Below are 57,671 nucleotides of genomic sequence, written 5' to 3' on the forward strand. Positions count from 1 at the left end.
GACATCAAACATTTCTTTAAGAGTTTCACTATAATTTTGATCTGTTTGTCCATAAACATTTGACAGTAAACAGAACATGACGATAATTAGAATTTTTTTCATGAATTTTAAATTAGTTAAATGTAAGCTAACGGTTATGGTTATGATTGCGGCGCGATTAATTGTTTGCGTTTGAGCGGCAAGCTGACGAGTTACAATTGTGCCGCGAAAATGCAAAAATAGGTTTGCTCGCTACCTTAATTTTTATTGATTTCTTGATGTTTCTAGCTTGTAAAATGCGCGCTGAATTATAACCAGTGTTGGCATTAGTTTTTTGAAATAAACTCAGTTATAATACTTTTGGACTTATCCACTATTTCCTCTGCTTCAGAAGATTTACCTGAAACTTTAAAGGAAAAACTATCAATTTTTGTTTCACCTAATTTACTCTCCTTATTATATTCGAAACTCAGAGAAATTGGTTTATTTGGAGGGTTATTTTTAAATGATTCCAAAATAAAGTCCCAATCAAAATTCCTTAGCTCGTCTATATTTTCAGCAGAAATGTCATAGCTTAAAGTACCAGTATCCACTTTAAATTTTGAACTTTCATTCTGTGAATAAATTGCAGATGCGACTAAAAAAAATACTAAAAAAATTAAATTCTTGCTTTTCATTGTTATTTGATTTTAAATTAATGCCAACGGTTATAGTTATGATTGCGGCGCGATTAAGTCTTTGCGTTTGAGCGGCAAGCTGACGAGTTACAATTGTGCCGCGAAAATGCAAAAATAGTTTTGCTTGCTACCTTGATTTTTCTTGATTTCTTGATGTTTATAACTTGTAAAATACGCGCTGAATTATAACCGATGTTGGCGGTATGTGCTTTTTTAATTTGTCCAATTCTCAATTTTCCCGTTGTCCTCAATCCAGATTTCAATATAGATGTCTTCAGATATCGGTTTTCCCTTATCTAAGATAATGTCGAATTTCAAATCTTTTAAAGCTGTCGTCATTTTGTCAATGCAAAAATTAAATTCGTCTTGGTCGTAATATTCATCAATTTGTTCGTCAGATAGAGCCATTCTGACCTTTGAAACAACTCCATTTTCGTTAATTGTCACAAAATATGTTTCAGAACAGTCGAATTCATTGGGGTTCTTCCATTTCGCTTTTTTCAGCTTCTTAAATAGCAAGTCGGATATTTTACTCTTATCACGTCTATCGATTCTTTTCGGGTCATCGATATAATTGTCGAAATCTTCTTCTCTTTCAACAAGTCCATTTTTAATAGTTAAAACTGTTTCTCTTGCAAATATTGTGTAGAAAACTCCGTCCCATCTTACGACTTCATCGTTCAATGGAAAATTGATGTATCCGTCAAACCAATTAATAAAAACTTTTCCATTTTTCAACCTTTCACCAAAAATGGATTTCATTTTTTCATTGGATTGGCTTTTGTCTATTTTCCCATTCCTTAGTTCACCACAATTGATTATGTCAATCAAGAACAAACTGTTATTCTCTATCAGGTAGATTGCCTGATAACCCCGCCAGCAATTAAAAGATGCTCCTTCTCGAAACGTGAGTCCAAAAAGTTGTTCTGTTTCTGTTGAGTTTTGCCGTTGCAAATATTCTTCAAGAATCAGGTTGTAAGTGGCTATTGTGTCTTTTCCAAAAACCACATAGTCTGGCATCTGTGGACTCGCGAAAATTTCTGTTGTCCAAAATGTCAGAAAAGCAATTAATATATGTTTGATTCTTTTTGTCATTGCATTACCGCCAACGGTTTCGTATAACCGTCAGTTACGGGTTAATAAGCGTTATTTTTCGGTTTAGTACAGGCTTTAGCAATTCCGAGTGGATTCGGACGTAGTCGAATCCGCCGTAATTGCGGTTATACATTGTTGGCAACAGTAATTTAGCAATCATTTCCAATGTATAAAGTCAAATTCCATTTTCCATTTATTTTTTCAAATCCAAGCATTGTAATTGTCCCAACTTCTTTTAGTTCATATTCAGCGTAGAATATATTTTTCGAAAAATTAAATGTATTGTTCCACTCTTCATCAATTCCAATTTCATTTAAAAATTCCCAATCAAAATGCACCCAATTATTTTCTTTTAAAATATAAGTTTCTTCACAAGCTCCAATAACTGCTATGAGGGTTTCAAAATCTATATGCGTTTTTTGAAAATCAGGGTCAGAAATAAATCTTTGACTAAATTCCAAAAAATCTTTCGGAATCAATTTTTTGTCAGAGTAGGTTTCAGATACTTTTTGATAATTTTTAGCTTTTTCAAAAGCCAAATCCCAATCATAATTTTCAACTTTACCCTTTTTGTATATTTCATAAATCGAGTCCATTTTAATTTCCATTTGTTCTTGTTCAGTTATGGATTCCGATTCTTGCTTTTCAGTTTTTACTTCAGGCTCAATTTCCTGCTTTTTTTGTTTGCAAGAAATAATTAATAGAAGTAAAAAAGCTAGTTTAAGTATTCTCATTTTCTTATTGTTGCCAACGTTTAGTATATGAAAAGTAGGCGATTTTGAAGCACCAACCTTTCGGTTAAACACAAAGTTTGATACGAGCCACAAGCCTTGTTTTTATTACTATTTCGCCTATTTTTTATATACATTGTTACCTGCTGGCTTTATTGTTTTCTTTTAAATTCAGGTGTGCATAGACTACCTGTCGCACCGCTTCCATAATTTAAAACTATATTATCTTTATAAAACATACTCGTACAATCATCCGAATATTCTTCTTGCTGTTCAACGGTCAAATTTTCATCAAATACCAGAAAGCTTAAAAGTGCCATTCCGCTAAAGCCGTATTCGACTTCAATTGGTTTTCTGTTACATATTCCTATACAATTTGCTTTCTCTAGCTTTTCATATAATTTGCTGAATGTTTCTGAAGTCCAGTTCAATTTATTCTTAACTAATTCCAAGGATTTCGTCTTTCCGTGATATTTCTTTTCGTATTCGGTTTGAGGGGTTTCTTTATAGTCATCCAAGTCTACATCCCACTGTCCGAATAATTTTTCTCGTTCCGTTGAATCCTGAGTTGGTGCATATACAAATAAGTCAACATTACTTGAGGAATTGTATTGAATTCTTACAATATAGTTTTCTGGAATTATCTCATTGAAGTAGTTTTTCAAGTCAGTTATTTCATTTGATTTTTCATCAATATTATTTTTCATTCCTTCGATCGAGTTCATTCCGCAACTTGAAAGGACGATTGGAATAATTAGAAGACTTATTAGATGACGTATTTTCATTTTTTCAGCTTGCAGGTAACGTGTTATACTAAAACTAAAATAGTTATTTATAAGTTTAAATCGCGGGATATCGTTAGTTTTTTATCGCCATTATCAGTTTCCATAAATGTCTTTACCATTGTATCCAAAGGACTCTCTATCGCCAACATATCCCTTTTTGCTACATGGGTATATACCATGGTCGTCTCGGGCCTCGAATGCCCTAACAATACCTGAATATACCGTATGTCAACCCCGTTTTCTAATAAATGTGTGGCATAACTATGCCTCAAAGTATGCGGGGTTACCAACTTCCTGATCCCGGCCTTTTTGCAACTCTTCCTCAAAAAATTCCTTATACTTCCTGCCGTATAAGGCTCACCGGCTTTTGTTCCCTCTACAAAATAAATTTCAGGCTTGTAACTAAACAAATAATTATTCAACAAAGGCAAAAAACTGTTCGCCAAAATAACATACCTGTCCTTTCTGCCCTTGCCACTCTTTACGATCAACTGCCTTCGCGAAATATCAATATGACTCAATTTTAAATTGATCAACTCACCTATCCTCAACCCCGCAGAATATAGCAAAGCCAAAATAGCGCGGTGCTTTAAATTTTGAGTTACCTGCAACAAACGCAAAACCTCTTCTTTAGCAAGTACCGAAGGTAAAAACCTACTCTTTTCCGGACTGTCTAAAGCCACATTATCAATCAAACAATCGCTGTACAAATTCTTAAAATGCCTGATAGCACTTATCACCTGCCTGTGCGTACTGGCCGAATATTTTCTGCTCAAATAAACATCTTCCACAAATAATTCTACATCGCGATTACTCAAAGTCTCTATAGGCCTTCCTTTGGTATAATATAAAAACTCCAAAATATGATTGTAATAACTTTTTACTGTACTTTCACTGTAAAGTTTACCTCTCAAATACTTGACATAAGCATGTATAATCTTGAGCGTTTCTTTGTCAAAATCATCCGAAGTAAGTTTTGTTTTGGTCTGTTTTGCAGCATTTAATCGCTTTATTTCTGATGGAAATAAATTCTTTAACAGTTGCTCGTTTTCTTTATTGAAATTGAGATACCATTTGCCTCTAGATTTACTCCAAATACAACCGATAGATTTTACCTGTTGAATCAATTCGTGGTTATAACGGAATTCGATCAAATAAACTTTTTTACCTTGATGATGACCCTCGGTTACTGATACTTTTGCCATTTTGCTTCCAATTAATCACAGCTTCGCAACTGTTAATTACAAAAAAACCAAAAGGTTAACATGCAGCTAACAGAGACTGCCAAAAAATGGCGACAAAAAAACAGGGGGAGTGCAAAATGAGATACTAATTAAATCATTTTTTTGTAAATTTTAACGAAAATATTAACATTTTTTAACACTTTCTTTAAATAATTAATTTCGAAGATTTTACACGATAAGAGCCAATGTTTTTTGTCTTAAAAACACCGCTAAAATTTGAGTTGCAAAAATTCACTGACTCAGTAAAATTGTAGACATTCAAAAATCAAAAGCTTGCGATAAAACAAAACAGATGCATTTCCTTAAGTTTTTTTTACATTTACCGCTTTAATTCAATCTCGAAAATTATTTTTTAATGGATTATGGAATCCTCTCGGTCTTACCACCGGTCATTGCCATCATACTTGCCCTAAGAACTAAACAAGTTTATATCGCCCTACTTTTTGGAATTTGGTTTGCTTGGCTCATCATGAATGATTGGAACTTTTTAACCGGAACCATCGCTTTTATTGAAGCCTTGGTTAACGTTTTTAAATCCGAAGGAAATACCAGAACCATTATGTTTAGCGCTTTAGTGGGCGCCCTACTCCTATTCATTCAATACTCGAGAGGGGTAGAAGGGTTCATCAATATGATCAACCGTTTGATCGAAAAAATTGAAACAAAAAAACAAGGAAAAAGCAGAACAATTGTTCAGTTGTTTGCCCTTATCACCGGACTATTACTTTTTGTAGAAACCAGTATCAGTTCGCTAACCGTAGGTACTTTGTACAGACCTATTTTTGACAGATTAAAAATCTCAAGAGAAAAACTCGCCTATATTGCAGATTCAAGTTCGGCTCCTTCTTCTATCTTGATTCCGTTTAATGCCTGGGGCGCATTTGTTATGGGTTTGTTGCTCACGCAAGGTATAGACAATGCATTTCCGGTGATGATGGCTTCTATCAAATTTAATTTTTACCCAATCCTTACCATTTTGCTGCTCTTTTTTATCATTATAACCGGAAAAGATTTCGGACCGATGAAAAAGGCTGAGAAACGCACCCGGGAAACAGGACAGCTTCAAAATGAAAATAGCACCCCTTTGGTTTCAGAATCAATCACGTCTTACGAACCCAAAGAAGGAATCAAAGCGCACGCCTACAACATGATTGTTCCTCTGTTTACCATGGTGGCCATGATGCCCATTACACTGGCCTATACCGGATGGAGCAGCGTAGATAAATCAAATGGGTTTATAGACCATTTAACCCAAGCCATCAGCAATGGTTCTGGTTCTTCGGCGGTACTCTATTCGGTGATATCTGCCATTTTAGTGAGTATGGTTCTTTACAGAGCTCAGGGTATGATGAAGTTAAAAGAAATGGTCGACCTGGTCTTTAAAGGAATTAGTGAGTTAATGCCTTTGGCACTTTTAATGATGCTGGCCTTTGCTATTTCTGAAGCGTGTAACCAACTGGGCACCGGACAGTATGTGGCAAATTGGTCGAAAGACTTTTTGTCGCCGGAACTTTTACCTGCCGTGATTTTTTTGATCAGCGGATTCATCGCTTTTTCTACCGGAACTTCTTGGGGAACTTTTGCCATCATGATGGCTATTGCTATTCCTATGGCAGAAACGCACCAGGCTAACGTACTCCTGGTGATTGCAGCAACTTTGGGAGGCGGTGTGTTCGGAGACCACTGTTCGCCTATTTCAGACACCACCATTATTTCATCTATGGCCTCGGCAAGCGATCATATAGACCACGTAAGAACACAGTTGCCCTATGCTCTATTTACAGGGGTAATTAGTATTTGTCTGTATTTGATCATGGGCTACGCTTTCCATTAATTTCAATTACCTTTGCTCAAAATTATCGAAATGAGCCATAAAGCAGGTTTTGTAAACATCATCGGCAACCCAAATGTGGGTAAATCTACTTTGATGAATGTTTTGGTTGGAGAAAAATTATCGATTATTACCTCAAAAGCGCAAACAACCCGCCATAGAATTTTAGGGATTGTGAATACCGAGGAATACCAAATTATTTTCTCTGACACCCCCGGAATTATTAAACCTGCCTACGAGTTGCAAAGCTCTATGATGGATTTTGTAAAAACCGCTTTCGAAGATGCCGATGTCCTTTTGTACATGATAGAAAGTGGAGAAAAAGAACTCAAAGATCCTGCCTTTTTTGAAAAGATTAAAAACACCAAAACACCTGTTATCGTTCTCATCAATAAAATTGATAAGAGTTCTCAAGAATTTGTGGTAGAACAAATCGAAACCTGGCAAGAAAGATTGCCCAACGCCTTTGTTTACCCTATTTCTGCACTCAATAATTTTAATGTAGAAAAAGTACTGAATCAGATCGTAGAATTGCTTCCTGTTTCAGAACCTTATTACCCCAAAGATCAGTTAACAGATAAGCCCGAGCGGTTTTTTGTCAATGAAACCATTCGCGAAAAAATCCTCATCAATTTCAAAAAAGAAATTCCGTATGCTGTTGAAATTGAGACCGAAGAGTTTATCGAAGAGGAAGATATCATCAGAATAAGATCTATCATCATGGTAGAACGTGAGACCCAGAAAGGCATCATTATTGGCCATAAAGGAGCAGGCCTAAAAAAAGTAGGGACAGAAGCAAGAAAAGACCTAGAAAAATTCTTCGATAAAAAGATCTTTTTAGAGCTGTATGTCAAAGTGAACAAAGACTGGCGCTCAAACGACCGTCAACTGAAACGCTTTGGCTACAAAGAGTAAAACTATTTTACCAAAGCTTTTACTTCTTCCAGATCTAGTCCGCCATAATTACCAGAACTCATAAAAAGTAAGGCGGTATCGGTCAGATCTTTTTCAAACAAAAACGATTTAAACTCAGCCGGATCGGTATAAATTATAAGATCGTCTCTTTCAAAAGCTTCTGCAATTTGTTCTCTGGTCACTTCTTTTAACTTTTTAATCTCTACCGCATGTGGTGAGTAGAAAACCACTGCCTCATCTGCGCTATCCAAAGCACCTTTGTACAAATGCAAAAATTCTGCATTTAAACTGCTGTAGGTATGTAGTTCTAAGCAGGCCAAATTCTTTTTCTGCGGAAATTTCTCTTTTACCGCGTCTGTCGTGGCTTTCACTTTAGACGGACTGTGGGCAAAATCTTTAAACACAATGGTAGAATCGTTTTCGGCCAATAATTCAAGTCTTTTGCTCGCACCTTTAAAAGAAGAAATAGCTTCGTAAAACTCATCCTCACTTACACCCATACTTTGGCAAATCAACTTGGCACCTGCCAAATTCTGCAAATTGTGTTTTCCGAAAATTTCTAACCTTATGTCTCCTTCATCCGTTTCTAAATAAACACCTTCTTCATCCTGTGTGTAAACTGGTGTTGTGTAGGGATACTTTTTAATACTATGGCTGGTTTCTTCTACAATTCTTTTCACCTCAGGGTCTTCTTCATTATAGACCAATAAACCACCGGGCACCATGGTTTCTATAAATTCTTTGAATTGATCTACGTAATTCTCATAGGTTTTAAAAACATTGATATGGTCCCAGGCAATTCCGCTGAGCAAAGCAATATTCGCTTTGTACAAATGAAATTTCGGTCTCCTGTCTAGGGCAGAAGAAAGATACTCATCACCTTCCAACAAAATAAAGTCGTTGTGATCTGTTAGATAAACCATCCTGTCAAACCCTTCCAACTGCGCACCTACCATATAATCTATATCGATGTTGTGGTATTTCATCACGTGCAGGATCATCGAAGTAATGGTGGTTTTTCCATGCGAACCACCAATGACAACGCGGGTTTTATTTTTTGACTGCTCGTAGAGGAATTCGGGATAAGAATATATTTTCAAGCCCAGTTTTTCTGCTTTCAACAACTCAGGATTATCTCCTTTTGCGTGCATACCCAAAACGATAGCCTCAATATCTGGGGTAATATTTTCTTCGAACCAACCCATTTTTTCAGGTAACAAACCATTGGCTTTTAAGCGAGATTTTGAGGGTTCAAAAATCTCATCATCACTACCGGTTATATGATGTCCGTTGTCTAAAAGACTCAAGGCCAAATTGTGCATGGCGCTACCTCCAATAGAAATAAAATGTATTCTCATTCCGTTATTTTATCCTGTAAAAATATAATAATTTGGCTCTTTTTAGGTAGAAAAAACGAACAATTAGTTGATTTTGAAATTCAATTCATACGACTGAAGTTCTTCTAAAAAATCTTTCGAAATATTCACCTTTACACCCCTGCTAGGCATATTGATCTTCACCTTATCTTCGGGGTCTGTAATAAGAAAATGCAAACTTTTATCTCCGGAATGTCGCTTGGCGATGGTCTTTAATTCATCTACTTTCTTCTCATCTATTTGGTTGATATTGAGATTCAAAGTAATTTTTTTCGCGAGTTGTTCCATGACATCCTGAAGCAATTGCATCGAAATAAATTGTGTCCGCACATCTCCGTCTCGCCATGCTCTCGCCATTCTAATTTTGACAAATAAAAAGGAATTCGGCACCAGAAAATGTTTGAATTTAAGGTAATCTTCGTTAAAAATTCTAAACTCATAACTCTCGCTAAAATCTTCTAAAAAGAAAGAAGCCCAGCCTTTTCCGTTCTTTGCAACCCTGTGCTGGACATCGCTTACTACACCAGCCAATGTCAGCTCTACCCCTTCCAACCTGTTGAGGTCTCTCAACATTTCTAATCGCCCATTGCAAAAATATTCTATCTCTGTTTTGTAATCATCTAAGGGATGACCGGAAATGTACATCCCGATCACTTCTTTTTCTTTGGCCAATTTCTTCATTACATTCCACTCAGGTGCTTCATCTATGGTAGGTTCATCAAACTGAACTTTTGAAGCTTCTCCAAAAAGAGAAACCTGCGCCGAATTTTTATTTTCCTGAAATTTATTCCCAAACCTGAGTGCCTTTTCAATAATGGTTTGTCCTTTTTCGTCTGTGGCGAAATATTGCGCCCGATGAATGTTTTCAAAAGAGTCAAAACCACCGGCCAAGATCAAACTGTCAAAAGCTTTTTTATTGGCCGCTCTTAGATCAATTCTTTTAGCCAGATCGAAGATAGATTTATAGGGGCCGTTTTCCTTTCTTTCTGAAACAATGGCTTCTACGGCTCCACCACCCACTCCTTTTACAGCACCCATACCAAACCTGATCGCCCCTTCTTTATTGACAGCAAATTTGTAGAAAGATTCGTTGACATCAGGTCCTAAAACCTTAATTCCCGCACGTTTGCATTCTTCCATAAAAAAAGTGACCTGCTTGATGTCGTTCATGTTATTGCTCAACACTGCCGCCAGATATTCTGCCGGATAATGGGCTTTTAGATAAGCAGTTTGGTAAGCGATATAGGCGTAACAGGTAGAGTGAGATTTGTTAAAAGCATAGGCCGCAAAAGCTTCCCAGTCTTTCCAAACCTTTTCTAAAACATCTTCCGGATGGTTATTTTTCTTGCCGCCTTCAATAAATTTTGGTTTGAGCTTTTCGAGCAAAGCAAAGATCTTTTTTCCCATTGCTTTCCTGAGCATATCTGCTTCACCTTTGGTAAATCCGGCGAGCTTTTGTGACAAGAGCATTACCTGCTCTTGGTACACGGTAATCCCATAGGTCTCTTTTAAATACTCCTCCATTTCAGGCAGATCATATTTAATCTCCTCTCTTCCGTGTTTTCTGTCGATAAACTGCGGAATATATTCCATCGGACCCGGTCTGTACAAGGCATTCATCGCAATGAGATCCGCAAATTCTGTTGGCTTCAAAGCCTTCATATGTTTTTGCATCCCGGGCGATTCATACTGAAAAATACCCACTGTTTCTCCGCGTTGAAAAAGCTCGTAGGTTTTTAAATCGTCTAAAGGAAACTCATCAGGATCTAACTGAACATTGTGTAAAGCTTTTACAATTTTAACCGTGTCTTTGATGAGGGTTAATGTTTTTAAACCCAGAAAATCCATTTTGAGCAAACCTGCATCCTCTACCACGCTGTTGTCATACTGGGTAACATACATATCTGTGCCCTTGGCAGTTGATACCGGAATCAAATTGGTAATATCTTCAGGCGTAATAATGACCCCGCAGGCATGGGTTCCTGTATTTCTTAAAGAACCCTCTAAATTAATAGCTTGTTTGATAGTCTTACCTTCTAAGCCCGTGGTGAGCATCAATTTTTTGAGTTCGTCTACCTTGTCAAGTTCTTCTTTTCTTAGGCCGTTTACTTTGTTCTTGCTCTTTTCATCTTCACCAAAAACATCCCTAAGTTTCAGATTGGGAATTAATTTCGCGATCCTATCTGCATCAGACAGAGGTAAATCCAGAACCCTGGCCGTATCTCTGATCGAAGATTTCGCCGCCATGGTACCGTAAGTTATAATTTGTGCCACCTGATTAGATCCGTACTTGTTGATCACATAATCGATCACACTTTGCCTACCTTCATCATCAAAATCAATATCAATATCAGGCATAGAAACCCTGTCGGGATTCAGAAATCGCTCAAAAAGCAAATCGTATTTTATAGGGTCTATATTGGTAATTCCCAAACAATAGGCAACCGCAGAACCAGCCGCAGAACCTCTACCCGGACCCACAGAAACTCCCATGTTTCTGGCTTCTCTGATAAAATCTTCTACGATCAAAAAATAACCCGGATAACCTGTTTTTTCTATGATCTGTAACTCAAAGTCGAGTCTTTCTTTGATGTCATCAGTGATCTCGGGATACCTTTTTTTGGCGCCCTCATAAGTAAGGTGTTTCAAATAAGCATTTTCCCCTCTTTTACCTCCATCTTTTTCATCTTCTTCAGAAATAAAACGCTCAGGTATATCGAATTTTGGTAAGAGTACCTCCCTCGATAATTTATATGTTTCAACTTTATCGACAATTTCCTGAATGTTCAAAATTGCTTCGGGCACCTGTTTAAAGAGATTTTTCATCTCTTCCTGACTCTTAAAATAATATTCGTTATTTGGCAGTCCGTAGCGGTAACCCCTGCCTCGCCCTATGGGTGTGGCAATTTTTTCCCCATCTTTTACACAAAGAAGTACATCATGCGATTCTGCATCAGTTTTGTTGATGTAATAGGTGTCGTTGGTTGCAACTAATTTGACCTGATGTTTGTGGGCAAATGTTATCAAAACATCGTTGATGTGCTTTTCGAAATCCTGTTGGTGATCTACCAATTCCAAATAAAAATCATCACCAAATTGTTCTTTCCACCAAAGCAGTGCTTCTTCGGCCTGATTCTCGCCGATATTCAAAATCTTGTTCGGAATCTCACCGTATTGATTTCCGCTAAGAACAATTAAATCCTCTTTGTATTTTTCAACAATCTTTTTGTCAATTCTTGGGACATAGTAAAAACCATCGATATAAGCAATCGACGCCATCTTGGCTAAATTCTGATACCCTTTCTTATTTTTTGCGAGAAATACAATTTGATAACCATTGTCTTTCTGACTTTTATTGAGATGATCTTCGCAAACATTCAACTCGCACCCTACAATAGGTTTGATAGGGTTTTCTGCGTTGGCATTGTGCTGAAGAATCTCTTTCACAAACACAAAAGAACCCATCATATTGCCAATATCGGTCAAGGCCACAGCAGGCATTTTTTGCTGAATGGCAGCTTTGACCAAAGAGGAGACTCCTGAGGTAGATTGCAAGACCGAAAATTGAGAATGGTTGTGCAAATGCGAAAATTGAGCCTCATCTAATGCTTCGATATGATGATCTTCGACTTTCTTTTTTACAGGTTCAGCCTTGGTTTTTTGCTCTAACTTTTTACTTTCTTTTTTTAAATTGACATGCTTTAAACCGATCAATTGTATGGTTTTAGCATTGACCTCTTTAAATTCTTTAAAATAAGAGGCATCACATTGTAAATCAGATGCAGAAAAATGGCCTCCTCTTATCAGTTCTAAGAAACATCTCGTAGTAGCCTCTACATCCGAGGTGGCGTTATGCGCTTCATCAAATCCTTCATTAAATAATTGCTGATAAAGTTCTGTGAGGGTTGGTAATTTGAATTTCCCTCCTTTACCTCCAGGTAACTCACATAAAAGAGCAGTTTGTTCTGTACAGGTATCTAATACAGGGAGTTTTTCCAGCACAGAATCAATTCCGGCCCTGTAAAATTCACAACCCCAAACATTGATATCAAAACCCACATTTTGACCCACAACAAATTTTGTCTTCGTCAATACTTCGTTGAATTGTTCCAGCACAGATTCTAGATCGACACCTTTTTCTTCCGCCAAAGCAGTAGAAATACCATGTATTTGCTCAGCATCAAAGGGAATGTTGAATCCATCGGGGTAGATCAAAAAATCCTTTTGCTCGAGCAACTCTCCCATAGCTCCGTGCAATTGCCAGGCAATTTGTATCACTCTGGGCCAATTATCGGTATCCGAGATGGGTGCATTAAAACGTTTGGGTAAACCGGTGGTTTCCGTATCAAAAATTAAATACATGAATAGGGTTTTTGCTTTTTTCGAAGCGATAAATATAATTCATCCTTAGTTTCAATAACCAAGATTTGCCTGAATTTTATCAACACGAAAACTAAACTTACAACAAAAGCCTTAAAATAAGTAGATTATTTGAATTGAATACTAAAATATTTCTTACTTTTGCAGCCTTAATTAATAACCTTGGTTTCGTACCAAAAAATTTAACAAATTATGTCAGTTAAAATTAGATTACAAAGACACGGGAAAAAAGGTAAACCATTCTTTTGGGTAGTTGCCGCAGATGCTCGTTCAAAAAGAGATGGTAGAATGTTAGAAAAAATAGGAACTTATAATCCTACTTCTAATCCAGCTACCATAGAATTAAATGTAGATGCCGCCGTAAAATGGTTGCAAAATGGAGCACAACCTACAGACACTGCCAGAGCAATTTTATCTTATAAAGGAGCTTTGTTAAAACACCACTTGCTTGCAGGAGTAAGAAAAGGAGCTTTAACTGAAGAGCAGGCTGAAGAGAAATTCCAAGCTTGGGTAAGCGAAAAAGAAAACAAAATAGAAAGCAAAAAATCTGACCTTACAAAAGCGAAGGAGGCTGCTGCTGCTAAGGTTTTAGAAGCTGAAAAAGAAATCAACGCTAAACGTGTTGCTGCTGTAGAAGAAGCTGAAAACGAAAGAATTAAAGCTGAAGCTGATGCAAAAGCTGCCGAAGCGGCTGCAAACGCACCTAAAGTAGAAGAAGAAGCTGCTAAAACTATTGATGATGTAGTGGAGGAAGCTAAAAACGAAAAAGAATAATTCTTTTTTAAATCGATAAAAAAAACCAGGCTTAAAGCCTGGTTTTTTGTTTTATACACTACACTTATTCCTTCTTTGGAATAGGAAAGCCTCTGTCTCTCATCAGAGCTTCTATTTCTGCATCCCGACCTCTAAATAATTTATACGCATCTGCAGGATCCATAGAATTTCTCGGTGCAAATAAATACTTTACAAGGTTGGCAGAAAGTTCTTTATCATAAAATCCATTAGGGGCGTCTCTAAAAGCTTCAGAAGCATCTGCTGTTAGCACATCTGCCCACATATAGCCATAATAGGCAGTGGCATAGCCTTCACTTGAAAATACATGTCCGAAATGCGGTGTTCTATGTCGCATTACCAATTCTTTTGGCATATTCATTTCTTCCAATGTATTTTTCTCAAATTCAGCTACATCAATATTACTCGGATCTGCCAAATGAAATTTCATATCCATGATCGCTGATGCCAAATATTCTGTCGTAGAAAACCCTTGATTAAATGTGGCCGCATTCTTAATTTTCTCTACCAAGCCGGCAGGTATAACTTCACCTGTTTTATAATGCACCAAAAATTGATTGATCACCTCATCTGTAGACAACCATCTTTCTAACAATTGAGATTGAAATTCTGTATAATCTCGCACACCACCATTTAAAGTGGGGTATTTTACATTGCTACTAAAAAAATGCAAGGCGTGGCCAAATTCATGAAAGAAAGTGGTTGCATCATCCCAAGAAACTAAGACTGCTTCTCCAGGAGCCGGTTTTACAAAATTAGAATTGTTAGAGGCTAAAACGGTTTCTTTTCCATCAAAAGTGCTATAACTTCTGTACATCGTAGCCCAAGCGCCAGATCTTTTTCCGGTGCGCGCATACGGATCCAGATACCACAAACCAATATGTGCTTTTGTATCCTTATCCGTTACTTCCCAAACCTTTACATCTTGCTGAAAAACAGGTACAGTACCCTCTGTGACAGGGGTAAAATCGTAATTGAATAATCTTCCCGCCACATAAAACATCGCTTCGCGTAATTTATCCAATTGCAAATATTGTTTTACTTCTTCAGAGTTAAGATCGTATTTTTTCTTTCTCACTTTTTCTGCATAAAAACGATAATCCCATGGTTCAATGGTAATTTTATCGCCATTGGCATCTGCAATCGCCTGCATATCTTGCACCTCTTCTTTTACCCTACCAATCGCAGCCGGCCAAACAGCATCCATCAATTTCATGGCATTTTCAGGGTTTTTTGCCATTCGGTCCTGCAAACGCCATTCGGCATAATTGTCGTAACCCAATAATTGTACGCGCTCTCTTCTCAATTTAAGAATGTCTGCAATAATTTTTTTATTGTCAAATTCGTCATTGTTATCTCCTCTTGAATAGTAATTTTTCCAGACTTTTTCTCTGAGATCCCGCTCTGTGGAAAATGTTAAAAAAGGATCCATAGAAGATCTTGTATTGGTGATGGCATACTCACCTGTTCTTCCATTGTCTTCGGCAATTTTTGCAGCAGATTTTATCATTGATTCAGATAAGCCACCCAATTGATCTTTGTTTAAATAGGTGATATAATTCTCTTCATCGTGCAATACATTGTTAGAAAATTGGGTATACAAAGCGGAAAGCTCTTTATTGATTTCTGCATAACGCTTCTTTTTTTCTGCGTCCAGATTTGCTCCGTTCATTTCAAAATTCTTGTAGATCAGATCCACCACCCTTTGCTGATCTGCTGCGAGTGGCTCTTTTTGAGATTTCTCATAAACTGCTTTTATTCTTGTAAATAATTTTTCGTTTTGAGAAATTTTAGATCTGTACTCAGACAATACAGGCGACATCTCTTTCTGAATCTCTCTAAATTCTGGGCTCGACATATTGCTACTAAAAATTCCGTAGTACACAAATACATCATCAATTTTCTTACCGGCCCTTTCCATCTCTTCGATGGTATTTTCAAAAGTTGGTTCAGACGTTTGATTGGCAATAGCATCAATCTCCGCCAAATGTAATTCCATCCCCTTCTCCAAAGCCTCTTTTACATCAGAAACTTTCATTTGATCAAAGGCAGGAACTCCGCCATAAGGCCCCTCCCAATCTTTCAACAGTGTGTTCGTTGTTTCCATTACCTCGGTTTTATCTTGTTTTTCCTTTTGTTTACATGAAATTGCGCTGACCAAAATTAACGCAACAACCATTACTCGTAACTTTATCATTGTTATATTTATTTATGTTTTGATAGCGCGCAAGTTAGAGAATAAAGAACTTTAGCCAAAATATTTTAAGAGAGAATCAACTCAAAAAAATCAATTTAGACTCATTCAATAAAATGCGGTAAATTTGCCGAATATTTTGATTGGCCATGCAAAAAAAGGATTGTTTTTATTTAGGAAAAATTGTCAAAAAATATAGTTTTAAAGGAGAAGTTATTCTTAAACTCGATACGGATTCTCCCGAAATCTATCAAGACCTGGACTTTGTCTATATAGAAAAAGGGAAACAATTATTGCCTTATTTTATTGAAAGTAGCAGCGCACCTAAAGCAGATTTATTACGTGTCCAGTTTGAAGATGTTTATTCTGAAGAAGATGCTGATGCCATTGTAAAATGTGCTGTTTATTTACCCCTCAAGTTTTTACCGAAACTGGAAAAGGATCAATTCTATTACCATGAAATCATTGGATCTACCTTGCATGACGAAAGGTTTGGTGAGGTGGGTAAAATTTTAGGCATAGACGACAGCACGCCTCAACCTTTATTTATTGTAGACCATAAAGGCACGGAAATACTTATTCCGATGATCGACGAGTTTATGGTTAAAATCGACAAACCTAATAAAACCGTGGTCGTCAATACGCCCGAAGGTTTAATAGAGATGAACCTACCCGAATAAGTATGTCGCAAAAACCATTTCAATTTAAAGAATTCACTGTACAACAAGACAAGTGTGCCATGAAAATTGGTACTGATGGGGTTTTATTGGGCGCCTGGTGTGAGGTAAATAATGCCGAATCGATTCTCGATATTGGCACAGGAACCGGATTAATTGCTTTGATGTTAGCGCAAAGAAGCGATGCCGAGTTGATCGATGCCATCGAAATAGAACCAGAAGCCTATGAACAAGCAGTAGAGAACTTTGAAAATTCACCTTGGGGAGATAGATTGTTTTGTTACCATGCCAGTGTACAGGAATTTGCGGAAGAAATGGACGAAAAATATGATTTAATCGTCTCTAATCCGCCTTATTTTCAAAGAGATGAACAAATCGAAGGCAAAAGACAAATGGCCAGACAAAGCGTTTCTCTGGGATATGTTGACTTGATTCTGGCAACTTCAAAACTACTCTCTCAAAGTGGACATGCCTCTTTTATTATTCCTTTTGCTAAAGAAGGTGAATTTTTAAAAATCGCCCGCGAACAGGGTTTATTTTCCTCTCGAATCACAAGGGTAAAGGGAACAGCAACAGCCTCCACGAAACGAAGCCTGATCACTTTGAGCTTTGCGGAAATGAAAACACAAACAGAAGAATTAATTCTGGAAAAAGAGAGGCATCAATACACTGATGCTTACAAAGAAATGGTGCAAGATTTTTATTTGAACTTGTGATTAAGCACCTCTGTCGAAAATATTGTACCCCAAATACGGAACCCTCTTTTCATTAAAATGCACCCCATAGGTTTGTAATTCTTTCAATATAGGTTCGTATATCTCTTTTTTGGTTGGAATTTGAATTCCTGTAGAAGTGATTTCTTTATTTAGAATTTTAAGCGCCGCGATCGCTACCGGTAAACCAACGGTTTTTGCCATAGCTGTATAGGTTTGATCTTTACCCACTACAACCATGCTTGAATCAATTTGTTTCTTCTCGCCTTTTAGTTCATACCCAAATTTGTGATACATTACGATCATGTCTTTATCTTCAGGAGACAAGGTCCATTTATCCATTAAAATTTTTTGTAATATTTGAGCAGGCGTAGCATTTTTTAATTTGACTTTTTTCTTGGCGTCAAACAAGTCTAATTCCATCAACTTATACCAAATATCATCATCCTGATCAATTTTTAAATAGTGTCTGAGCTTTAGTTCTACAGAATCATAGGGGCTATAGGCTAAAAAAGAATTGGTAAAGTCTCTGTAACTCATAGACTCAGAACCTTCTATCACATAACTATCATCTGTCATGCCCAATTGTACAAAAATATTCCAGGCACGGCTATAGCCCACCTTTCTTATTGTCCCTCTATACAAAGTGAGTATATCCTCTAACCCGTATACCTCTCTGTATTTCAAAGAATCTCGGTTGGCATAAGCCTCAAATCTTCCAAAACCATCTATTTCTAGAATTTCGGTTCTTCTAAAAAGTTTGTGGTAGGGGATATATTTATAAGATCCTTCTTGTATGAACTTTGCCACACCACCCTGTCCGGCCAAAACAACATTTCTCGGATTCCATGAAAATTTATAATGCCAAAGGTTGTTATCACTTTCGGGAGCCACCAACCCGCCGGTAAATGATTCGAACATGATCATTTTGCCACCTTTATTCTTTATTCTATCAATTACCTGCATCGCGCTCATATGGTCTATTCCCGGGTCCACACCAATCTCATTCATGAAAATCAAGCCTTTTTGCTCGACATCTTTTTCCAATTCTTTGAGTTCTTTAGAAACATAAGATGCTGTGACCAAATTTTTAGCGTATGCTAAACAATCTTTGGCCACTAAAATATGTAAAGCCGCCGGTAACATACTAATCACTAGATCGGTATTTTTGATGAGGGACTGTCGATTTTCGACATCAAAAATATCGAGTAAGACAACTTTACTTCTTCCATGGGCCTTGGCAAGTTTCTGAGCATTTTCCAATGAGATATCTGCAATGGTGATCTGTAAGTTTTCTTTCGCCGAAACATTCAACAAATAATCTACTAAATACGAAGCAGATCTTCCCACTCCTAGGATTAAAATATTACGCATTCTTAAGAATTTTTTGATGCACGAATGTACAAATTAGACAACAGATGAAGCCAGAGATGATTAAAATTTTTATAGGTTCATGCAGAAAAATGCAGAAAAAAGCTTGTGATTAAATCGTATTTTTACAAACAAATATTTTTCAATGAAAAAAAGACTTACATGGATTGCCCTGCTCGGTGCTTTTGCGATTGTTTTAGGTGCATTTGGAGCACATGGATTAAAGGATAAAATATCAGCAGAATCATTGGAAAGTTATGAGACGGGTGTAAAATACCTTATTTATCACGTCTTGGTTTTGTTGTTTCTCAACACTTACTCAGGTTTCAATGTGCAGATCAAAAAAAGACTAAGTCTTTTATTTTTTATCGGCCTTCTTTTCTTTTCAGGGTCAATTTTTTGTATCAGTCTTGGGATAGTTTCTGCCAAAAGCATTTGGTTTATTACGCCCTTAGGCGGACTTCTTCTTATTGGCGGTTGGCTTCTCATGGCCTATCATTTTGCCGAATCAAAAGAGAAAAACACATAATGTTAAGTTTTACAAATCGGTTTGTACTCAATTTATATTGTTCTATTTTTGTAACAAAGGGTACATAAGTAACATTTACTTTTTCCAGTTTACACCCTTTTTTATTTTCGATTTTAAAGTTAAAACCTAATGTATTTTGTTGTTTATCAATTATTTACAAGGTTAAACGTTTAAGTAAATTATCAGTTTTCCTGACAATTATCATTCTTTTAACATGAGAATAATCGGAAATTTGTCTAAGAAATTTAAGTACAACAAGAGACTAATACTAATACAAAGATTATGAAAAACATTAAAGTCATTCAAGAGCTACACGAATTAGGAATCACAGGATATCACGAAGTATCTTATAACCCTTCATATCAAGAATTATACGAAGCAGAAGTTTCGCATAGCAGAAAAGGATTTGAAAAAGGTGCAGATACAGATACAGGAGCTGTAGCAGTAAAGACAGGGATTTTTACCGGACGATCACCTAAAGACAGATATATTGTTAAAGACGACAATACGAAAGACACAATAGACTGGAATAATGTGAATGTTCCAACGACAAATGAAATTTATCAAGATCTTAAAGGTTTGGTATTAAGACAACTTTCTACTTCTAAAAAATTATATGTGGTTGATGCTTTTTGCGGAACCAACCCAGACACAAGATTGAAAGTTCGTTTTGTGATGGAAGTTGCCTGGCAAGCTCACTTTGTAACAAATATGTTCATTAGACCTTCACATTACGAATTAGAAAATTTTGGTAAGCCGGATTTCATTATTATGAATGGCTCTAAAACAGTGAATCCGAACTGGAAAGAGCAAGGTTTAAACTCCGAAAACTTTGTCGTTTTCAATTTAACTGAAAAAATTCAAATCATAGGCGGAACTTGGTACGGCGGCGAAATGAAAAAAGGAATGTTCGCCATGATGAACTATTACCTTCCACTAAGAGGAATTGCTTCTATGCACTGTTCTGCCAATGTTGGTGAGAAAGGAGATGTAGCCGTATTCTTTGGTTTATCAGGAACAGGTAAAACAACTTTATCCGCAGATCCAAAACGTTATTTGATTGGTGACGATGAGCATGGATGGGATGACAATGGTGTATTTAACTATGAAGGAGGTTGTTATGCCAAAGTAATCGATCTAAGTGAAGAAAACGAACCGGATATTTGGAGAGCGATTAAAAGAGACGCTTTATTAGAAAACGTTGTGGTAAATGAATACGGAGAAGTTGATTATTACGATCATTCTATCACAGAAAACTCAAGAGTTTCTTACCCAATTCATCACATCAATAAAATTGTGCTTCCTTCAAAGGCAGGACATGCAAACAAAATTATTTACTTGTCTGCTGATGCCTTTGGTGTATTGCCTCCAGTTTCAATTTTAGATGACGATCAAGCGCAATACCACTTCTTGTGCGGATTTACGTCTAAATTAGCAGGAACAGAAAGAGGAATTACAGAACCTCAACCATCTTTCTCTCCAGCATTCGGTGAAGCATTCTTAACATTAAGACCAACCATGTATTCATCTACATTGGTGGCTAAAATGAAAGAACACGGAGCCAAAGCATATTTGGTAAATACAGGTTGGAACGGTACCGGAAAAAGAATTTCTTTGAAAGATACACGTGCGATCATCGATGCAATTCTAGATGGATCAATAGACAACCAAGAAACAGTTGATATTCCATTCTTGAATTTAACCGCTCCTAAAAAGTTAGATAAAGTGAGTAATATTTTAGATCCTAGAAACACTTATAAAGATGTGGCTGAATGGGAGAAAAAAGCTAAAAAATTAGCCTCGCTTTACATCAAGAACTTCGAGCAGTACACAAACACACCTGAAGGTAAAGCACTTGTTGCTGCAGGACCTCAATTAGACAAAGAACTAGTCTAGTCATACATTTAATTCAAAAAAAACCCGGTTATTCCGGGTTTTTTTTTGCTTAAAAATCAAAACTTAGTTGGACATCTACAATTGAATCTTGAGTACCCGTGTCCAAATTGCTCATCGCCAATCCCAACAATCGAACCGATTCTCTTAACCTTTCTTGCAACAACAATTCTTTGGCTATCACATTTAGCTCATCCTCACCCTGAAAAAAATGATTTAAAGTCTTACTTCTTGTCTGCACCTTGAAATCGCTGTACTTAATTTTAAGCGTAAGTGTTTTACCCAAAACCTTATTGTTTTGTAATCTTTTCGCTAATTCTTTCGCGATCTCGGCAATTTTTTCAAGTACATATACCTCTGAAGGCAAATTTTCTGAAAATGTATATTCTGTTGCAATAGATTTTCTCAATCGATCGGGTCTTACTTCAGCTAATTGGATACCTCTAACTATCTGATAAAAATGTTCTCCAGATTTTTTAAAATGTGTCGTTAAAAAGTCCAAAGACTTTTCTTTTAAATCTTTTCCATTAAAAATACCTTTTTTGTACATTTTTTGGGCGGTTACTTTTCCTACACCAAAAAACTTTTCTATGGGTAAATTTTCCAAAAAGATAATGACATCTTCAGGGGGAATTGTCTTTTGTCCATTGGGTTTGTTAATATCTGAAGCCACTTTTGCCAAAAATTTATTGACAGAGATGCCTGCAGAAGCCCTTAATCCGGTTTCTAAAAAAATATCTTTTCTAATCTGCTCCGCAAGAAGTGTTGCAGAGGGATGATTCAACTTGTTCTCTGTAACATCCAAAAAAGCTTCATCTAGACTTAAGGGCTCAACTAAATCTGTCACACGGTAAAAAATCTCTCTAATCTGACCCGACACCTCCTTGTATCTCGAAAACCTCGGTGGAACAAAAATTAGTTCCGTACAAAGCTCTTTGGCCAATTTACCTGCCATAGCAGACCTCACACCAAACTTTCTGGCTTCATAACTGGCCGCAGCGACCACACCCCTCTTTTCTCCTCCCCCAACAGCAATCGGTTTATATCTCAAATCGGGATGATCCAATTGCTCTACAGAAGCATAAAAGGCATCCATATCTACATGGATAATTTTTTTTATAGGAAAAGTAAATTCAGACACAATTTAAATTTTCTCTATTCGTTCATACAGTCTTTTAAACAAAATGCTTCAATGTACTCATTCTGCTTTCACATTCTCAAAATTCAATAAATTTTAACAACAAATTGCTTAAAAGGACTTATTTTTGTCCTTCAAAATTTTTAAGTACCCTTGAGGTATGTAAATTATGGATAGATTTTCTTTTTTAAATACGGTTCATACCGAATATGTAGCTGATTTGTACGAGCAATATCTCGAAAACCCAGATAGTGTTGAACCAAGTTGGCGAAGTTTTTTTCAAGGGTACGACCTTGCCAATACAGATTATTCTTTGGATCATGATGAGGAACAGGAAGTGGATATTCCTGAAAATGTCTTCAAAGAATTTAAGGTCATCGACCTAATCAATGGTTATCGTACAAGAGGTCATTTGTTTACAAAAACAAATCCGGTGCGTAACAGAAGAACCTATACACCCACACTGGATATTGAAAATTTTGGATTGACAACCGAAGATTTGGATCGCGTTTTCAATGCGGGTAGTATACTCGGCTTAAAACCTTCTACCCTAAGAGTTATTTTAGACCATTTGAATAAAATTTATTGCGATTCTATCGGTGTAGAATACATGTATGTTAGAAATCCTGAAGAAATTCAATGGTGGCAAACCCGATTGAACGAGAATGATAATCATGCACACTATACCCCAGAAACAAAAAAATATATCCTTTCAAAATTAAACCAAGCCGTTACTTTCGAGCAGTTTTTGCAGACTAAATATGTCGGACAAAAAAGATTTTCACTAGAAGGCGGTGAAACCCTTATTCCTGCATTAGGGGCTATTGTTCGTATTGCAGCGACAAACTATGATGTGGAAGAATTTGTTTTAGGAATGGCACACAGGGGAAGATTGAATACCCTTGTAAATATTTTTAGAAAACCTATTCGCGAACTGTTTAACGAATTTGAAGGAAAAGATTATGCCGAAGACGATTTTGACGGAGACGTGAAATATCACTTAGGTGCAACACTCACCAAAACACTCAAGAGCAATAAGAAAATTACCATGAATTTGGTGCCTAATCCTTCACACTTAGAAACTGTTGGTGCTGTGGCTGAAGGAATTACACGTGCCAAAATAGATTTGGAATACAACGGAGATTCTTCTAAAATTATCCCAATTATTGTTCATGGCGATGCGGCCATTGCAGGTCAAGGTATCGTGTATGAGATCATCCAGATGAGTAAATTAAAGGGATACTCAACAGGAGGTACAGTTCACGTAGTGGTTAACAACCAGATCGGTTTTACCACCAACTATTTAGATGCGAGATCGAGTACCTATTGTACCGACGTGGCTAAAGTAACCCTTTCTCCTGTGCTGCATGTGAATGCCGATGATGTAGAGGCAGTCACCCATGCCATACTTTTGGCACTAGATTTTAGAATGAAATTTAAGCGCGATATATTTATCGATCTTTTAGGGTATAGAAAATATGGTCACAATGAAGGTGATGAACCCAGATTTACCCAACCGAAATTGTACGAAGCGATTTCTAAACATCCTAATCCCAAAACGATTTACACAGAAAAATTGATCGCAGAAGGAGTGGTAGATCAAGCTTATGTAGATCATTTGGAAGCAGATTTCAAAGAGCTTTTAGAAACAGAATACAATAAATCAAAAGAAGACAGCGCCGCCAAAGTAAAACCTTTTATGGAAAATATCTGGAGCGGTTTTATGGAGCAGGATCTAGAAGGAATGTTACTAGATGTTGGCACAAAATATCCAAAAAAGAACCTGGAAAATATTGCTACCATCGTTTCAACGGTGCCTGAAAACGCGAAATTTTTGCGCAAGGCAGAAAAGATTTTAAAAGATCGAGCCAATATGGTTTTCGAATCTGATAAAATGGATTGGAGTATGGCTGAGATTTTTGCGTTTGGAAGTTTGATGGAAGAAGGCTACGATGTTCGTATTTCCGGGCAGGACGTTGAAAGAGGCACTTTTTCTCACCGCCATGCAATCTTGAGAGATGAAGTATCGGATAGTCCGGTAAATCTCCTCAACTTAAATCCAAAAAATAAAGGGGAGATGTTTATTTACAATTCCTCACTTTCGGAATACGGTGTCTTAGGTTTTGATTACGGTTTTGCCATGGCAGCCCCGAATACGTTAACCATTTGGGAAGCACAATTTGGAGATTTTAGTAACGGTGCTCAAATTATTTTCGACCAGTATATGTCGGCTGCCGAAGATAAGTGGAAACAACAAAACGGAATTGTGGTCTTGTTACCACACGGATATGAAGGGCAAGGATCTGAGCATTCTTCTGCCAGAATTGAACGTTACCTGCAACTTTGTGGTGTAGATAACATGACTGTGGCTAACTGCACTACACCGGCAAACTTTTTCCATTTGTTGAGAAGGCAAATGAAAAGAAATTTTAGGAAACCATTGGTGGTATTTACCCCTAAAAGTTTGTTGAGACATCCCTTGGCTACTTCAAGTTTAAATGAGTTTTCAAATGGTGAGTTCCAACCTATTATTGATGACCTCAGCGTAGAACCTGAAAATGTAAAGAGAGTTGTTTTCTGTTCCGGAAAGTTTTATTACGATCTGTTGGCAGAACGCGAAAGTTTGGGTAAAACAGATATTGCTTTACTTAGAATTGAACAATTATTTCCCTTACACACTGAAAAAATTTCTCAAATTGTACAGCGTTACACCACGGTAACAGATTTTGTATGGGCCCAAGAAGAGCCTAGAAATATGGGACCATGGAGTTATATGTTACAAAGATTTGAGATCAACGATGCGCAAGGCAATCCTATCCGACTGCAAGTGAGATCGAGAAATTACTATTCTGTACCGGCTGCCGGATCGTCTACGAGAGACAAGCGCAGACATCAAAAAGTAATAGAAAGTGTATTTGATTATTAAAATTGATCATTAAAAATAAAAACATGATTTTAGAAATGAAAGTTCCCTCTCCAGGGGAATCGATTACAGAAGTTGAAATCGCATCTTGGTTGGTGAAGGATGGTGATTATGTTGAAAAAGACCAACCCATTGCTGAAGTTGATTCAGATAAAGCTACATTAGAACTTCCAGCCGAAGAAAGCGGAATCATTACACTCAAAGCAGAGGAAGGAGATGCTGTGGCTGTTGGTGCCGTCGTTTGTTTGATTGATATGGATGCCGCAAAACCTAAAGGAGCTGCGACACCTAAACCTGCAGCGAAAAAAGAAACAACTTCTGAAGTTTCTGCTCAAAAAACACAAGAGGCGGCAACCTATGCAACCGGCACTGCTTCGCCTGCGGCTAAAAAGATCTTGGCTGAAAAAAATATAGATCCCTCCGAAATAAAAGGTACAGGTAAAGATGGCAGAATTACCAAAGATGATGCGGTAAATGCAGTTCCTTCTATGGGGAAAGCTTTGGATAATGCAGATCGAAAAAGTGAAAAGTCGAAATTATCCATGTTGCGCAGAAAGGTAGCACAACGTCTGGTTTCAGTTAAAAATGAAACCGCGATGTTGACAACTTTTAACGAAGTTGACATGCAACCTATTTTTGAATTGCGCGCTAAATACAAGGAGGATTTCAAAGCAAAACACGATGTGAGTTTAGGCTTTATGAGTTTCTTTACCTTGGCAGTTGTACGCGCCCTTAAATTGTTCCCCGATGTCAATTCTATGATCGATGGAGACTATAAAATTTCCTATGATTTCGCCGATATTTCGATAGCTGTCTCAGGACCTAAAGGACTTATGGTTCCTGTAATCAGAAATGCTGAAAAATTATCTTTTAACGGCGTAGAACAAGAAGTAAAAAGATTGGCATTGAGAGCCCGTGATGGAGAAATTACGGTAGATGAAATGACTGGTGGTACTTTTACAATTACCAATGGTGGGGTTTTTGGCTCTATGCTTTCAACTCCAATTATCAATCCTCCGCAAAGTGGCATTCTCGGCATGCATAATATTGTTGAAAGACCCGTGGCGATTAACGGCAAAGTTGAAATAAGACCTATCATGTATGTGGCTCTGTCTTATGACCACCGTATTATAGATGGAAAAGAATCTGTAGGATTTTTAGTAGCGGTAAAAGAAGCACTCGAAAATCCCGTCGAAATATTAATGAATAACGACCCTAAAAAGGCCTTAGAACTTTAAGGTTCATTACAAAATCTTAAAAGCCCCTAAAAGGGGCTTTTTTTGTTAAATCCAATTTTTTCTTCGCTTTTATTATTTGATTCAAAACAACTTCTGCTTTTAAAAATCTTTCGCCTTTTTATCATTTTATAAAAATGAAATTTTAAATTTAGGCATATTTCTAAGCGCTATGTTCCCAAAATTCTATTTCCTTCTCCTTATTCTCTTAAGTGCATGTGATCAAAAACCAAAAGAAACAGTGGCTTTGGTAAAATCTCCGAAGCAGATTGATCTCGACCTGGAACAAGCCAATCGTTTAATGGAACTGCCTCTGGCTTGTATTCAGAATGAATTACCTTACAAATCGGGGATAGTTATCGATAAACCCGCAGATCTTAAAATGCCCATAGAACATCATCCGGCTTTTTATGGCTGTTTTGATTGGCATTCTGCCGTGCACGGACATTGGTCTATGATCTACCTTTTAAAAACTTTTCCGGATCTGGCCAAAAAACAGGAAGCTATCCAAATGCTCGATGCACATCTGACAGAGGAGAATATTTTGCAGGAGATCGCTTATTTTTCAATCAATAAAGAAAGTCAATCCTTCGAAAGAACCTATGGCTGGGCTTGGTTGCTCAAGCTTCAGGAAGAATTGTATACTTGGGACGATCCTTTGGGCAAAAAATGGTATCAAAACATCAAGCCATTGGCAGATTATATTTCACGTAGCTACATAGAGTATTTACCGAAATTGGTCTATCCCATTCGCGTAGGTGAGCATACCAATACCGCTTTCGGATTGAGTTTCGCATATGATTATGCACAAACAGTGGGTGATAAAGAATTACTGAACAGTATTAAAGAAAATAGTTTACGCTTTTATAGTCAGGACGCAAATTGTCCTATTACTTGGGAACCGAGCGGGCATGATTTTTTATCACCATGTTTACAAGAATTAGATATCATGCGAAAAGTACTCCCGAAAGCTGAGTTTGAGCAATGGTCTTCGTCATTTCTCCCAGCACTTTCTGAACAACAATTGATCCTAGAACCAGGAAAAATTATCGATAGAACTGACGGGAAGTTAGTCCATTTAGATGGATTGAATTTTTCTAGAGCATGGTGCTTGTATGCCATCAAAGGCAACACAAATGCATACAACCTCGCTACTGAGCATTTGGATTATTCCCTCTCCAAAATTACAGATGGAGATTATGCCGGGCAGCATTGGCTGGCCTCATTCGCCTTATATGCCTTTAAAATTCGAACAGAATTAGATGATTGACCTCAAAAAGTGTTTTGGACCCAGTACACTGGTAGCGGCAGCATTTATTGGTCCGGGTACTTTAACTACATGTACTATAGTTGGAGTACAAACCGGATATCAACTTTTATGGGCCATGCTTTTTTCGATATTCGCTACGATCGTACTGCAAGAAATGTCGGCACGCTTAGGATTTGCCACACAAAGCGGTCTTGGTGAAGCGCTTAACAAAGAATTCCCAAAGGGCATAGCGAGATATTTGGTTTTCTTTTTAGTGATTGGCGCCATCTTAATTGGTAACGCAGCTTACGAAGCAGGAAATATCTCAGGAGGTGTTTTAGGCCTGGATCTAGTTGCAGGAGAAATGAAATTATGGCCTGTTTTGATCGGATTTTTTTGTTTTTTAATCTTGTTTTTTGGAAGGTATAAATGGGTAGAAAAAATTCTGATTGCCTTGGTCATCATCATGAGCATCTGCTTTTTAATTACAGCAATTCTCGTTCAACCCAATATAAAGGAAATCTTAAAAGGTTTCATACCTAGTTTGCCTTCTGGCGATGCTTTTTTATTGGTCATGGCACTCATCGGCACCACCGTAGTTCCATACAATCTATTTCTTCATGCTTCTACGATTTCAAAAAAATGGTCGGCAAATGATTCATTAAAAGATCTTCGAATAGAAAATGCCGTCTCTATCCTATTAGGCGGATTAATTTCAGTTTTGATCATCATTACCGCAGCGAGTTCCGCAGATCAAGTTGAAGAAATAAATTCTGCTAAAGATTTGGCCATTCAGCTTGAACCTCTTTTCGGTAAAAGTGCAAAATGGTTTATGGGTATTGGTTTAATGGCCGCAGGAATTAGCTCTGCACTAACAGCGCCCCTTGCAGCTGCCTATGCAGCCAAAGGCTTGTTCAGCTGGAAAGGTGACGAAAAAAACATTAAATTTAGATTGGTCTGGATGATCATATTATTGGCTGGTGTCTTTGTTTCAATTACCAATCTCGAAAGAGTTTTAGTCATCAAGTTTGCCCAAATCACCAATGCAATTTTATTGCCCTTTGTGGCAGTCTATTTATTGTATATATCTAATTCTAAAAAGATTTTAAACAAGTACACAAATAGTTTGTTGACCAATATTTTAGGAGTAATCGTTATTTTATTTACACTAATTTTATCATTAAAAACTTTGAACAACATATTCCATTTTTTGTGAAAAAAATCGACCTAAATTGTGACATGGGAGAAAATATCCCAGGAGAAAAAAGTAATTTCGATGAAGAAATCATGCCTTTTATTTCTTCCTGCAATATCGCTTGTGGGTTTCATAGCGGACATCCGAAACTCATAGAAAGAACCATTAAACTCGCCATCGCTCATCAAGTAAAAATTGGTGCACACCCCTCCTACAACGATCGTGAAAATTTTGGACGAATTTCTTTACAAATTGATAGGGATGTTTTGATGGCAGAAATAAGATATCAGATTTGTGCTTTAAAAGGTATGACAGAAAGTTTTGGTGCAGTATTGCATCATGTAAAACCCCATGGCGCCTTGTACAATGACATGGTTGAAGATCGAGTTCTTGCCGAAGATTTTGTTAAATTGGTCAAAGAAATTGATCCAAATTTAAAAGTTTATACCTTGGCGCATTCTCAAGTCATGGAGGTTTGTGCAAAACTGGGTATCATTGGCGTCAATGAAGGATTTGCAGATAGGCGTTACGACGAATTAAATAAACTGAGAAATAGGACTTTACCGGGAGCAGTCCTACACAATTTAAACGAAGTATTAGATCAGGTAGAACTTTTTTTAGAACAAAAGGTTCAACTCTATTCGGGCAAAATAGAGGCAGTTAAAATAGATTCTATTTGTCTTCATGGCGATACACGCGGAGCAGTAGAATTGAGTAAAAATATATCCCAATTTTTAAGCGAAAAAAATGTCGAAATTGCAGCAGTCATTTGATTCTTTGTTTGAAATCAACAATTTCAACAATGATTTTTTATTGGTCAGATCTAAAAATACATCTGACTTGGCTCAGCTCGGCAAAACAGTTTTCAAGCAAAAATTTGATTTTGTAGATGAGGTAATTGTTACGGAAATGGAAGTCTGTATAAAAGTCAATCATCTCTTTTCTTCCTCGCATTTAGACCATTTGAAAAATATTGAATATGACAAATTTGATCGACATCAAACATATCAAGTTCCGGTATTATTTACTGATCATGATGATTGGAAGGAGATAGAATCTTTTACCGGTTTCAATAAGTCAGAGATCATCTCAAAGCTTTTACAATCAGAATTTTCTGTAGCCATGTTTGGTTTTTTACCCGGATTCACCTATTTAAACGGACTAGATAAGAATTTGCAAGTGCCAAGAAAAGCAGTCCCTGCAAAGTATGTTGAGGCTAATTCTTTGGCGATCGGTGGCAAGTACTTGGGTCTATATGCGATTGATAGTCCAGGAGGATGGCATGTAATTGGCAAAACACCCATATCACTCTTAGAAATTGAAAGTTTACCACCCATTTCTATCAATCCAGGAGATCGTATCGTCTTAAACGAGATCGATCAGACCGAATTCAAAAGTATGACAGAAAAAAAGCTCACTTTACAAGAATACAATGCCTAGTTTTGAAATCATACATCCAGGTTTAATGACCAGTATTCAGGATTTTGGAAGAAAAGGACTGGCCTATTATGCCATTCCAAACTCTGGTGTAATGGATCAAAATGCTGCAAAAATCGCTTTGCTACTCTTACATAAGAAGGAAGACTCTCCGCTCATCGAATGCACATCTATTGCTCCTCAAATTAAATTTAATGGAGCAACTCGAATTTCACTTACCGGTGCCGATTTTAACTGGCAAATAAATGGTCGGGCCGTATCTTTAAATCAAGTGTTACAAATTCAAAAAGGAGATGTACTCAAAGGGCAATCTGCCAAAGAAAAATTAAGAGGATATATCGCTTTTTCAGGTGATTTAATCTTACATAAAATTTATCAATCATACTCCACCTATACCAATGCCAAACTGGGTGGATTTGATGGTCGGTTATTAAAAAAAGGAGATGAAATAGAATGGATTGAGAAAATTGGATTTGAAAAGGTTATACCCATAAAAAAGGGGCCAGAGTTTGATTTTTTAAGTGACAAAGCAAAAGTTGAGCTCACCAGTAATTCTTATGTTATTGGTGCAGACAGCAATAGAATGGGTATTAGACTTAAAGGAGAAAAATTAGAAAGTTCCAGCTATCAATTAGAGAACAGCGCACCAGTATTACCTGGATTTATCCAATTACCGCCAAGTGGTTTACCGATAATTATTTTGCAAGATGGACAAACGACAGGGGGATATCCAAGAATTGCCTATGTTCCGCAAGACCAGCTTTCAAATTTAAACCAGGTTCCTATTGGCGTTGGAATCAAGTTCGAGTTTTGTTAACCTAACACCTTCATGAATCGTTCAAACTGATACGATACCATTCTATCTTCTTGTTTTTTTCTTTACTTTTATAGATGGTAATCCTTATGCATCACCTTCAAATTTTTAATTAAACAACTTACCTAAACCAAAATATGGAAGACAATAATAAATCTAATGGCCTTTTTAGCTTTATACAGCAGCGATATATTTTTACCGGAATTGGCATCCTTTTAGCTATCTTAGCTCTATTGATTCCCTTTAAGGATATAGCTGACCCCGTTACTTATATGGGCGGCTTACTGATTTGGGCCGCCATATTAGAGATTCTCCATGGATTTAGACGGTCTGAAAGTCAGGCAAGGCTTTCCGCTTGGTTTAGCGGAGGTATAACTTTATTGATTGGTACACTTCTAATCAACAACCTCTTGTTTCAAACCGAACCCTTGGTTCAATTTATTCTTCTACTTTTCCTTATTGATGGCATAAGGTATTTTTATATTTTTTTGAAGAATAAAAAATCAGGAAAACCCTCTACGAAATATCTCCTTTCTGGTATTGGTAATATTCTGGCCCTCCTCATTATATTATTCTTCAGACACAAAAACATAGATTGGGTAGTAGCCTTGGTCGGTTTTTTGAGGATTCTGGGAACTATTTATAATTTATTTACGTCAAAAATGGGCGTGCTAGAAAACGTAGCTGAAGACGTGATAAAAAGTATGGGGCTGGAAGAAGATTCTGAATTAGCAGCATTAGCAGAAGAACTCGAACAAGAAGATGCGATAAGAGCTCCAATTGACAAAAGTTGGATCATCACATTTTTATTCATCTTATTTTTTATTCACCTTGGACGTATGGGATTCGATCGGTCTACCTTTGGTATTCTTTCTCCAGTAGTAGCCGTGATTGGCGATATGTTTATCGCACTCGTCGTCGCTTTTGCTATTATCGCACCTTTTAGATGGATCTTTCGAAAATTTTCGGGCTTATTCTTAAACGGCTTATACCATTGGGTAAATAAAGTACCTGAAGACGAATGGAGAAAATTTAGCCCAAGAAGATTAGCGAAAAGATGGATAAAACACGATTTAGGATTATCAATCAGTATTCGGAAATCGGGATACTCGTTTAGCGCTGCAATCCGTAACGGACTTAAAATTGGGCTTCCTTTTGCAGCATTGCTCGCCGCTATTATGCCTGTTCTCGGCATGAGTTGGTATTTTGATACTGAGAATTGGGCTTCTGGTGTTTGGGACGGTTACGCCGGTAACAGAACCGAAGTTTGGAGAGAAGAAATTATTGCCGCTAGTGGAGAAAAAACAGGTCCGAACGCCTTCAAACTCAATCCGGAAGGAATGAACCAAACGGGAGATTTTTCCTTTGTGGTGATCGGTGACCCTGGGGAAGGAGATCCCTCTCAACTCATCTTAAAGGATCAGATTTTAGAAGTTTCTAACAAAAATGACATCAGTTTCGTGGTCATTTCATCAGATATCGTTTACCCTTCGGGTGCGATGAGAGATTACGAACGTAAATTTTTCCTTCCTTTTAAAGGTCTAAAAAAACCGATGTATTCTATTCCCGGAAATCATGATTGGTATGATGCTTTAGATGGATACACTGCAACTTTTTTTACCCCCGACGCAGCAAAAAAGGCCATGGAAGCCAGGATGCGAAGTGATGGATTATTTACAACTACATCTCCGGAAGTTATTGATCAATTAGTGAATCAAGCTGCTTATTTACGAAAAGAATATCAACTTCCTGTTGGATATCAAAATGCACCGTTTTTTCAGGTTTCAAACGATCATTTTGTCTTTTTAGCGATAGATACAGGTGTTCGACGTAAGGTTGACGATAAGCAATTGGCATGGATCAAATCTGTCCTAGAAGCTTCTAAAGATAAATATGTGATGGCTTTGCTCGGCCATCCATTTTATGCCATTGGTGAATACCAAGGCGATATGAATCCGGATTTTCGTGCCTTGCATGACTTACTGCGAGCCTATAAAGTTCCCCTCATTATGGCAGGTGACACGCATGACTTGGAATATTATATAGAACCCCCTCAAAATAACGACGGACATACCATGCATCATTTTGTAAATGGTGGTGGTGGAGCCTATTTGAGTATCGGGGCTGCAATGGCTGACCCAGAAACAAGACCCACTGCAGATTGGGCTAACTATCCGGCTAGAGAACCACTCATTAGCAAAATAGATTCGCTTACCCCGTCCTGGAAATACCCGGCTTGGGTTTGGGTGAAAGAGTACGATGGATATCCATTTTCGGCTGAATGGCTTTCTGCTGCCTTTGATTATAACCAAGCACCTTATTTTCAAAGTTTTATGGAAATAAAGGTTGAGAAATCTCAAAATAGAATTCGATTAATTCCTTATGGAATTAACGGGCAACTACGTTGGAGTGATTTTGACTTTGATGGTAAATCGAAACCGGCCGGAGCCAAACGAAATGATCTTGTAGAATGGATTTTGCCAATGAATTATTAAAAATCGAAGGTTGTGGATGTATCGCTAAGGCTCAATATTTCTGCTAAATAATCATCTAATTCTCCAACATCTTTTAAAGAACTGGGGTTCGATGGGTAAGATTTTCCATCGAATTGGATCAGACGGTTTGCGCTACCACTGTAAACAACCAAATCATGCCAACCCTTTGTCTTGTTTTCTAAAACATAAAAAGGCGCGCGGCTCACAGTAAAAGAATTGATCAATTTACCTTTATCAGTGGTTACAAAATAAGTACAACCCCCTGTGCCACAATAAAAATTATTTTGCAATCCTATCAAAAACTCTTTTTTGCCATCATCGTTTAAATCAAAGGTGGTGTAAGTAAAGTTTCTTTGATTGGGACTAAGTATTTCTATATCCTTCTTAATCAAATCGTTCACTAAAAAACCTTTAACCTTCTCTATCTCTTCTTTTGTACGCTTACCATCATTAATGTCGTAAACAGAGGTATTGTTTTCAACATTTCCAATTTTGGCATTGCTTTTTTTAACTTCGATTTCTTCTTTAAAAAGAACGGGCAATTCTATGATGCCTTTTTCATTCAAAATACGCAAAGAATTATTCCTGAAATAATACACATTGATATTATCTGTTTTTTTATCATAAAAGAAATCATAGGCATTTGAAGGACAATCATGCTGCTTGCAACCACTCATATGCACCACATCATTTTGTATTTCTATGGGGGTTTCTGTATTCCAAAAAACGATGAGATTGTCATAGTTCAAACCATCTATAGCCTTAAGCCTAGTCTGCATGGTCTGGTTCTTAAAAACATTTTCCTGTGTGGCATATTTTCCCTTCAGAGGAAATAAAAAATTCATTCCGGAAAGATCTTCTTTCTCTACTTCAGCTGCCTCTTCAGTTACTTCTGGCATAACTAAAACTTCGTCATCAACTTCAGAATTCACCTCTTGAACACCTTCTTTTTCAACCTGCGTTGGTTCAGTCTTCTGTTTACAAGAGATCACAAAAAGAAAAACAAACAATGCATAAACTATTCTTTGAACCATCATTATTATTTAGATTTTAAAAATTGCCAAACAGATATTCCTGAAAACATTGCAAGTATGGGGTAGATAAACAATAGATCAGCCCGAATAACAGGATCTGAAGGGGGTAAACTTTTTGCCCATATCCATACCATCAATTCCCAAACAACATATATGATCCACAAGGTGATGGTAATCCATTGAAATTTCGTGAACTTTTTCATCATATGAGAATTGATGCGTATAAAAATAATAAAATATATGGTTTAAGAGTTAAAGCGGAAATAAACAGTTTTACGAATAATTCTTATATTAAGCTCAAATTTAACTTAATCCCTACATGATGAAAAAACTGACCAAAGAAGATATTAGCCAAGAAGTATTTGATCTCTACGATGATTATGCACACAATAAACTCGATAGAAGACAATTTATAGAAAAACTATCCCTTTATGCGATCGGCGGAGTAACGGTTGCTTCCTTGCTCGGTTTTATGATGCCAAAATATGCAGAATCTGTCTTAATTAAGTCCAATGATCCTCGTTTAAAATCTGAATTCATCAAGTATAATTCTCCAAAGGGAGGAGGTGAAATCAAAGGGTTATTATCTCAACCGGCAGATGCGAAAGTTAAATTACCGGGGATAGTGGTGGTTCATGAAAACCGAGGTCTCAATCCCTACATAGAAGATGTAGGAAGAAGGGCAGCATTAGAAGGATTTATCAGCTTAGCCCCGGACGCTCTTTCTCCACTAGGGGGATATCCGGGAAACGATGACGAGGGAAGGGAGATGCAAAGGAAAAGAGACAGAAATGAGATGTTAGAAGATTTTATTGCGGCTTATATCTATTTACAAAATCATCCAGATTGCAATGGGAAAATTGGCGTAGTTGGTTTCTGTTTTGGAGGATGGATCTCGAATATGATGGCAGTTAAAATTCCAACATTAGGCGCAGCAGTACCTTTTTATGGCGGTCAGCCAACAGCCGAAGAAACTGCACAAATAAAAGCACCACTGATGTTGCAGTATGCAGGTTTAGACACCCGCGTCAATGAAGGCTGGCCTGCTTACGAAACCGCTTTAAAAGAAAATAACGTAGAATATACCGCCTTTATTTATCCGGAGGTAAACCATGGTTTTCACAACAATACAACACCGAGATATGATAAAGATGCGGCGGACCTGGCTTGGAGTCGAACCATAGAATTCTTTAAAAAGAAATTAGGGTAAAAAAACTAGTTTGTATTGCGCGATCCTAAAATCCATCACAGAATAATTAGGATCATTTGATTTTTTCAGTTTATACAAAAATGTATTTCCTATGGCTCTATTGGCGGCGCTCGATGGAGAAATGAGCATGTAGGCTTTTATTTTACGTTGATTTATTGAGAATTCTAAAGTTTTGATGGAATTTTCAGTCAGAATTGAAACGGGAATATTATGACTTTGAAGATGTTTTTTTAGCAAATACCCGGGTCCGTTAAGAGACATTCCTCCCATTAATAGCAACCTATTGATCGAGGTGTTTTCTTCTAAAACTTGCACTAAATTGCGCAATTTAATGTTTTTCATTCCCAGATCCGAAGCATCTATTTTTTCCCTTTCACAAGAATCTACGATATCACAAATGCCCATTCTATTTTTCTGTAAGAATGATTTTCGCTGGTAAATGGCGCTCTCGTTATTTTCAAACGACAATTCCAAGTGAAATATCTCATTTAGAATTGGCCAAAGTAAACCGTATTTACTTCCGTAGCAAAAGTCCACATCATCTTCAAAAAGTTGGCCCACAGAAAACCGATATGGTGGCAATGTACCAACAATTAAACTATCTGTGTGAATGGGTAGAAAAACAGGATAAGGATGTCGATGAAAAATCACGATGTTTAAATAAACGTTTACATTTAAAAATTAACAAGATAAGTAGAAAAAATTGAAGGAAACTATTGAATTAACTGATTTTTCTCAGCGATGAGGCTTCAATTTTTGTTACATTTGTATTCCTAATTTTTAAAAGATGAAAACACTCGACAGCATAAATTTCGAAAACAAAAAAGCACTTATTCGCGTAGATTTTAACGTTCCTTTAGATGAAAATTTTAAAGTGACAGATGCAACCAGAATAGAAGCCGCCAAACCAACTATCATTAAGGTTTTAGAAGATGGCGGAAGTGTCATTTTAATGACGCATTTGGGCAGACCTAAAGGTAAAGACGAAAATTTTTCTTTGAAACACATACTTGGAAAAGTATCAGAAATCATTGGTGTAAAAGTGAAGTTTGCAACAGATTGCATTGGCCAACCGGCAGAAACAGCTGCAGCCAACCTGCAAAATGGTGAAGTATTACTATTAGAGAATGTGCGTTTCTACAAAGAAGAAGAAGCAGGAGATGTGAATTTTGCGAAGAAATTGGCTGCCCTGGGTGATGCGTATGTCAATGATGCTTTTGGAACAGCACACCGTGCCCATGCTTCTACCACTATTGTTGCTCAATTTTTTCCTGACGCAAAGTGTTTTGGCTATTTAATGGCCAGAGAGATTGACGCCTTAAATACAGTTTTGAACAGTGATAAAAAACCTGTTACCGCTATTATTGGTGGGGCAAAAGTCTCTTCCAAAATTGATGTCATGATGAACATCATGGAAAAAGTAGATAACATTATTATTGGCGGTGGAATGGCCTATACTTTTGTGAAAGCCCAAGGCGGCAAGATTGGCGAGTCTATTGTGGAAGATGATAAAATGGAAGTGGCATTGGATATTATTGAATTGGCGAAAAAAACCAAAACGAGATTACACTTTCCTATTGATGTAATTGCTGCTGATGCTTTTAGCGAAGATGCCAAAACACAAGTTTGTCCAATTAACGATATTCCAGATGGATGGATGGGATTAGATGCCGGTCCTAAATCTAATGTCGGTTTTTCTTTTGTCATCGCCGATTCTAAAACGATTTTATGGAATGGTCCGGTAGGCGTTTTTGAAATGGATAAGTTTGCCAAAGGAACCATTGAATTAGGTAATGCCATTGCAGACGCAACCGAGGAAGGAGCTTTTTCTTTGGTAGGCGGGGGCGATTCTGTAGCAGCTGTAAAGAAATTTGGTTTTGAAGATAAAGTGAGCTATGTTTCTACCGGTGGTGGAGCCATGTTAGAAATGTTGGAAGGAAAAACGCTTCCGGGAATTCAAGCCATTTTAGATTAAACACTTAGACTGTTAATAAATATAATTCTTATGAAAATTCCGGTTCTTCCGGAATTTTCCTTTTTCAAGGTAATCATGTTTTGTATTTTTGTTCCCAAAATTCTTTATCATGAAATATAGTTTTATCCCAAATACAAATATCGAAGTTAGTAAGATCTGTTTAGGCACTATGACTTACGGACAACAGAATACTGAAGCGGAAGCACATGAGCAACTGAACTATGCGGTTGAAAGAGGTGTCAATTTTATAGATACTGCCGAAATGTATTCTATCCCAGGCAAAAAAGAAACTCAGGGAAGTACAGAAAGATATATCGGTTCATGGTTAAAGGATCAAAAAAGAGAAAATCTGGTTGTGGCAACCAAAATTACAGGACCTAACATTCCATACTTTAGCTACATCAGAGATGATATGAGGTATACTAAAAAGAATTTACAGGAAGCTTTGCACAATAATTTAAAAAGACTGCAAACTGATTATGTAGATATCTATCAATTGCATTGGCCGGAAAGAAATGTAAATATGTTTGGGCAAAGGAACTACAAACACAACCCAAATGACCCCTGGAAAGAAAATTTTAAGGAAGTTATCGAAATTTTAGATGGGTTTGTAAAAGAAGGCAAAATAAGACATTATGGTGTTTCGAACGAAACGCCCTATGGTGTAATGAAACAACTTCAAACCAGCGAAAAATATGAGCTGACAAGATGTAAGACCATTCAAAATTCTTATTCTTTGCTCAACCGGATATTTGAAATTCATTTGGCCGAAATAAGTATGCGCGAAAATGTTGGTCTTCTCGCCTATTCTCCATTGGCTTTTGGTGTGCTTACCGGTAAATATTTAAATGGTCAGAAGCCTGAAGGTTCCAGATTAAAATTATTTCCTCAATATGCCCGATATAGCAATCCTCAAGCAACAGAACAAACCAAAGCGTATAAGAAATTGGCAGATAAATTAGGCATCAGTCTCACCCACTTGAGTTTGGCCTTTGTGAATCAGCAGCCTTTTGTTACCGGGAATATTATCGGCGCTACAACCATGGAACAATTGAAGGAAAATATAGACAGTATTAATGTAGAACTGAGTACGGAAACTTTAAAAGAGATTGATCGAATTCAGGAATTGAGTCCGAATCCAGCACCATAAATTTATTCTTTTTCTAGTAAAAATAGATCCGACAATTGAGATACCTATGTCAATTTTTTGAGATACCTATGTCAAATATTTGAGAAAGGTATGTCACTTTTTTGAGATAGGTATCTCAAATTCCTGACATACTTACCAAAAATTAAACCGTAATATTTTTGAATTGAAAATAGTTTAATAACCTAACTTTGTTCTCACCCTCGATAGCACTCCATCAGCAACTACGTGAGCTTTTTTTGCACCGATAGCCAGCGCTTTGTCGATTTCTGAAAGGTTACTCATATAATAAATATATTTTTCTCTTTCAGCAGAGAACTTCTCGATCAGCAATTCAAATAAAGCTTGTTTGGCATGACCGTAGCCATAATTTCCAGCGAGGTATTTAGTCCTCATTTCGTTCGTTTGCTCCTCTGTAGCCACCAATTTATACAAAGCGAATAAATTACAAGTATCCGGATTTTTTGGATCTTCCAGTGGCGTAGAGTCTGTTTTGATCTGCATGATCTGTTTGCGCAATTGTTTATCCGGTAAAAAAATATCGATGATGTTCCCCTTGGATTTGCTCATTTTTTCTCCATCTGTACCAGGAACGTACATGGTGCTTTCCTGAACTTTAGCAGCAGGCAGAACAAGTGTTTCTCCCATTTGATGATTAAATCTGCTAGCCACATCGCGAGCCATTTCCAAATGTTGTAACTGATCCTTTCCAACAGGAACTACATCGGCATCGTAAATTAGAATATCTGCTGCCATCAGCATAGGATAAGTAAATAAACCAGCATTTACATCCTCTAATCTGTCTGCTTTATCTTTAAAACTATGGGCAAGTGTCAATCTTTGATAGGGATAAAAACAACTCAAATACCAGGTCAATTCTGTAACCTGCGGCACATCGCTTTGTCTGTAGAAAACAGTTTTGTTTACATCCAATCCAAAAGCGAGCCAAGTGGCAGCTGTACTATAGGTATTGGCTCTTAAAGTTTTAGCATCTTTAATTTGCGTAAGGCTATGCATATCAGCAATAAACAAAAACGACTCTTGATCGGCATTCTTTGCCATTTCAATTGCAGGTATGATAGCTCCTAATAAATTTCCCAAATGCGGAGTTCCTGTACTTTGAACTCCTGTTAAAATTCTTGCCATATCAAAGATTTAGGTGCAAAAATAAAGCGAATTTTTAGTTCTGCAATGATAAATTCAAACGGATAATTAAACTATAATTTACTTGGATATCACGAAATATTCTACCTTTGGACGTGATGAAATGGATCTACTATTTTTTCGTTTTGCTATGGAGAATTTGGTTTTACCTTTTATGGTTAGTGACCATTTTAGCTGCATTACCCGTTTTGATCATCGTTATTTCAAGAGAGAAATGGTATCCCATATTTTTCAAAATTGCCAAATACTGGGCCAAAACAATTTTGTTCTTAATGGGTTTTAAACCAGTCATTACTTTCGATCAAAAAATGGATCTCAATAAAAGTTATGTCTTTTGCCCAAATCACACATCAATAGTGGATATTTTGTTAATGCTTGTTATTTCGGATAATCCCTTTGTTTTCTTAGGAAAGAAAGAGCTTTCTAAAATACCTGTCTTTGGTTATATTTACAGAAAGACCTGCATCATGGTTGATCGAAATAACAAAACCAATACGAACAGTGCATTTACAGAAGCACAACAACGACTTGCCAACGGTTTAAGCGTCTGTATATTCCCTGAAGGAAAAGTTCCTGATGATGAATCAATCATTCTTGATAAGTTTAAATCTGGTGCATTTAGATTATCACAAGAATTTGAAATCCCAATTGTTCCTATTACTTTTTTCGATTGTAAAAAAAGGTTTTCTTATACCTTTTTTAGTGGAGGACCTGGGGTATTAAGAGCAAAAATTCATTCCTTTATTCAACCAAAAGGCAAAACGATAGAAGAACTTCAAGAGGAAACTTATGAGGTGATCTATTCCTCCTTAAAAAATGATTTATCCGCCTAAATCAGACCAGAAATACACATGTTATGACTAAAGACCCTAAATATTACGAACCAAAAGAGGAAAAACTAAATGTTTTCACGCATGCTATTGGTCTTATTTTAAGCATTATTGCTTTTTTCTTGCTCATCAATTATGCCAGTGATAGGGGCTCTGTATGGCATATCAGTAGTTTCGCCATTTTCGGGGCAAGTCTGATCGTACTTTATTCAGCGTCAACCGCATATCATTACGTGAAACAGCCAGGGTTAAGAACCAAATTAAACATTTTAGATCATGCCGCTATTTATGTGCTCATTGCGGGAACCTATACCCCATTTTGCCTCACGGTCCTTCCCAAAAGAATTGGATGGACCCTGTTTATTGTTTCATGGACGATAGCCCTTGTTGGAATTGTTTTCAAACTTTTTTATACCGGAAAATACGATAAGATCTCTACCATTGCCTATGTCTTGATGGGTTGGATCGTTATATTCGCCATTAAGCCACTGATAGAAAACCTACCTTTGAAAGGAGTTATCTGGCTTTTTGCAGGCGGCCTATTTTATACCATTGGAGCTATTTTATACAGTATGAAAGCACTTCGATTTAACCATGCCATATTTCATGTATTCGTTTTGCTAGGAAGCTTTTGTCATTTTATGTCTATCTTTTTCTATGTACTTCCAGAAAAACACTAAACTTTTGCTTCTTTTTGATGTAAAAGTCGAGTGAGTTGCATAGAAAGATCCAACAAAATAATTTTGGCGTTTCCGTTGCGCTCTATGTGGTAGATAGCTTCATTTAAAGCCTCATTAATACCAATAATATTGCCTCCATGCACAAAGGGTGCAAACTTCTTTATATGAAAATTCTTATCGGTGGGCTCATAAAAAACAAGAGATCCTGCTTTGTAATTTTCCATCAAAGCTTGTCTAAAAAATTGCAAACAATAGAGAAGAAATCTTTTCTGGGTTTCTCTTCCAGTCTTTGCAATTTCATCACTCCAACCGATTAGATCCTGGATAACCGCTGCATTACCTTTGGCCTTAAAAGCAGTTCTCACCCAAAAAATAAACCAATTTTCAAAGGTGAGATCATTTGCATCGTTGTGCAAAATATGAACTGCATTATTGTAATTACCATTAGAACGGTTAGCAATTTTTGCTGCTAAAAATTCATCTACCCCCTCTTTCTGCACCAAAGCTTGTTGTATATCAAAATCACTTAAAGATCTGAATTGAAGCAATTGACACCTTGATCTGATCGTGTTAATAATCTGTTCCTCTTCTTCAGCGATCAAAATAAACAGCGTATCTTTTGGGGGCTCTTCTATTAACTTTAATAATTTATTGCTGGCTGAGGTATTCATTTTCTCTGCCATCCAAATAATCATAATCTTATACCCCCCCTCAAACGATTTAAGAGACAATTTTTTCACAATACTCTCCGCTTCATCAACACCAATCTGCCCTTGCTTATTTTCAATCCCTAACGTTTGATACCAGTTAAAAAGAGTTCCATAAGGAGATTTTAATACAAATTTTCGCCATTCTTCTAAAAACAGATCGCTAATCGGGTGGTCTTTTACTTTATCGGTTTTGTTTACAGGAAATACGAAATGAAGATCAGGATGAACCAGCTTATCGAATTTTACATGGCAAGCATGACAGCCAGATTCATCTTTTTGCGTTTTTGGATGACATAAAATATAGCGGGCATAAGCAACAGCAAGAGCCAAAGCGCCACTTCCGGAAGGAGCAACAAATAATTGGGCATGAGGAATTCTTCCATTTTCTACTGATTGTATGAGATGGTTTTTGATATTCTGTTGCCCAATAATGTCCTTAAAATGCATGCTGCAAAATAAACAAAAACAAGGCATTTTAGCATAATTAATGAACTATTTATGAGAAAATATGTATTCAAAGGATTCGATAAAAAACAGTACTTTTGCCGAAAATCAAAACAATTCAATCTCGCTTATAACATTTGAAGAATGGTCATTATCACACTGCAACGAAATAAATGTATCGGCTGTAACTATTGTGTGGAATTGGCTCCAAAACAGTTTCAAATGTCGAAGAAAGATGGGAAATCGGTATTGTTGCACGCGCAGGAAAAAAAAGGTTTTCATACCCTAAAATCTCCTGATCAATCAATTTACGAAGACAACATCAAAGCCAAAGAGGCTTGTCCGGTAAAAATCATTAGTGTGAAACTAACTTAAGTATTTCACTTTAGGTGAGATTGAGTATATTTACCTTTAATTTTGGAAAAAGCCCATGAGGTTTTTTACCTTAGCAAAAAAATGAAATTATATGAGCTGTACATCATGCTCTTCTACTATAAACGGCATTCCGAAAGGATGCAAAAGTAACGGAAGCTGTAATTCTGGGAATTGTGGTAAAATGACGGTAGTTGATTGGCTATCGAACATGACGCTGCCATCTAATCAAGAAAAATTTGACCTTTTTGAAGTGAGATTCAAAAACGGTAGAAAAGCATTCTATAGAAATGCAGACAATCTGAGCATACAAATGGGCGATGTCATTGCAGTGGAAGGAAATCCCGGACATGACATTGGTGTTATTTCTCTAGCAGGAGAATTGGTAAAACTTCAAATGAAGAAAAAGGGTGTCGATCAAAAATCCAAAGAAATTTTAAAAATATATAGAAAGGCATCACAGCGCGATATCGACATTTGGATCGAAGCAAGAGATAAGGAATTAGATGTGCAGAGAAAATCTCGATTGATTATTGGAAGACTAGGGCTTTCTATGAAACTTTCAGATGTTGAGTATCAGGGAGATGGCACAAAAGCTACTTTTTATTACACTGCCGATGACCGCGTAGATTTTAGACAATTAATTCGAGAATTGGCCGGAACATTTGGTATCAGAATTGAAATGAAACAAGTTGGATTGCGACAAGAAGCAGCAAGATTAGGTGGTATAGGTAGTTGTGGTAGAGAACTATGTTGTTCAACTTGGCTCACTGATTTTAGATCTGTAAGTACTTCGGCCGCACGTTACCAACAATTATCGCTCAATCCGATAAAATTAGCTGGTCAATGTGGTAAGTTAAAATGTTGCCTCAATTATGAACTCGATTCTTATTTAGATGCACTCGCTGATTTTCCTAATACAGATTTTAAATTGTTTACAGAAAGAGGAAGGGCCTCTTTTCAAAAAATGGATATCTTCCAGCGTTTGTTATGGTATGCTTACGACGAAAATCCTATACAATGGCACAAACTCACCGTTGATCAGGCCAATGAGGTAATCGCTCAGAACAAAAAGAAGATTAACCCGCCTAATTTGGAAGATTTTTCATTAGAGTTAGAAAGTGTTTCTGTTGAGCAAAAGTTGTTTACAGATAACGTAGGTCAAGATAGTATTACGCGTTTCGACAAGCCAAAAAACAAAAATAAAAAGCGAAAAAATAATAAACGAAGACGCCCACAAAATAAAAATCAAAAAAATTAAGATGTCGTTAACAAGTATTTCTCCTTTTAAAGGCACTTTTGTTATTCTTATGTTGTCCTTTTTATTTTTGTCATGTGAAAAGAATTTAGTTTTTGATCAGTTTCAATCTGTAGATCAAAATAAATGGCAAAAAGATTCGGTCTTAAATTTTATTTATGAAGCAAAAGACACCTTAAGTAAGAACAACATTTATGTAAATTTGCGAAATAACAAAGATTACGAATACAGCAATTTGTTTTTAATTGTAGGGATTGACTTTCCCAATAATTATCAAATCATTGATACCTTGGAATACGAAATGACTACCCCCGAAGGCAGGTTTTTAGGAACCGGAATCTCTGATGTTTTAGAAAACAAATTAGAATACAAAACCAATGTTAACTTTCCTGTTTCGGGTAATTATACCATTCATGTGCAACACGCAATGCGTAAAAGCCAAGAAATTGAAGGCCTGAAGTATTTAAATGGCATCACAGATGTGGGCATACAAATTGAAAAATTAGAGTAAATAATGGCAAAAAGTAAGAAAAAACCATCTCCTTCAAAATATACAAAATGGCTATGGCGCCTGTTTCTTGGAGGTTTAATTTTTGGAATTTTAATGTTTATTTTTGCTTCATTGGGCCTATTTGGGAAATTGCCCTCATTTGAAGAACTGGAAAATCCTGAAAATAATTTAGCGACTGAAGTCATTTCTATTGATGGTAAAACTTTAGGGAAATATTATCGCGAGAACAGAACCCCTGTAAAGTTTACAGAATTACCTCAAAATCTAATCGACGCTTTGATTGCCACTGAAGATGAACGTTTTTACGACCATTCCGGTATAGATGCAAGAGGTACGGCAAGAGCTGCATTAACATTGGGAAAAGGTGGAGGTGCCAGTACCATTACCCAACAATTGGCGAAAATGCTCTTTACCAAAACAGCTTCAGGAAATATCGTTAAGAGATTGTTGCAAAAAGTAAAAGAATGGGTGATTGCCATCCGTTTAGAAAAACAATACACCAAAAACGAAATCATTACGATGTATTTTAACAAATATGATTTTGGGCATAATGCTGTGGGAATTCGTTCTGCCGCTAGAATTTATTTTGGTAAAGAGCCTAAAGAACTAAATCTAGAAGAATCGGCGATGCTTGTGGGGATGCTAAAAAACTCTTCCTTATATAACCCAATGCGCAGAGCAGATATGGTAAAAGATAGAAGAAATGTAGTTTTTAATCAGCTGTACAGAAATGATTTTATAGATCAAAGTGAAAGGGATTCCTTAAAAACATTGCCCTTAAAATTGGATATCAATTTAGAGGGCCATAGCGACGGAACAGCAACCTATTTTAGAGAGTATTTGAGAGATTTTATGAAATCTTGGATAGAAGAAAATCCAAAGCCAGACGGTTCTAGCTACAATATCTATAGAGATGGGTTGAAAATATACGTAACACTCGATTCGCGTATGCAAAAATATGCAGAAGAAGCTGTAGAAGAACACATGAGTAATCTTCAGGGTATATTTAATGAGGTACAATTAAAAAACAAGACTGCTCCGTTTTATGATATCGATCAAGACGTAGTGAACCTCACTGTTGATCAAGCGATGAGAAGAAGTGAACGTTGGAGAAAAATGAAAGCGGCGGGAAGTTCGAAAGATGAAATATTAGCTTCTTTTGATGCGCCTGCGGAAATGAATGTTTTTTCTTGGCGAGGTCAAATAGACACTATTATGACCCCAAGAGACTCAATTCTGTATTACAAAAAGTTTTTACAAACCGGCCTTTTGTCGATGGATGTAGAAACGGGTCATGTAAAGGCCTGGGTAGGTGGAACAAACTACAAGCATTTTCAATACGACCATGTAAAACAAGGAAAAAGACAAGTCGGGTCAACATTTAAACCATTTGTATATGCCACGGCCATCAATCAATTGAGAGTATCCCCCTGCGAGGAATTCCCCAACACACCCTATACTATCCCTGCTGGGAAATATGGTTTGTTAGAAGACTGGACACCAAAAAATTCAAGTGGCAAGTATGGCGGAATGCTGAATCTTAAAGATGCCTTGGCAAATTCTGTCAATGTGGTAACAGCCAATCTCATGGATCAGGTTACACCGAGCAACGTTGTGCAATTGGCCAAAAGTTTAGGAGTGACCTCAGAAATTCCCGAAGTACCTGCTATTGCGCTTGGTTCGGTAGACCTTAGTTTATATGAAATTCTGGCTGCACTCAATACTTTTGCGAATAAAGGTATGTACATAAAACCATTGATGATCTTAAGAATAGAAGACAAGAATGGAACTGTTTTAGATGATTTCTATCCGGAAACAAAAGAGGTAATGAGCGAAGAAATTGCTTATACCATTATCAATCTATTAGAAGGAGTTACTGAAAGCGGATCAGGCATAAGACTGCGCACCCAAGGGGCAAAATATCCTAATAATATTGCCACTGGCTATCCTTATAAATTCACCAATCCTATTGCCGGAAAAACAGGAACTACCCAAAACCAATCTGATGGATGGTTTATTGGTATGGTCCCTAACTTGTCTACCGGAGTCTGGGTAGGTGCAGAAGACCGTTCTGTGCATTTTCCTGATCTGGGCAGGGGTCAAGGTGCTTCTATGGCCTTACCGATTTGGGCTTTATACATGAAAAAATGTTATAATGACAAAAGTTTAGAGGTGAGTAAGGATGAATTTGAAGAGCCGGAAAACCTGACTATTTCTGTTGATTGTAAGAGTTTTAAGAAAGATTTGGAAAAAAGTGAAACAGGATTAGAAGGTGAAATAGATTTTTAAGATGGAAACAATTTGGCGACCAACTTCTGAATTGATTGAAAAAAGCAACATCAATAAGATGATGCGAAGTTTAGGTTTGTCAGACTATCAAGCATTTTGGCGCTGGTCAGTAGATCAAAGATCAGTATTCTGGGAAAAAACCGTTGAAGCACTTCAAATTCCTTTCAAAAAATCCTACGATCAAATCCTCGATATTTCTAAAGGGGTTCATCAACCTATCTGGTTAAAGGGAGCTGATATGAACATTGTAGATGCCTGCTTTCAAAATGATCCTGAGCACATTTCTGTTATAACCCAAAATGAGCAAGGTGAAATAGAAAAAATTAGTCAGAGAGAATTGTTGGCTCTTACCAACCAAATTGCCAATGGATTTTTGAATTTAGCCTTAAAAAAAGGTGATGCAATTGCCATCGATATGCCGATGAATTATTTGAGTGTGGCTATTTATTTGGCCGGAATCAAAGCCGGCCTTGTGGTAGCAACCATCGCAGATAGTTTTACACCTAAAGAAATCTCTGTTCGATTAAAAATCACGCAACCCAAAATTATATTTACTCAAGATTTTATCTTAAGAGCAGGGAAATTTATTCCTCTTTATGCAAAAATTAAAGAATCAAAAGCAACAAAAGCCATTGTTGTAAAGAGCACGAACAATGAGATAGAGTTACGTTCTCAAGATATTTTCTTTCGTGATTTTATTTCTGAAAATAAATTGTTCAATAGTGTATCTTGTCACCCTGAAGATCCCATCAATATTTTATTTTCAAGTGGCACAACGGGAGAGCCCAAAGCGATTCCTTGGACACATATTACACCCATAAAATCTGCATCCGACGGTTATTATCATCAAAACATAAAGCCAGCTCATGTTGTTTGCTGGCCCACTAATTTAGGTTGGATGATGGGACCTTGGCTTGTTTTTGCCACATTGATCAACAAAGCGAGTATAGCACTTTATCCCGGTGCACCTATGGAAGAAGGTTTTGGTAAATTTATAGAAAACGCCAAAGTAACGATGCTTGGTGTAGTTCCTAGCATGGTGAGACACTGGAAAAGTAGTGGTATCATGGAACGCTTTAATTGGAATTCTATTCAATGTTTTAGCTCAACGGGAGAGGTTTCTAATCCTCAAGAAATGGCTTATTTAATGAAATTAGGTGGTAACAAACCGGTGATCGAATATTGCGGTGGCACAGAAATTGGGGGTGGATATGTCACTTCAACTATGGTTCAAGATAATATACCGAGCACCTTTTCAACACAAGCTTTGGGCACAGAGTTCGTACTTCTAAATGAGCAAAAAATTCAAGCAAACAAAGGAGAAGTATTTATTATTCCGCCTTCGATAGGTCTTTCAAATTTTCTACTTAACAAAAATAATTATGAAGTGTATTATAGAGATACACCTAATTATCAAGGTAAAATTACGAGAAGGCACGGAGACGAATTAGAACTTTTGGAGAATGGTTATTACAGAGCCCACGGCCGGGTGGATGACGCGATGAATTTAGGAGGTATTAAGGTAAGCTCTGTGCAGATTGAAGAAGTACTCAATACATTGGATTTTGTTAGAGAAAGTGCTGCAATTGCCGTTTCGCCGGAAAATGGAGGCCCTAGTGAATTGGTCGTTTTTTATGTTCCTACTTCAGAATTACAAGATGGAATTGACAACGTTATAATTGCGAATAAAAAAATAAAAGAAGATCTCAATCCTTTATTTAAAATCAAACAAATGATCGAATTAGAACAATTACCCAGAACAGCTTCGGGTAAGATTATGAGAAGAGTTTTAAGGGATCAGATCCAAAAATAAAAAAGAAAAATGAAAATTATATCATACAATGTAAACGGTGTTCGAGCAGCCATGAACAAAGGGTTAACAAGTTGGTTGAAAGCCGCTAATCCCGATATATTGTGTTTACAAGAGATCAAAGCACAAAAAGAACAAGTAGAAATTGAAGCTTTTGAACAATTGGGCTATCACCATCATTATTGGTATTCTGCGCAAAAGAAAGGCTACAGTGGTGTGGCTGTTCTCTCTAAAAAAGAGCCAAAAAATGTAAGTTTTGGTACAGGTATTGAGACCATGGATGTTGAAGGTAGAAATCTCCGCCTCGATTTTGACGAATTTTCTGTGATGAGCTTGTACCTTCCATCCGGAACGAATGATGATCGACTCGATTTTAAACTAAACTATATGGCTGAATTTCAAAACTATATAGATCAGCTTAAAAGAGAAATTCCTAACTTATTAATTTGTGGAGATTACAATATCTGTCATGAAGAAATCGACATTCACAACCCTGTCGCCAATAAAAATACCTCAGGTTTTTTACCTGTAGAAAGAAAATGGATTGGTGAATTTATCGATAGTGGTTTTATTGATACTTTCAGACATTTCAACAAAGAACCACATCAATATTCATGGTGGAGTTATAGAGCAAATGCCAGAAATAATAACAAAGGTTGGCGGATTGATTATTGTATGGCTAGCGAACCTATGAAGGATCAATTGAGTAGAGCTTTTATTTTACCTGAGGCCAAACACAGCGACCACTGCCCTATTGGTGTAGAATTAGCGCTATAGATCAGGAAGTTTTGTTGGCTAACTGTCCGCAAGCCGCATCAATATCTTGTCCGCGACTTTTACGAATTCTTACAGTAATGTTATGCTTTTCCAATTCCCGAACATATTGTTCTATCACTTCAGGTGATGCCTGTTCAAAACCATCCTCTTCTATGGCATTGTATTCTATCAGGTTAACTTTGGAGGGAACTTTTTTGCAGTAAGCAACGAGTGCATCTATATCATTTTGGGTGTCGTTTACCCCTTTCCAAACAACATACTCAAAAGTGATTTTCTTCTTTGTTTTTTGATACCAGTATTGCAAGGCATCTAATAATTCAGCGAGATTTGAAGAATCATTGATGGGCATCATGGATGAGCGTACCTCATCTATGGCAGAATGCAAAGAAACTGCTAACTTAAATTTCACCTCGTCATCTGCTAACTTTTTGATCATCCTTGGCAAGCCAACAGTAGATAAGGTAATCCTGGAAGGTGACATACCTAATCCTTCGGGGGAAGTAATTTTATCAATTGCCTCTATCACATTATGATAATTGAGTAGTGGTTCTCCCATTCCCATAAACACAATGTTGCTCAATTTATGACCATGGTAATGCCAGCTTTGTTGATCGATGGCATGCACTTGATCGTAAATTTCATCAGGATTCAAATTTCTCATCTTTTTTAGACGTGCCGTAGCGCAAAATGAGCAATTTAAACTGCAACCTACCTGACTAGAAACACAGGCCGTTGTACGTTTTTCTGTAGGAATTAAAACAGATTCCACAACCAAATTATCATGTAATTTAATCGCATTCTTGATAGTTCCGTCATTGGATCTTTGCATCTGATCAACCTTGATATGATTGATGACAAAATGCTCTTCGAGCATAGCTCGGGTCTCTTTCGAAAGGTTTGTCATTCCATCAAAAGAATGCGCACCCCTTTGCCAAAGCCATTCAAATACCTGATTGCCCCGAAATGCCTGATCTTTTTGTGCAACAAAAAAATCACGTAACTGGTCTTTGGTAAGGGCCCGTATGTCTGTCTTCGTTTTCATCAAATAAAAAAGCGCCCGTTTCTCAGGACGCTTTTCAGATTGTTTTTTATCCTTAAATGATCAACATGGCATCGCCATAAGAATAGAAACGGTAATTTTCCTTTACCGCCTCTTTATAAGCTTTCTTTAAAAGATCATGACCGGCAAAAGCAGAGGTCATCATCATTAATGTAGATTTTGGCGTATGAAAATTGGTAATCATCGCATTTGCCACACTAAAATCATAAGGAGGGAAAATAAATTTATTTGTCCAACCCTCAAAAGGTTTTAAATGGTGATTTGCAGAAACTGAACTTTCCATGGCTCGCATTACAGTAGTTCCTACAGCACAAACTCTTTTGCTATTGTCTTTGGCAGCATTTACCATGTCTGCCGTTGTCTTTGGTATAGAAAACTCTTCGGAATCCATTTTATGTTTTGAAAGGTCTTCAACTTCTACTGGGTTAAATGTACCTAAACCAACGTGCAAAGTAATTTCTGATAAATCAATTCCTTTAATCTCTAGTCTTTTTAACAGATGCTTAGAGAAATGTAATCCCGCAGTTGGTGCTGCTACAGCTCCTTCGTGCTTGGCAAATATGGTCTGATAGCGCTCTTCATCAGATTCTTCAACAGATCTTTTAATGTATTTAGGTAAGGGTGTTTCTCCCATTTCTTTTAGTTTTCTCCTAAACTCTTCATAGCTTCCATCATAGAGAAAACGTAAGGTTCGTCCTCTTGAAGTGGTATTGTCAATTACTTCGGCAACCAAACCACTATCATCTCCGAAAAACAACTTATTTCCAATTCTAATTTTTCTGGCTGGATCTACCAAAACATCCCATAACCTGCTTTCGGCATTCAATTCTCTTAATAAAAAGACTTCGATACGTGCACCTGTTTTTTCCTTATTGCCATATAACCTGGCCGGAAAAACTTTAGTGTTGTTAAAAATCATAATATCACCTTCATCAAAATACTCTACAAGGTCTTTAAAAATTTTATGCTCAATGGTTTGTTTTTTCCTATCGAGCACCATCAACCTAGATTCATCTCTTTCTGTTGCAGGGTATTCAGCCAAAAGTTCTGGCGGAAGGTTATAGTTAAAATGCGATAATTTCATTTAGTAGCGTTTTATATTTTTATTAGAGAGCGCAAATATACAACCTCAGCATAGGCCTTGTCAAGTAAATCACCATTTAAATTCCTTTTTTGCGCATAAGCCTTACTATTGAGTTATTTGGTATATTTACCCAAAATTTAAAAATGTCAAAAAAAGTAACTCCTTATAAAAATTCTACGCTTGGAAAAAAAGAGCAGGTAAGGGAAATGTTTGACAATGTTTCTGGCAATTACGATTTTTTAAATCGACTTTTTACAATGGGTATTGACCAGGGCTGGCGGAAGAAAGTGGTTAAAATAGCCACACAGAACAAAGCCAAAAAAGCTTTAGACGTTGCCACAGGAACTGGAGATTTAGCCGTAATGCTGGCCGAAGCTGGAGTTGAGGAAGTAATTGGTCTCGATCTTTCTCCTGGTATGCTGGCACTCGGAAAAGAAAAAGTACATCAAAAGAAATTAGACCATAAAATAGAGATGATAATTGGCGATTCAGAAAATTTACCTTTTGAAGACAATACGTTTGATGCTATTACCGTTGGATTTGGAGTAAGAAATTTTGAAAATCTAGAAAAAGGCTTGAGTGAAATATTAAGGGTACTAAAACCCAAGGGTACCTTTGTGGTTTTAGAAACATCGCAACCCACAAGAACACCTTTCAAGCAAGGTTATAACTTGTATGGGAAATATGTCATTCCTACTTTAGGTAAACTATTTTCTAAAGACAAAAGTGCCTACAATTATTTACCTGAATCTGCCGCTGCATTTCCCTATGGCATGGTTTTTTGCGAAATTCTAAAAAAAGTTGGGTTTACAACAGCCGTAGATTTACCTCAGCACCAAGGAATTGCCACCATTTATGAAGCTACAAAATAAAAAAATGAAGAAGTTATTTGCGATTTTTGGTTTACTCATGCTTATTCAATCCGGTTTTGCACAAAAAGAACGCATCTTAAATTTACAAACCTTTGATGAGCGCAAACTGCATTTTGGTTATTATTTAGGGATGAATTATAATTCTTACAAAATCAATTACTTGGCTGAAGATGATGCCAGTATTGTTATTCCTCCTACTGCGAGTGAATTTTTTGTAGATATTAAGGAATCGTTTGGTTTTAACCTTGGTTTTGTAGTGGATTACAGATTACATAAAAATATCAACCTGAGATTTGAACCGGGATTGATGAGCAACTCTAAAGAGCTTACTTTTTATAATGAAGATTATTTGAATTATCCTGCTTATGACGGCACAACGAACCCTGTTCGAGAAGTTTCAAGTACTTTTTTACACCTACCTCTCTTACTCAAATTTAGTACAGATAGATTAGATAACATAAGACCCTATGTAATTGGTGGTGTTTCTTATGATTACAACTTTTCTAGCAATGAAAATAATAAGGATGATAACTTTGCCGGCGAATTTAGAACAACGACGAGCAATTTTATGTATGAAGTCGGTATAGGCATGGATTTTTATTTTTATTTCTTCAAATTTTCTCCTTCCATCCGTGGCGTTTTTGCGATAAACAATGAATTGGTCAGAGATGAAAATAGGGTCTTTGATACACCTGCTGGTCCTTTTGCTATAGAAGGACCTTGGACAGGTCCCATAGATTTCTTTGGCACAAGAGGGATCTACTTAAATCTTACATTCGAATAGAGTTAAACTATTTTTCTAGATCTCAAAAAGTAATCCAAACCCATCAGCAAACTCGAAACAAACATGGCCAAAGCAAAGAGCTTAGAACCTAAAAGATAAGTTACAAAAACGTTTAATTGATTTGCATTCGATTTTTTAATCATCTCCTGAAAAAATAGCCCAATGGATGAAGGTCCATTTTCACCCGAAACCATTGCCCATATTAAAATAAAAGCTGCAACAAAAGTAATAATCATCCAACTTTTTTTACTGATAATCGGTTTATAACTATACGTTTTAGGATGAACCCTGTTCATTACTTTTTCAGTAAAAGTACCTGAAGGCTTTTCAAATGCGTGTCTGGTAAACAAAGTTTTCATCGCCATTTCTTCTTTTCTTTCATAGGCTTGAATTTTATTCATCACCGTATTTGAAAAGTCTGACTTTGGTTTTTCTGTCCCTAAACCCTTTTTGATTATGTCATCTAATTCATCCATTTATACAATCGATTTCATTTCATGTCTCAATAATACTTGTAAGGCTTCTCGCAACTTTTTTCTTGCTCTAAAAAGCTTTGTTTTTACATTGGAATTACTCAACCCCGTAATTTCTTGTATCTCTTCAACAGAACTTTCATTCAGATAGAATAAAGTGATCAAAAAAGCATCTGTTTCAGGTAAACTCTCAATTGCCTTTTGAACATAAACCTTCTGTTCTTCTTGCTTTAAAATATTATGAGGGTCACTAGTTTCCGACTCCTCTGCGATTTTATAAGTTACACTTTTTAAATCGGTGTAATCTAATTTCTTTTTTCTTAAAAAGGAGATCGAATTTCTATAAACAATGGCATACAACCAAGTTGAGAACTTGGCTTCACCTTTAAAAGTATCCAATTTTTGAAAGGCTTTGACAAAACTATCTTGAGACAATTCTTCTGCATCCTCTCTGTTCTTTACCATTTTTAAGGCAAGTGTAAAAGCCATGTTTTTATATAGATCTACCAAAAAGGAAAAATATTCCTTTTCGCCGGCAAGTACTTTATCTATATAATATTGTTCTTTGGACTCCATTTAATAGCTTTGACGCAAACCTAGTTAGTGGGGTTACAGTTTTTCTAAAAAATTATTTTTTGTAACCTAAGAAAAGAAATGAGCGTCATAAAGGTAACAACAAAATAAAACAAATTTATGGCAGCAGAAATTTTAATACCCGCAATTGTTTTCGCCTCAATCTTTGGCGTTTTTTATGTATTCATTAGTGCTAGAAATAAAGAAAGAATGGCATTAATAGAAAAAGGTGCAGACGCATCACTTTTTTCAACAAATACCAGAAATTACAGCAACCTAACTCTTAAGTACGGGATGTTGGCTGTAGGTATTGGTATAGGAATTTTACTAGGTGCTTTGTTATCGCAATATACCACCCTAGAGGAACCGGTAGCTTATTTCTCAATGATATTTTTATTCGGTGGTTTGGGTTTAATCCTCAATTATCTTATAGAAAAGAAAAATAGTACTGAAAAATAATAATAGAGGGTGGCTAAGTTTAAGCCACCCCTTTTTATCCAATTAATTCTATATCAGAAAATTCTTTTGGAAAAACAATTACGTTTTTTGATTTCATAAACTTCTTGAAATCGTATTTTTCTCCATCTAATTCTACTTCTTTAATCTTGAATGGAAGATTTACAAACTTCATTTCAAAGGTTTTATAGGAGGTTATAAATTTACCTGCTTTAAACTGCTGAACCGTAAGTGATTTTTCTTTTCCAATTAGGGTGAAATTTCGCAAACTAAATCGTCCTTTGATATAGTCATATCCATCCTGACTATCCTCATATAATTGCGATTTTTCTTTTCCTTTTTTGTAATACACATCGAGATAAACTTGGTCTATTTGCTTTTCACCCACATATTGCTGTATTGGATATTTAGGAATGATCGCCCCTTCCTTAATAAATACCGGCATAATATCTAGGTCTGCCTCAACCCATAGTTCCTGCCCTCCCTCCATCATTTCATTCGTCCATAGGTTAAACCAGTTTCCAAAAGGAAAATACATTCTTCTGCCTTTTGCATTTGGTTCTGCAATGGGGCATACCAATATTTTTTCACCCACAACAAATTCATCGTTTCTATAATGGGTATGAATATCTTCCTGATCATAAAGTACAAGGGATTTGATCATTGGAATACCCTCGTTGGCATAACGCCAAAAAGAAGTATAGATATAAGGCAAAAGTTGATACCTCAGCTCTATAAATTTCTTGACAATTTGTTCTATGTTTTTGCCAAAAGACCAGGGTTCCTGGTTACCGTGATCACCCGAAGAATGAGTTCTAAAGAAAGGATGAAACGCCCCGAGCTGAATCCAACGCGCATATAATTCTCCGTTGGGTTGTTCCGCAAAACCACCAATATCAGATCCGACAAAAGAATAACCCGACATAGCTAATCGCTGTACTTGAATATTTGCTATCGACAGATGCTCCCAAGTTGCCACATTATCCCCTGTCCATGTTGAGGTATACCTTTGAGTTCCAGAATAGGCAGCTCTGGTAATCACAAATGGCCTTTTGGGATACGAGAATTTTTTTAACCCCTGGTAGGTAGCTCTGGCCATTTGCATTCCATAAATGTTATGGGCTTTTCTATGGCTGCATGGGTTTCCGTCATAATCATGGCGCACATCATCAGGAAAGGTTTTTCCGGGTACCTCCATCACAGCAGGCTCATTCATATCGTTCCATACACCTTTAACTCCAATATCTTCAATTAATTCTCTGAATAATCCTGACCACCACTCGCGAACTTCCGGGTTTGTAAAGTCAGGAAAATAACATTCTCCCGGCCACACTTTACCTTTCATATATGGACCATCGGCTCTTTTACAGAAATAATCGTTTTCTAAAGCCTCTTTAAAAATGTTGTAGTCTTTGTCTATTTTAATTCCGGGGTCGATAATTGCGATGGTTTTAAAACCTTTTTCCGAGAGTTCGCTTACCATTCTTTTAGGATCTGGAAAATACTCTTTATTCCATGTAAAACACCTAAATCCATCCATATAGTCGATATCCAAATAAATGGCATCGCAGGGTATTTCAAGTTCTCTAAACTTATTGGTTATCTCTTTCACCTGAGATTCGGGATAGTAACTCCATTTGCATTGATGATAACCCAAGCTCCAAAGTGGAGGCAATTGATGCGGTTTTCCCGTTAAATCTGTGTAATTGGCTACAACTTCAGACATTTCGGGACCATAGATAAAGTAGTAATTCATTTCACCACCTTGAGCCCAAAAGCTGGTAATATTTCTTCGCTCATGGCAAAAATCAAAAAAAGTTCTAAAACTGTTATCGAAAAAAATACCATAGGCTTTTGAGCCATTTAATCCCATATAAAAGGGAATTGCCTTATAAATTGGATCAGAATCTTTGCCAAATGCGTAAGAATCTGTCACCCAATTTTCAAATCTTTTTCCTTTCAAATTAATATGAACCGGTTTGTCGCCAAGGCCATAATAGCTTTCTCCATCATGAGAACTTTTCGACATTTTCACAATATCGCCTCCATAGTCATAGCTTTCTTCCCAATGAAAGCCCAGCTCATCTTCACAAAGCACAAAATCATTCTTGTCTAGTATGGTAATATGGAGGTCTTTTTTACCAACCCTACACTTCAGCTTTGATGTAATGACTAGATAATGCTCTTTTTCTTCGGTGACCTCTAAAAAATTATAACCTTTACTCGCGTATTTTGTAATGGCATAAGAAAAATCATTTTCAAAAATACCCGTGGTTGAGTAGCGAAACCTAAGGACGCTATCTCTTTGTACGGTGAGCTGTAATACAACACCATTATCACAAGTAAAATTGAGTATATCAACTACTTTCTGATAATCAACTATCTTGGAGGGGTATAGATTTCCCTTGTTTTCAAGTTCTGTATTTGTAATCATCGTTTGACATTCTATTTTGAATGCAAACCTATCAAAATTGAAGAATTATTGATGAA

General features: G+C 36.8%; 49 protein-coding genes. 29 read left to right on the plus strand and 20 right to left on the minus strand.

What is annotated here, in order from left to right; all coding sequences use genetic code 11:
* Positions 1–305: 305 nt before the first annotated feature.
* The 5 genes from ACFQ39_RS01880 to ACFQ39_RS01900 form a co-directional block, all read right to left on the minus strand.
* A complete protein-coding gene (locus tag ACFQ39_RS01880; protein ID WP_377175869.1) occupies positions 306–656 on the minus strand; it encodes a hypothetical protein in 351 nt (116 codons plus the stop codon).
* A 213-nt stretch (positions 657–869) separates the two neighbouring features.
* On the minus strand, positions 870–1,751 hold the full coding sequence (locus ACFQ39_RS01885; protein WP_377175871.1) for a hypothetical protein: 882 nt from the start codon (positions 1,749–1,751) through the stop codon (positions 870–872).
* Positions 1,752–1,900: 149 nt separating this feature from the next.
* Positions 1,901–2,485, minus strand: coding sequence for a hypothetical protein (locus tag ACFQ39_RS01890; protein ID WP_377175873.1), 585 nt, complete (start codon positions 2,483–2,485; stop codon positions 1,901–1,903).
* A 149-nt stretch (positions 2,486–2,634) separates the two neighbouring features.
* Entirely contained in the window at positions 2,635–3,267 is a 633-nt protein-coding gene (locus tag ACFQ39_RS01895) for a hypothetical protein (RefSeq protein WP_377175875.1), read from the minus strand.
* A gap of 47 nt (positions 3,268–3,314) precedes the next feature.
* Positions 3,315–4,472 (minus strand): tyrosine-type recombinase/integrase, encoded by a 1,158-nt coding sequence (locus ACFQ39_RS01900; RefSeq protein ID WP_377175877.1) that lies wholly within the window; start codon positions 4,470–4,472, stop codon positions 3,315–3,317.
* Positions 4,473–4,866: 394 nt separating this feature from the next.
* On the opposite strand from ACFQ39_RS01900, the gene ACFQ39_RS01905 reads away from it, so the two are divergent.
* Together ACFQ39_RS01905 and era are read left to right on the plus strand one after the other, a co-directional pair.
* Positions 4,867–6,345 carry a Na+/H+ antiporter NhaC family protein gene (locus ACFQ39_RS01905; protein WP_377175879.1) on the plus strand — a complete coding sequence of 493 codons (1,479 nt, stop codon included), beginning with the start codon at positions 4,867–4,869 and terminating at the stop codon, positions 6,343–6,345.
* A 30-nt stretch (positions 6,346–6,375) separates the two neighbouring features.
* Positions 6,376–7,257: a GTPase Era gene (era, locus tag ACFQ39_RS01910; protein ID WP_377175881.1), complete on the plus strand. Its 882-nt coding sequence runs from the start codon at positions 6,376–6,378 to the stop codon at positions 7,255–7,257.
* Positions 7,258–7,259: 2 nt separating this feature from the next.
* Here era and ACFQ39_RS01915 read toward each other — a convergent pair whose 3' ends face one another.
* A complete protein-coding gene (locus tag ACFQ39_RS01915; protein ID WP_377175883.1) occupies positions 7,260–8,615 on the minus strand; it encodes a UDP-N-acetylmuramate--L-alanine ligase in 1,356 nt (451 codons plus the stop codon).
* A 63-nt stretch (positions 8,616–8,678) separates the two neighbouring features.
* The gene (dnaE, locus tag ACFQ39_RS01920; RefSeq protein ID WP_377175885.1) at positions 8,679–12,995 is read right to left on the minus strand and encodes a DNA polymerase III subunit alpha; all 4,317 of its coding nucleotides are present in this window, start codon (positions 12,993–12,995) and stop codon (positions 8,679–8,681) included.
* Between the two features lie 210 nt (positions 12,996–13,205).
* Between dnaE and ACFQ39_RS01925 the strand changes: the two genes are divergently transcribed.
* Positions 13,206–13,787 (plus strand): 30S ribosomal protein S16, encoded by a 582-nt coding sequence (locus ACFQ39_RS01925; RefSeq protein WP_377175887.1) that lies wholly within the window; start codon positions 13,206–13,208, stop codon positions 13,785–13,787.
* 64 nt (positions 13,788–13,851) lie between these two features.
* On the opposite strand, the gene ACFQ39_RS01930 is transcribed toward ACFQ39_RS01925, so the two are convergent.
* Positions 13,852–16,002: a M3 family metallopeptidase gene (locus ACFQ39_RS01930; protein ID WP_377175889.1), complete on the minus strand. Its 2,151-nt coding sequence runs from the start codon at positions 16,000–16,002 to the stop codon at positions 13,852–13,854.
* 146 nt (positions 16,003–16,148) lie between these two features.
* On the opposite strand from ACFQ39_RS01930, the gene rimM reads away from it, so the two are divergent.
* Both rimM and ACFQ39_RS01940 read left to right on the plus strand, forming a co-directional pair.
* Positions 16,149–16,679, plus strand: a complete 531-nt coding sequence (rimM, locus tag ACFQ39_RS01935) for a ribosome maturation factor RimM (RefSeq protein ID WP_377175891.1) — start codon at positions 16,149–16,151, stop codon at positions 16,677–16,679.
* Positions 16,680–16,681: 2 nt separating this feature from the next.
* Positions 16,682–17,392 carry a tRNA1(Val) (adenine(37)-N6)-methyltransferase gene (locus tag ACFQ39_RS01940; protein WP_377175893.1) on the plus strand — a complete coding sequence of 237 codons (711 nt, stop codon included), beginning with the start codon at positions 16,682–16,684 and terminating at the stop codon, positions 17,390–17,392.
* On the opposite strand, the gene ACFQ39_RS01945 is transcribed toward ACFQ39_RS01940, so the two are convergent.
* Entirely contained in the window at positions 17,393–18,763 is a 1,371-nt protein-coding gene (locus ACFQ39_RS01945; protein ID WP_377175895.1) for a saccharopine dehydrogenase family protein, read from the minus strand.
* A gap of 142 nt (positions 18,764–18,905) precedes the next feature.
* On the opposite strand from ACFQ39_RS01945, the gene ACFQ39_RS01950 reads away from it, so the two are divergent.
* Both ACFQ39_RS01950 and pckA read left to right on the plus strand, forming a co-directional pair.
* Entirely contained in the window at positions 18,906–19,289 is a 384-nt protein-coding gene (locus tag ACFQ39_RS01950; RefSeq protein WP_377175897.1) for a DUF423 domain-containing protein, read from the plus strand.
* 282 nt (positions 19,290–19,571) lie between these two features.
* Positions 19,572–21,185: a phosphoenolpyruvate carboxykinase (ATP) gene (gene pckA, locus ACFQ39_RS01955; RefSeq protein ID WP_377175899.1), complete on the plus strand. Its 1,614-nt coding sequence runs from the start codon at positions 19,572–19,574 to the stop codon at positions 21,183–21,185.
* Between the two features lie 49 nt (positions 21,186–21,234).
* Here the strand turns inward: pckA and dinB are convergent, their stop codons facing one another.
* Entirely contained in the window at positions 21,235–22,323 is a 1,089-nt protein-coding gene (gene dinB / locus ACFQ39_RS01960) for a DNA polymerase IV (protein ID WP_377175900.1), read from the minus strand.
* A 166-nt stretch (positions 22,324–22,489) separates the two neighbouring features.
* On the opposite strand from dinB, the gene ACFQ39_RS01965 reads away from it, so the two are divergent.
* The 8 genes from ACFQ39_RS01965 to ACFQ39_RS02000 all read left to right on the plus strand — a co-directional run bounded on the left by ACFQ39_RS01965 (position 22,490) and on the right by ACFQ39_RS02000 (position 33,668).
* Entirely contained in the window at positions 22,490–25,246 is a 2,757-nt protein-coding gene (locus tag ACFQ39_RS01965) for a 2-oxoglutarate dehydrogenase E1 component (RefSeq protein ID WP_377175902.1), read from the plus strand.
* 23 nt (positions 25,247–25,269) lie between these two features.
* Complete coding sequence (gene odhB / locus ACFQ39_RS01970; protein WP_377175903.1) at positions 25,270–26,481, plus strand: 2-oxoglutarate dehydrogenase complex dihydrolipoyllysine-residue succinyltransferase; 1,212 nt, start codon at positions 25,270–25,272, stop codon at positions 26,479–26,481.
* A gap of 238 nt (positions 26,482–26,719) precedes the next feature.
* Complete coding sequence (locus tag ACFQ39_RS01975; RefSeq protein WP_377175904.1) at positions 26,720–27,748, plus strand: DUF2891 domain-containing protein; 1,029 nt, start codon at positions 26,720–26,722, stop codon at positions 27,746–27,748.
* On the plus strand, positions 27,741–28,943 hold the full coding sequence (locus ACFQ39_RS01980; protein ID WP_377175906.1) for an Nramp family divalent metal transporter: 1,203 nt from the start codon (positions 27,741–27,743) through the stop codon (positions 28,941–28,943). The genes ACFQ39_RS01975 and ACFQ39_RS01980 overlap by 8 nt, the downstream gene beginning before the upstream one ends.
* Positions 28,940–29,695 carry a 5-oxoprolinase subunit PxpA gene (locus ACFQ39_RS01985; RefSeq protein WP_377175908.1) on the plus strand — a complete coding sequence of 252 codons (756 nt, stop codon included), beginning with the start codon at positions 28,940–28,942 and terminating at the stop codon, positions 29,693–29,695. Before ACFQ39_RS01980 ends, ACFQ39_RS01985 begins: the two co-directional genes overlap by 4 nt.
* The gene (locus ACFQ39_RS01990; protein WP_377175910.1) at positions 29,670–30,362 is read left to right on the plus strand and encodes a carboxyltransferase domain-containing protein; all 693 of its coding nucleotides are present in this window, start codon (positions 29,670–29,672) and stop codon (positions 30,360–30,362) included. Before ACFQ39_RS01985 ends, ACFQ39_RS01990 begins: the two co-directional genes overlap by 26 nt.
* Positions 30,355–31,176, plus strand: coding sequence for a 5-oxoprolinase subunit C family protein (locus tag ACFQ39_RS01995; protein ID WP_377175912.1), 822 nt, complete (start codon positions 30,355–30,357; stop codon positions 31,174–31,176). Before ACFQ39_RS01990 ends, ACFQ39_RS01995 begins: the two co-directional genes overlap by 8 nt.
* A 134-nt stretch (positions 31,177–31,310) precedes the next feature.
* Positions 31,311–33,668 (plus strand): metallophosphoesterase, encoded by a 2,358-nt coding sequence (locus tag ACFQ39_RS02000; RefSeq protein WP_377175914.1) that lies wholly within the window; start codon positions 31,311–31,313, stop codon positions 33,666–33,668.
* Here the strand turns inward: ACFQ39_RS02000 and ACFQ39_RS02005 are convergent.
* On the minus strand, positions 33,665–34,705 hold the full coding sequence (locus tag ACFQ39_RS02005) for a hypothetical protein (protein WP_377175916.1): 1,041 nt from the start codon (positions 34,703–34,705) through the stop codon (positions 33,665–33,667). The two genes, ACFQ39_RS02000 and ACFQ39_RS02005, sit on opposite strands and share 4 nt — an antisense overlap.
* Before the next feature lie 2 nt (positions 34,706–34,707).
* Complete coding sequence (locus ACFQ39_RS02010) at positions 34,708–34,905, minus strand: hypothetical protein (protein ID WP_377175918.1); 198 nt, start codon at positions 34,903–34,905, stop codon at positions 34,708–34,710.
* Between the two features lie 119 nt (positions 34,906–35,024).
* Here ACFQ39_RS02010 and ACFQ39_RS02015 point away from each other — a divergent pair, with 119 nt between their 5' ends.
* Positions 35,025–35,912 carry a dienelactone hydrolase family protein gene (locus ACFQ39_RS02015; protein ID WP_377177520.1) on the plus strand — a complete coding sequence of 296 codons (888 nt, stop codon included), beginning with the start codon at positions 35,025–35,027 and terminating at the stop codon, positions 35,910–35,912.
* Here ACFQ39_RS02015 and ACFQ39_RS02020 read toward each other — a convergent pair.
* On the minus strand, positions 35,904–36,563 hold the full coding sequence (locus ACFQ39_RS02020) for a uracil-DNA glycosylase family protein (RefSeq protein ID WP_377175920.1): 660 nt from the start codon (positions 36,561–36,563) through the stop codon (positions 35,904–35,906). The genes ACFQ39_RS02015 and ACFQ39_RS02020 overlap by 9 nt on opposite strands.
* Positions 36,564–36,699: 136 nt before the next feature.
* Here ACFQ39_RS02020 and ACFQ39_RS02025 point away from each other — a divergent pair, with 136 nt between their 5' ends.
* Positions 36,700–37,887, plus strand: coding sequence for a phosphoglycerate kinase (locus tag ACFQ39_RS02025; protein ID WP_377175921.1), 1,188 nt, complete (start codon positions 36,700–36,702; stop codon positions 37,885–37,887).
* Positions 37,888–37,996: 109 nt separating this feature from the next.
* Positions 37,997–39,037: an NADP(H)-dependent aldo-keto reductase gene (locus tag ACFQ39_RS02030; RefSeq protein WP_377175923.1), complete on the plus strand. Its 1,041-nt coding sequence runs from the start codon at positions 37,997–37,999 to the stop codon at positions 39,035–39,037.
* Between the two features lie 174 nt (positions 39,038–39,211).
* Here the strand turns inward: ACFQ39_RS02030 and trpS are convergent, their stop codons facing one another.
* A complete protein-coding gene (trpS, locus tag ACFQ39_RS02035) occupies positions 39,212–40,180 on the minus strand; it encodes a tryptophan--tRNA ligase (RefSeq protein WP_377175925.1) in 969 nt (322 codons plus the stop codon).
* 116 nt (positions 40,181–40,296) lie between these two features.
* Here trpS and ACFQ39_RS02040 point away from each other — a divergent pair, with 116 nt between their 5' ends.
* Together ACFQ39_RS02040 and trhA are read left to right on the plus strand one after the other, a co-directional pair.
* On the plus strand, positions 40,297–41,031 hold the full coding sequence (locus ACFQ39_RS02040; protein ID WP_377175927.1) for a lysophospholipid acyltransferase family protein: 735 nt from the start codon (positions 40,297–40,299) through the stop codon (positions 41,029–41,031).
* Between the two features lie 23 nt (positions 41,032–41,054).
* Positions 41,055–41,708, plus strand: coding sequence for a PAQR family membrane homeostasis protein TrhA (gene trhA, locus ACFQ39_RS02045; protein WP_377175929.1), 654 nt, complete (start codon positions 41,055–41,057; stop codon positions 41,706–41,708).
* Here trhA and ACFQ39_RS02050 read toward each other — a convergent pair.
* Entirely contained in the window at positions 41,705–42,865 is a 1,161-nt protein-coding gene (locus ACFQ39_RS02050) for a DNA polymerase III subunit (protein ID WP_377175931.1), read from the minus strand. The two genes, trhA and ACFQ39_RS02050, sit on opposite strands and share 4 nt — an antisense overlap.
* Positions 42,866–43,006: 141 nt before the next feature.
* Between ACFQ39_RS02050 and ACFQ39_RS02055 the strand changes: the two genes are divergently transcribed.
* From ACFQ39_RS02055 to ACFQ39_RS02080, 6 genes are all read left to right on the plus strand, one after another.
* The gene (locus tag ACFQ39_RS02055) at positions 43,007–43,237 is read left to right on the plus strand and encodes a ferredoxin (RefSeq protein WP_377175933.1); all 231 of its coding nucleotides are present in this window, start codon (positions 43,007–43,009) and stop codon (positions 43,235–43,237) included.
* A 91-nt stretch (positions 43,238–43,328) separates the two neighbouring features.
* Positions 43,329–44,495, plus strand: a complete 1,167-nt coding sequence (locus tag ACFQ39_RS02060) for a PSP1 domain-containing protein (protein WP_377175935.1) — start codon at positions 43,329–43,331, stop codon at positions 44,493–44,495.
* A 1-nt stretch (position 44,496) separates the two neighbouring features.
* Complete coding sequence (locus tag ACFQ39_RS02065) at positions 44,497–45,003, plus strand: gliding motility lipoprotein GldH (protein ID WP_377175937.1); 507 nt, start codon at positions 44,497–44,499, stop codon at positions 45,001–45,003.
* Positions 45,004–45,006: 3 nt separating this feature from the next.
* Positions 45,007–47,292: a penicillin-binding protein 1A gene (locus ACFQ39_RS02070; RefSeq protein ID WP_377175938.1), complete on the plus strand. Its 2,286-nt coding sequence runs from the start codon at positions 45,007–45,009 to the stop codon at positions 47,290–47,292.
* Position 47,293: 1 nt separating this feature from the next.
* Positions 47,294–49,105 (plus strand): AMP-binding protein, encoded by a 1,812-nt coding sequence (locus tag ACFQ39_RS02075; RefSeq protein ID WP_377175940.1) that lies wholly within the window; start codon positions 47,294–47,296, stop codon positions 49,103–49,105.
* A gap of 9 nt (positions 49,106–49,114) precedes the next feature.
* On the plus strand, positions 49,115–49,879 hold the full coding sequence (locus ACFQ39_RS02080; RefSeq protein WP_377175942.1) for an exodeoxyribonuclease III: 765 nt from the start codon (positions 49,115–49,117) through the stop codon (positions 49,877–49,879).
* Position 49,880: 1 nt separating this feature from the next.
* On the opposite strand, the gene rlmN is transcribed toward ACFQ39_RS02080, so the two are convergent.
* Both rlmN and queA read right to left on the minus strand, forming a co-directional pair.
* Positions 49,881–50,921, minus strand: a complete 1,041-nt coding sequence (gene rlmN / locus ACFQ39_RS02085; RefSeq protein WP_377175944.1) for a 23S rRNA (adenine(2503)-C(2))-methyltransferase RlmN — start codon at positions 50,919–50,921, stop codon at positions 49,881–49,883.
* Positions 50,922–50,973: 52 nt separating this feature from the next.
* Positions 50,974–52,023 carry a tRNA preQ1(34) S-adenosylmethionine ribosyltransferase-isomerase QueA gene (gene queA / locus ACFQ39_RS02090; protein WP_377175946.1) on the minus strand — a complete coding sequence of 350 codons (1,050 nt, stop codon included), beginning with the start codon at positions 52,021–52,023 and terminating at the stop codon, positions 50,974–50,976.
* A gap of 143 nt (positions 52,024–52,166) precedes the next feature.
* Between queA and ubiE the strand changes: the two genes are divergently transcribed.
* Positions 52,167–52,895: a bifunctional demethylmenaquinone methyltransferase/2-methoxy-6-polyprenyl-1,4-benzoquinol methylase UbiE gene (ubiE, locus tag ACFQ39_RS02095; RefSeq protein ID WP_377175948.1), complete on the plus strand. Its 729-nt coding sequence runs from the start codon at positions 52,167–52,169 to the stop codon at positions 52,893–52,895.
* 4 nt (positions 52,896–52,899) lie between these two features.
* A complete protein-coding gene (porT, locus tag ACFQ39_RS02100) occupies positions 52,900–53,679 on the plus strand; it encodes a type IX secretion/gliding motility protein PorT/SprT (protein WP_377175950.1) in 780 nt (259 codons plus the stop codon).
* Positions 53,680–53,681: 2 nt separating this feature from the next.
* Here the strand turns inward: porT and ACFQ39_RS02105 are convergent, their stop codons facing one another.
* Together ACFQ39_RS02105 and ACFQ39_RS02110 are read right to left on the minus strand one after the other, a co-directional pair.
* On the minus strand, positions 53,682–54,155 hold the full coding sequence (locus tag ACFQ39_RS02105; RefSeq protein ID WP_377175952.1) for a hypothetical protein: 474 nt from the start codon (positions 54,153–54,155) through the stop codon (positions 53,682–53,684).
* Positions 54,156–54,728 carry an RNA polymerase sigma factor gene (locus tag ACFQ39_RS02110; RefSeq protein ID WP_377175954.1) on the minus strand — a complete coding sequence of 191 codons (573 nt, stop codon included), beginning with the start codon at positions 54,726–54,728 and terminating at the stop codon, positions 54,156–54,158.
* Between the two features lie 117 nt (positions 54,729–54,845).
* On the opposite strand from ACFQ39_RS02110, the gene ACFQ39_RS02115 reads away from it, so the two are divergent.
* Positions 54,846–55,184 carry a DUF6249 domain-containing protein gene (locus ACFQ39_RS02115; RefSeq protein WP_377175955.1) on the plus strand — a complete coding sequence of 113 codons (339 nt, stop codon included), beginning with the start codon at positions 54,846–54,848 and terminating at the stop codon, positions 55,182–55,184.
* A 34-nt stretch (positions 55,185–55,218) separates the two neighbouring features.
* On the opposite strand, the gene ACFQ39_RS02120 is transcribed toward ACFQ39_RS02115, so the two are convergent.
* Positions 55,219–57,615, minus strand: coding sequence for a glycoside hydrolase family 31 protein (locus ACFQ39_RS02120; protein ID WP_377175957.1), 2,397 nt, complete (start codon positions 57,613–57,615; stop codon positions 55,219–55,221).
* Between the last annotated feature and the right edge of the window lie 56 nt (positions 57,616–57,671).

This window comes from Namhaeicola litoreus, from assembly GCF_042679565.1.
GTDB lineage: Bacteria > Bacteroidota > Bacteroidia > Flavobacteriales > Flavobacteriaceae > Namhaeicola > Namhaeicola litoreus.

Bases quoted from the DNA above. Each gene is read 5' to 3' on its own strand.
- ACFQ39_RS01880 (WP_377175869.1), bottom strand. From the start codon at position 656: ATGAAAAGCAAGAATTTAATTTTTTTAGTATTTTTTTTAGTCGCATCT.
- ACFQ39_RS01885 (WP_377175871.1), bottom strand. From the start codon at position 1,751: ATGACAAAAAGAATCAAACATATATTAATTGCTTTTCTGACATTTTGG.
- ACFQ39_RS01890 (WP_377175873.1), bottom strand. From the start codon at position 2,485: ATGAGAATACTTAAACTAGCTTTTTTACTTCTATTAATTATTTCTTGC.
- ACFQ39_RS01895 (WP_377175875.1), bottom strand. From the start codon at position 3,267: ATGAAAATACGTCATCTAATAAGTCTTCTAATTATTCCAATCGTCCTT.
- ACFQ39_RS01900 (WP_377175877.1), bottom strand. From the start codon at position 4,472: ATGGCAAAAGTATCAGTAACCGAGGGTCATCATCAAGGTAAAAAAGTT.
- ACFQ39_RS01905 (WP_377175879.1), top strand. From the start codon at position 4,867: ATGGATTATGGAATCCTCTCGGTCTTACCACCGGTCATTGCCATCATA.
- era (WP_377175881.1), top strand. From the start codon at position 6,376: ATGAGCCATAAAGCAGGTTTTGTAAACATCATCGGCAACCCAAATGTG.
- ACFQ39_RS01915 (WP_377175883.1), bottom strand. From the start codon at position 8,615: ATGAGAATACATTTTATTTCTATTGGAGGTAGCGCCATGCACAATTTG.
- dnaE (WP_377175885.1), bottom strand. From the start codon at position 12,995: ATGTATTTAATTTTTGATACGGAAACCACCGGTTTACCCAAACGTTTT.
- ACFQ39_RS01925 (WP_377175887.1), top strand. From the start codon at position 13,206: ATGTCAGTTAAAATTAGATTACAAAGACACGGGAAAAAAGGTAAACCA.
- ACFQ39_RS01930 (WP_377175889.1), bottom strand. From the start codon at position 16,002: ATGATAAAGTTACGAGTAATGGTTGTTGCGTTAATTTTGGTCAGCGCA.
- rimM (WP_377175891.1), top strand. From the start codon at position 16,149: ATGCAAAAAAAGGATTGTTTTTATTTAGGAAAAATTGTCAAAAAATAT.
- ACFQ39_RS01940 (WP_377175893.1), top strand. From the start codon at position 16,682: ATGTCGCAAAAACCATTTCAATTTAAAGAATTCACTGTACAACAAGAC.
- ACFQ39_RS01945 (WP_377175895.1), bottom strand. From the start codon at position 18,763: ATGCGTAATATTTTAATCCTAGGAGTGGGAAGATCTGCTTCGTATTTA.
- ACFQ39_RS01950 (WP_377175897.1), top strand. From the start codon at position 18,906: ATGAAAAAAAGACTTACATGGATTGCCCTGCTCGGTGCTTTTGCGATT.
- pckA (WP_377175899.1), top strand. From the start codon at position 19,572: ATGAAAAACATTAAAGTCATTCAAGAGCTACACGAATTAGGAATCACA.
- ACFQ39_RS01965 (WP_377175902.1), top strand. From the start codon at position 22,490: ATGGATAGATTTTCTTTTTTAAATACGGTTCATACCGAATATGTAGCT.
- odhB (WP_377175903.1), top strand. From the start codon at position 25,270: ATGATTTTAGAAATGAAAGTTCCCTCTCCAGGGGAATCGATTACAGAA.
- ACFQ39_RS01980 (WP_377175906.1), top strand. From the start codon at position 27,741: ATGATTGACCTCAAAAAGTGTTTTGGACCCAGTACACTGGTAGCGGCA.
- ACFQ39_RS01990 (WP_377175910.1), top strand. From the start codon at position 29,670: ATGTCGAAATTGCAGCAGTCATTTGATTCTTTGTTTGAAATCAACAAT.
- ACFQ39_RS01995 (WP_377175912.1), top strand. From the start codon at position 30,355: ATGCCTAGTTTTGAAATCATACATCCAGGTTTAATGACCAGTATTCAG.
- ACFQ39_RS02000 (WP_377175914.1), top strand. From the start codon at position 31,311: ATGGAAGACAATAATAAATCTAATGGCCTTTTTAGCTTTATACAGCAG.
- ACFQ39_RS02005 (WP_377175916.1), bottom strand. From the start codon at position 34,705: ATGATGGTTCAAAGAATAGTTTATGCATTGTTTGTTTTTCTTTTTGTG.
- ACFQ39_RS02010 (WP_377175918.1), bottom strand. From the start codon at position 34,905: ATGAAAAAGTTCACGAAATTTCAATGGATTACCATCACCTTGTGGATC.
- ACFQ39_RS02015 (WP_377177520.1), top strand. From the start codon at position 35,025: ATGAAAAAACTGACCAAAGAAGATATTAGCCAAGAAGTATTTGATCTC.
- ACFQ39_RS02025 (WP_377175921.1), top strand. From the start codon at position 36,700: ATGAAAACACTCGACAGCATAAATTTCGAAAACAAAAAAGCACTTATT.
- ACFQ39_RS02030 (WP_377175923.1), top strand. From the start codon at position 37,997: ATGAAATATAGTTTTATCCCAAATACAAATATCGAAGTTAGTAAGATC.
- trpS (WP_377175925.1), bottom strand. From the start codon at position 40,180: ATGGCAAGAATTTTAACAGGAGTTCAAAGTACAGGAACTCCGCATTTG.
- ACFQ39_RS02040 (WP_377175927.1), top strand. From the start codon at position 40,297: ATGAAATGGATCTACTATTTTTTCGTTTTGCTATGGAGAATTTGGTTT.
- trhA (WP_377175929.1), top strand. From the start codon at position 41,055: ATGACTAAAGACCCTAAATATTACGAACCAAAAGAGGAAAAACTAAAT.
- ACFQ39_RS02050 (WP_377175931.1), bottom strand. From the start codon at position 42,865: ATGCATTTTAAGGACATTATTGGGCAACAGAATATCAAAAACCATCTC.
- ACFQ39_RS02055 (WP_377175933.1), top strand. From the start codon at position 43,007: ATGGTCATTATCACACTGCAACGAAATAAATGTATCGGCTGTAACTAT.
- ACFQ39_RS02060 (WP_377175935.1), top strand. From the start codon at position 43,329: ATGAGCTGTACATCATGCTCTTCTACTATAAACGGCATTCCGAAAGGA.
- ACFQ39_RS02065 (WP_377175937.1), top strand. From the start codon at position 44,497: ATGTCGTTAACAAGTATTTCTCCTTTTAAAGGCACTTTTGTTATTCTT.
- ACFQ39_RS02070 (WP_377175938.1), top strand. From the start codon at position 45,007: ATGGCAAAAAGTAAGAAAAAACCATCTCCTTCAAAATATACAAAATGG.
- ACFQ39_RS02075 (WP_377175940.1), top strand. From the start codon at position 47,294: ATGGAAACAATTTGGCGACCAACTTCTGAATTGATTGAAAAAAGCAAC.
- ACFQ39_RS02080 (WP_377175942.1), top strand. From the start codon at position 49,115: ATGAAAATTATATCATACAATGTAAACGGTGTTCGAGCAGCCATGAAC.
- rlmN (WP_377175944.1), bottom strand. From the start codon at position 50,921: ATGAAAACGAAGACAGACATACGGGCCCTTACCAAAGACCAGTTACGT.
- queA (WP_377175946.1), bottom strand. From the start codon at position 52,023: ATGAAATTATCGCATTTTAACTATAACCTTCCGCCAGAACTTTTGGCT.
- ubiE (WP_377175948.1), top strand. From the start codon at position 52,167: ATGTCAAAAAAAGTAACTCCTTATAAAAATTCTACGCTTGGAAAAAAA.
- porT (WP_377175950.1), top strand. From the start codon at position 52,900: ATGAAGAAGTTATTTGCGATTTTTGGTTTACTCATGCTTATTCAATCC.
- ACFQ39_RS02105 (WP_377175952.1), bottom strand. From the start codon at position 54,155: ATGGATGAATTAGATGACATAATCAAAAAGGGTTTAGGGACAGAAAAA.
- ACFQ39_RS02110 (WP_377175954.1), bottom strand. From the start codon at position 54,728: ATGGAGTCCAAAGAACAATATTATATAGATAAAGTACTTGCCGGCGAA.
- ACFQ39_RS02115 (WP_377175955.1), top strand. From the start codon at position 54,846: ATGGCAGCAGAAATTTTAATACCCGCAATTGTTTTCGCCTCAATCTTT.
- ACFQ39_RS02120 (WP_377175957.1), bottom strand. From the start codon at position 57,615: ATGATTACAAATACAGAACTTGAAAACAAGGGAAATCTATACCCCTCC.